This is a genomic window from Methylotenera sp. (assembly GCF_029945705.1).
Lineage (GTDB): Bacteria > Pseudomonadota > Gammaproteobacteria > Burkholderiales > Methylophilaceae > Methylotenera.
Window position 1 is genome coordinate 1 of record NZ_JAQSDC010000008.1, and the last position, 48445, is coordinate 48445.

Consider the following 48445-nt stretch of genomic DNA (forward strand, 5'->3'; position numbering starts at 1 on the left):
AACAGGAAGAGCTTGTCTGAAGTGGTAGTGTCCACTTTATTCAACAGGGGTCACTGCAACTTATTCTCAAGTTCACGTAAACTATGTGGAATTAGAATATTTTTTGAGATAAATCCAATGCACAATATAGTAATTGATACGACCGTAATAAATAATACAGTTCAGCCAGTCATACTCTCTGGAGGCTCTGGCACGCGCTTATGGCCACTTTCTCGTGAGAAATACCCTAAGCAATTATTGCCATTATTAGGAGATGACTCCTTGCTACAAGGAACAGTTCGAAGGGTTGATGGTATTGATGGTGTGAATTTGGCTGCACCAATGATTGTTTGCAATGAGGAATATAGGTTTGTCATTGCGGAACAATTACGGTTGATGGGAAAAGATGGAGTGATTGTACTTGAGCCCGTTGGACGTAACACGGCGCCTGCGTTAACGCTTGCTGCGCTGGAGGCTTCCAAGGCAGGGCATGATCCAATATTGCTAGTAATGCCAGCAGATCATGTTGTAATTGATAACTTGGCGTTTCAAAATGCTGTTCGCGAAGGTACAGTACTTGCAGCTAAAGGCATGGTAGTGACTTTTGGTATTACTCCCGATTGCCCAGAAACTGGTTATGGGTACATTCAGACTGGTGCCAAATTAAAAGAGTTTTCTGCTGACGCCTTTAGCATATGTCGTTTTGTTGAAAAACCAGATCATGAGACCGCTCAGCAGTATGTTGATAGTGGTGACTATCTATGGAATAGCGGTTTATTTATGATGCGTTCTTCAGTTTGGATATCCGCAATACAACAATGTCGCTCTGATATTTTTTCAGCATGTGATAATGCATGGAGAGCCGAACAGTTAGATGGTAGTTTCGTGCGAGTTGGTAAGTCTGAATTTGAGCAATGCCCTAGTGACTCTATCGATTATGCTGTGATGGAAAAAATCGCAGCAGGCCAAAGTAATCTTCCAGAGGGCGTGGTAATACCGCTTTCTGCGGGCTGGTCAGATGTAGGAGCATGGGGATCATTATGGGAAGTGTTACCAAAGGATGTGCATGGTAATGCCACTCAAGGCGACGTGATGTTGACAGATTGTGCCGACACCTTGGCCTTTTCAGGTGGGCGACTGGTTGCTTGTGTGGGAGTCACCGACTTGGTGGTAGTAGAAACTTCAGATGCAATTTTAGTTGCACACAAGAGCAAAACACAGGATGTTAAAAAAATTGTAGACTCTTTAAAATTGCAGGCTAGATCTGAAGGTCTTTTGCATCGTAAGGTTTATCGGCCTTGGGGTTGGTATGATAGTGTTGATATCGGAGAGCGTTTTCAAGTTAAGCGCATGATGGTGAAATCTGGGGCTAAGCTATCTTTACAGTTGCATCATCATCGTGCGGAACATTGGGTTGTGGTAAAGGGTACTGCAAGGGTTACAAGAGGGGAGGAAAGTTATCTTGTGACTGAGAATGAGTCGACATATATACCCCTAGGAACCAAGCACCGCTTGGAGAATGTAGGAAAAATGCCGCTGGAAATTATTGAAGTGCAATCTGGAGCCTATTTGGCTGAGGATGACATTGAGCGCTTTGATGATCATTACGGCAGATTATAATTCTTAAAGTTAGCTGCGCTGTAATGCATGCCAGCTTTAATATAAAACCATCAATTAGCCTATAAAGACCTTTTAAACCAACGGTTTGATATTAGGTTCTCACGTTATATTCATTTATGTAAGCCTTTATTCATATTTCCAGGCAATGTTTCTGAGCCGCTTGGAAATATGTAAAGCAGTGTAAATTTCACAAGTAATAACGCCATTGTCATTCAATTTTATACAACTAGGGCATGTTTGGCATTAAACTTGCTGATATAGAATAAGTCATGCGATTTTTTGAAAAAATCTGATTGATAGAACAGTAGTACAATTAGTCTTTAGGTGTGACGATTAACAGGGAAAAACATGAGTGCTGAGAATTTAACTCAAATTGAAAATACTAAGGGTGAAAATATAGGTATTGTAGATACCTTGTTAGATAGCCTTTTACTTATTTGTCGCGTTCAAAATGTTGCCACTTCTAAAGATGCTCTAATTTCAGGGTTGCCGTTACGTGACGGTAAGATGACGCCCGCACTGGTAAAGCGCTCTGCTGAACGCGTTAATTTAGCTGTCACGATGTTAAAAAAGCCGCTCGATAAAATTCGTTCAGAATTTTTGCCCGCGATTTTATTATTGAAAGATGAAGAAGCTTGTGTTTTGACCAAGCTGGATTTCAATGAAAATAAAGCGCATGTCATTTTTCCTGAATTAGGCGATGCTGAAATAGCGATTTCTATTAATGAGTTAGAAACTCGATGCTCAGGCTATTACATTGTAGCAAAAGCTAAATATTCGTTTGATCAACGCGCGCCTATTGTTGGCAAGGTTAGATTGCGACATTGGTTTTGGGGTACGTTGGCAGAAAACAGTCGTATTTACCGTGACATTATGGTGGCTGCTTTTGTGGTGAATATGTTCGCTTTGGCAATGCCCTTATTTACGATGAATGTGTATGACCGTGTTGTGCCGAATCGCGCGGTTGAGACTTTGTGGGTGATGGCGATTGGTATTTCGCTGATGATTATTGGCGATTTAATTCTTAGAACCTTACGCGGTTATTTTCTTGATTGGGCCAGTACCCGTGTCGATGTAAAGCTCACCGCACGTATTATGGAACAAGTGTTGGGCATACGTCTTGAGCAAAGACCTAACTCTGTAGGCTCTTTTGCTTCCAATCTGCGCTCGTTTGAAACTGTGCGTGATTTCATCACATCTGCCACAATTACAACGCTGATTGATATTCCGTTTGGTCTGATTTTTATTGTGGTCATGGCTTGGATTTCACCCTATATGATTATTCCCGTGATTTTGGGCGCTATTTTGATTTTAGTGTATTCATTTAGCGTGCAAACTAAAATGCATGAGCTTTCTGAAACTATGTATCGCGCAAGTGCTATTAGAAACGCTACGCTGATTGAAAGCTTGGTGAGTCTTGAAACGGTTAAAGCTTTGGGTATTGAAGGGCAAATGCAGCGTAAATGGGAGCATAGCGCGCATTTTCTGACTGAGGTGTCGAGTAAATTAAGATTGCTATCTTCATCGATTAATAACGGCGCAAGTACCATTCAGCAGTTAATTAATATTTCACTGGTGGTGCTAGGTGTTTATTTGGTGGTGAATGGCGATTTAACGATGGGGGGCTTGATAGCCTGCACCATGCTGGCTTCACGTGCGCTAGTGCCAATCGCGCAAACAGCAGGCTTATTAACGCAATATCATAACGCCGCGACAGCCCTGACTTCATTAGATGAGATTATGAAGCGCCCACTAGAGCGCCCCGTCGATGCTAAATTTTTATCGCGCCCTACTTTTACTGGCAATATTGAATTCAGAGAAGTGAGTTTTAGCTACCCAGGTAGCGAGCAAGATGCACTGACTAAAGTGTCATTCAAAATTAAAGCGGGTGAGCATGTGGCTTTATTAGGTCGCATGGGGTCAGGCAAATCAACCATACATAAACTGATGCTCGGTTTATATCAACCCACTGGAGGTGCGATTTTGGTGGACGGCATTGATGCGCGCCAAATTGACCCTGCTGAATTAAGGCGTTGTGTGGGCTATGTGCAACAGGATACGCATTTGTTTTATGGCACGATGCGCGACAATTTAACCATTTCAGCACAACATGTCGATGATGCGGCAGTACTTGCAGCGGCGCACGTTGGCGGTATTGATGAGTTCATTAATGCACATCCTAAAGGGTTTGATATGCCAATTGGTGAGCGTGGTGAAACCTTATCTGGCGGTCAGCGCCAGGGTGTTGGTATCGCTAGAGCGCTGATTGGTAACCCTGCCATTTTGTTGCTAGATGAACCAACAAGCGCGATGGATCATTCGGGGGAAGATGCAATTAAGCGCCGTCTTGTCGAGGCTACAAAGAATAAGACATTGGTGCTGGTTTCCCACCGCTCCGCTTTATATGATTTGGTGGATCGGATTATTGTGATTGATTCAGGCCGAATTGTAGCAGATGGTGCTAAAGAACAAGTGACGGAAGCGTTACGCAGTGGCAAAGTAGGTAAAGCGCTATGAGTGAAAATCTATTCAAAAAAATCGGTCAGTTAAACGAAGCTTTTAAAAAACAAGCTTGGCTTACCAAGCCTATTTATTATCTTCTAGATAAAATGGCGCCAAAAGAAACTAGAGAAGACTTGGATTGGAATGATGAGGCAGATTTAGCAATTTTAGAGCAAACACCCATAAGAGCAAAGGTGCTACTTTATAGCATCGCTGTTGCTTTAGCCGTATTAATTATTTGGGCGTTTTTTGCGAAAATAGATGAAGTCACACGCGGTGAAGGTCGGGTGATTCCCTCTAAGCAGGTGCAAGTGATTCAGTCTTTGGATGGAGGTATTGTTTCTGAAATATTAGTGTCTGAAGGGCAGGTCGTTAAAGTGGGCACGCCGCTGATTCGTATTGACCAAACTCGGGCGGTTTCATCATTAAGAGAAAATCAAACGCAGTATTTGGCATTATTGGCAAAGAAGTTTAGATTAAAAGCATTAGCGAATGACGCGCCGTTTACGCCTCCTGATGAAGTGTTGAAAGACGCTCCGCAAACCTATGATCAGGAGTATAAGTTATACACTATTAGCAAGGATGAGTTACAGTCAGGTATCAATATTGCTCGAGACCAAATGGATCAAAGGCAGAAGGAGTTGGTTGAAGTGCAGTATCGAAAGGACGTCGCTACTAAAAACTTAGAATCTGCATCTAAAGAGCTGGCTGCTAATAAGCCTTTGTTAGTCAGTGGTGCTGTGTCGGATATTGATATTCTTAAGTTAGAGCGAGAGGTAACAAAAGCAAAAGGTGATGTTGATCAGGCACGTGCGCAGATTAGTCGTATTGAATCATCCGTTGCTGAGGCTAGGCGTAAAGTCACGGAAGTTGAACAAACTTTTAAAAGTAAGGTGCGTACAGAGTTAAATGAAGTAACTGCGCGCTTAAACAGTATTACAGAAACTAGTGTAGGTCTTACCGATAAAGTGAAACAGGCTACGTTAACATCGCCAGTTAACGGTAAAGTGAGCCGCCTTTATACAAATACAGTCGGTGGCGTGATTCAACCTGGTAAAGAGGTGTTAGAAATAGTACCAACGGATGAAGCTTTAATTTTAGAAACTAAAATTCAAATTAAAGATATTGCCTTTATTCGGCTGGAGCAACCTGCCGTTGTTAAGCTCACTGCTTATGATTACAGTATTTATGGTGCGTTAGATGGCAAAGTTGAGGGCATTTCAGCCAATTCAGTTGTGGATGAAAAAGGCAATGCTTATTACGTTGTGAGAGTACGCACTTTAAAATCTAGCCTAGGTAAAGGGCTGCCGATTATTCCTGGTATGGTGGCTCAAGTAGATGTGATGACAGGTAAGAAAACGGTACTTTCATACTTGCTTAAGCCAGTATTAAAGGCAAAATCATACGCCTTTAGTGAGAGATAAATGCAGGATATTTTCATTACTAAATTGCCTGCCGCTATAGACAGTTGGACTAAAGCATTACCTAAATCTAGATTAGCTGCCATTGTGCCAGAAGTTCTGGAGCACGGAAGCACTAAGAGTAAGGCTTCCGAAGCTTGTATCTTTTGGCTGCACATGAATGAAGATCGCCAGCAATGGATGGAGAACACCATTGCAGCTATTATGAAAAACTATCAAGGTGCAAAGATTGTGGTGCTGGCCAATGCGCCAAATCACGCCGAGTCTATCCATGCGTTGAAGCTAGGTGCAATGGGCTATTGTCACGCGCATATAGCACCTGCAGTGCTGAAAGATGTTAGATCGGTCGTTAGCCATGGCGGCTTGTGGGTAGGGCAAGATATTCTGCAAGCTTTAATAGAAACCTCTACAAAACTAGTGACTAATCGCCCTGAGCACGTTGAAACCTTGTTAGGTAAGCTAACAAAGCGTGAAAAAGAAGTAGCATTAGAGGCGGCAAAAGGGTCTAGCAATAAAGAAATTGCTCGAGTTTTGAGCATCACTGAGCGCACGGTCAAAGCGCATCTAGCTTCTACTTTTGAACGTTTGGGCGCTAAAGACAGGCTGCAATTAGCGTTGATGCTTAACGGTAATTACAAACATTAAGCTTGAGTTGGTAAGTTAACTCGTACAAAGTCGTGCGAATTAACTTGTGAGCATTAGATTGGCAGAGTGTTCGTCACTTAATACTTTAAGCGATATGAATACCTGGCCCAGTCATGCCGTCTACACCAATTTGTTTTAATGTCACTTGCTCATCAATGGTTTGCACACCTTCGGCAATTGCTATCATGCCAATAGAGTGTGCGATCATGCATATGCCTCGTAATAGCGTTTTATTGTCTTCATTGCTATCAATATCTTTAATAATTGATACATCAATTTTAATATAATCTAAGCCTACGTCATGTAGCTCACCGAGGCGTGAAATGTGCGTGCCTACATGTTCAATGCCCACTTTGCAACCTAATGGTTTGACTTGATTGCAAAAGTGACGGAACTCTACTGAGTATTCAAAAGCACTTTTTTCAGGAACCTCAAAATATAGGCGGCTGGCTACGCTAATGTTCAATTTAATAAGCTTGCAAGTTTTTTCAATAAACCCAGGGTTACAAATGGCGCTGGCTGAAAGATTCAGGCCGATAGATTCTGTGCCAGTAGCGAGCTTTCCTAGCGCAGTTTCTAAGACTAACTCATCGACGCGACTCATTAAATTAAGCTGTGTTGCCCAGGTAATAAACTCGCCCGCAGAATACCATTTGCCGTTAGGCTCTAGCTGAAGTCGAACAGGGCTTTCGTTGTGGATTAATTGACCATTTTGATTGATGACAGGATAAGGCTCAAGCTTGATTCTCCTGTTATCCAGAGCTGATGTCAGCAATTTTTGCCAATTTCCTTGGTCATTTTTTCGATATTGCACGAGATCACTATGATTAATCACGTGCAGCGTATTTCTGTGCTGAATATTGACTTTATCAACGACGCTATCAATAAACGAAATGAATTTTTCTGCTGCTTCTAAAATAGAAACAAGATTCTCTTCAGTGTCTGATTTTGTGACGTTAATCGCCACCGTTAAGAAGTGAGCACTTAAAAATTCTTGATTGGTTTGACCTGCATTGATAAGTAGTTCTTTTATTTGCAAGCCCAGCATATCCGTATCCAATGGCCGATTGCAGAATATGCCGAAATCAGTACCTGTTAAGCGTGCGCCATAAAGGTGGGGGTGGTTCTTACATTCATTATCTAAGGCATCGCCGATTTTTTTTAATAGTGTATTTGTTTCTTGATGACCAAGTGTTTGATCGATCTGCGCTAAATTAGCGAGTCTTGTGACAATCAAAATGCCAGAGCTAAAAGTTTCTTCATGACTAATACTAGCGTTCACTCTGCGAATAAAGTAATCAAAATTCATCAGTCCGGTAATCGGTTCAAAGTTAGTTTGATAGCGTAACTGCTCTAGCCGAGATGACTCTTCAGTTACAGTATTCTTAATGCGGTTTGATAGGCCATTCATCGCATTAACGACTGCTTTGAATTCAATGGTTTTTGGTTCAGCGATGCTGATAAAGCGATTTTCACCAATCGCCCTAGCCTGATTAACCACATCATCCAAGGGACTTAGGATTTTTTCTAAAATCTTGCCGCCGCCATAACAAGCAAGTAAGCCTATGAGCGATGCCCAAAGCGCGATTTGTATAGTGGAGTCCCATAGTTTGTCGTAGGCAAAATTAGCATCGCTTTCTAAGGTTAATGAGCCGAATTGCTTCCAGCCATCTTGCACCTCGGCAACGCCAGCTTGCGCTTTAATTGGAATCAGCTTGGTAAACCAAGCGGGTGCTCTGGTTTTGCTATTGGCGTTAACGCGTTCGCTCATCATTTTGCCGCTAGGGTCAAACAGACCAATATAACGATAGTGACCAGAATCAAATTGCGCGGAAATGAGCAAGTCTATTGTCGTTGGGTCTTTCTGCATTTGCGACATGGATAATGCCAGCGATGTGACGTTATCGAGGTTCTTGAGCTGCAATTGCTCTTCTAAATAGTGTTTGCTCGATAGCGTGCTTAATACAAAGCTACCGCCACTTGCGAGTATCAGTATAAATATGATGGCTAACCAAAGTTGTTTTATCAGTGACATTTCAATATCCTTACTTTTAATTATTCTATTCCATCCGCTTGCATGCGTGTTAACACATCTAGCCATTTGGAGAGGTGAGAAGTTGCTTCGCCTTTAGGTTTATTACTTGAACCAACCCAAATACCTTTGTCGTTAAAACTAAAAATGGGTGTTAAATCACTTCTATTGGATGCGGGTAAGATTTCTGGTTTTAGACTGTCTAAAATGAGTGGCGTGGATTGCGGTGTGGCATAGTAACTCAGCACCATATGTGCTCTCACTGTTCTGATACCGTCAAAGTTTAACTCAGCTCGTACATAAGTGAGTCTGAGCTTGTCATTTGGCACGTTTAGTATTTTCAAGAATGCATATTTTGCAATACTGTAATCTTCGCAATCACCAGCTTGACGACCAATGGCCTCTAAAGGCGTTGCCCAATAGTCAGATTGTCCCCATAAGTCTATATCTTCAGCGTAATTAATTTTTCGATTAAAGAAACTATTGATCTGCTTGAGCTTTTCTGCCTCAGTTGCGGTTTTTAACTGGGTGACTAATTGCTGAAGCTCTAGAATATCTTGATAAGCCTCGTCACCATATCTTTGCTTGGCTAGGCTGCTTAGTTTATTAAAGTCGCAGCTAGCGGCATAAATGCCAGTGATGTAGAAAAATACCAACACAATCAATACAGTAAAGTTGATTGGCTGGTTGAGTAAAGCTGATTTTTTGATAAAACCCGAGATAACTCTCACTCCATGGGGTTATATACTAAGTGTTCAATATATAAATAATTGATCAATGGTATCAAGATACACTCAATTATGCCGTAATTGATAATGACGATATCTATCAATGAGGACGGTATTTGTGCTGCTTTTCATATTAAAGATATTAACAAAGTGTATTTTCTCTAAATTTTTATTGGCCACTAGTACAATATATTTGTAGTGAAAAAGCATGTTTAATACGATTGTAAAAAAAGTGTATGAAAACAATAAATAGACTTAAGTTTTAAGCATTCAATAATAAGTATTTAACTTTAATTAGGACGTAATCATGGCAATCATCGGCAAAATCGTAGCAATGACAGGCACAGCAGTAGCACTTTCAGATAATGGTGCGAAGCGTGATCTACATTTAGGTGATCAAATACAATCTAGCGATACCATTCAAACTGGTAAAGGCGTATTTGTCGACTTGGAGCTGTCTAACGGCCGCGTGATCCATATTGCTGCTGATCAATTGGTTGCCTTTTCGCCTGACCTCACTAACCAGATTGCGCCTGATGCCTTAGATAGCGCAGTCAATGTTGCGACCATTGATACTGTGATCAAGGCCATTGAAAGTGGCAAAGATATTAACGATGTGATCGACCCAACTGCTGCAGGTAATGGGTCGTTCACTATTCACGGTTTTGATTTTGTTAATTTACTCAGAATTAACGATGACCTAAACAGGTTTAGGTTTGCTTATGAGTACGATACTGATGGTCGATTGGCAACTGATCCAGCTGCCGCTCAAGTTGATGATAGGTATGGGCTTGCTAACACAGGGACATCTGGCGCATCAAACGTAGCGCCAATTGGCGTAGTAACGCCAGCCACTGGTGCTGAAGATGGTGGTGATATTACGGTTAATTTGTCCGGTACGGACCCTGACGGCATAGTGGTATCGTTGAATGTGACTACTTTGCCTCTAGTAAGTCAAGGTGTACTTTTTATGCCAGATGGCGTGATGCCAGTATTAATTTCAACTGTACTTACACCAGCAGAAGCTGCTGCATTAATTTTTAGGCCAGCGCATGATTTTAACGGTGCTGTCAATATTCCATTCAAGGTGACTGATAACTCTGGAGCGCTTTCAGCTGTCGCTACTACGCCTATTACGGTGACCCCAGTGAATGACCCGCCCGTTGCTGTGTCTGACAGTATCACGCCTACCCAGGACTCTCCAATCAAAGTTCCTCTTTCAGGTTCAGACATTGACGGTTCTGTTACAAGTTATACTATTACCTCTGGGCCAACGCCAGCACAAGGGAAGTTAGTATATGACGATGATAACAACCCATCGACTCCACCAGTAGTACTGCAAGTATCGGGTGCTCCATTCACTGCATTAACTCCTGCACAAGCGTTAACGGTACAATTTGTACCCGAGACTAACTACAGTGGCCCAGTGGCGCCAGTCACTTATTTTGTGACAGATAACTCTGGTGATCCATCAACACCAGCGACTGTGACGATCAATGATGTTATTCCAGTCAGTGTTTCTATTTCAGGATTAACTGTTGTCAATGAAGCTGCAGGTACCATCACCTATACCGTTACTTTGAGCAACCCAAGTCCTAGCGCTGTGACAGTTCACTATCAAACTGCAGACGGCACTGCGACCTCAGGCACAGACTTCACCAGCACGCCAGGCACCTTAACGTTTGCCGCAGGAGAAACGACGAAGACCATCACCGTTGCGATCACAGAAGACAACGTTTACGAAGGCCCAGAGAACTTCACGGTTAACCTCAGTGCACCGACCAACGCCACGATAGGCACAGGCAGCGTCACCACCACCATCAACGATGATGGCACAGGCGCTCTGGGCACAGGCGGCCCAGCGACAGACGACCGTCCAGCGGTTCAGCTGGTGTCTAGTCCTAGTGTTGTTGAAGGCGGTAATTTAGACTACATCGTTAACTTAACGCACCCAAGCACCACGCCAACGGTTGTGACACTCACCCCAAGCAGCGGCACAGGTACGCTAGGCACAGACACCAGCAACCCGATCCAAGTCTCCTTTGATGGCGGCTTAACCTTCACGACGGTGAGCGGTGCGACAGTGACTGTACCAGCAGGCGTCACCAGCTTTGTGACCCGTATACCAACGGTCAACGACAACATCAGTGAACCAAACGAAACCATCTTACTGAACGCCTCAACGCCACAGAATGCTACGCCAGTACAAGGCACAGGTACGATTGCAGATAACGACACACCTAACTTTGTCATTAATGACGTCACTCGCAATGAAGGTGCAGGCACCATCACCTTTACCGTTAGTCTTACAACCCCAAGTTCTGGCGCAACGACAGTAGATTATGCTGCTGCTAATGGTACTGCAACGGTCGGTGTAGGCACTAGTGTGGATATCAACGCTGGTACAAGCCCCCTCAATGGTACTTTAAGTTTCGCCGCAGGTGAAACTACTAAAACCATTACACTTAATATTGTGAACGACACAGTCTTTGAAGGATCAGAAAGCTTTGTTATTAATTTAACGAATGCCACAGGTGGTCCTGGTATTGCAGACGCACAAGGGGTTGGTACGATTGTTGATGATGGCAGTGCCGGCGGCCCAGATGACGACCGTCCAGCGGTTCAGCTGGTGTCTAGTCCTAGTGTTGTTGAAGGCGGTAATTTAGACTACATCGTTAACTTAACGCACCCAAGCACCACGCCAACGGTTGTGACACTCACCCCAAGCAGCGGCACAGGTACGCTAGGCACAGACACCAGCAACCCGATCCAAGTCTCCTTTGATGGCGGCTTAACCTTCACGACGGTGAGCGGTGCGACAGTGACTGTACCAGCAGGCGTCACCAGCTTTGTGACCCGTATACCAACGGTCAACGACAACATCAGTGAACCAAACGAAACCATCTTACTGAACGCCTCAACGCCACAGAATGCTACGCCAGTACAAGGCACAGGCACGATTACCGACAATGACGGCACGCCAAGCCTAAGCCTCACAGGCCCAGCCGTTGTGAACGAAGCGGCCGGCACCATCACTTACACCGTCACGTTAAGCAACCCAAGTGCCAGCCCAGTCACCGTTGCCTACGGCACCGCCAGTGGCACTGCGACCTCAGGCACAGACTTCACCAGCACGCCAGGCACCTTAACGTTTGCCGCAGGAGAAACGACGAAGACCATCACCGTTGCGATCACAGAAGACAACGTTTACGAAGGCCCAGAGAACTTCACGGTTAACCTCAGTGCACCGACCAACGCCACGATAGGCACAGGCAGCGTCACCACCACCATCAACGATGATGGCACAGGCGCTCTGGGCACAGGCGGCCCAGCGACAGACGACCGTCCAGCGGTTCAGCTGGTGTCTAGTCCTAGTGTTGTTGAAGGAGGGGTGTTAGATTTTGTCGTTAATTTGTCCAATCTAAGTACGACACCAACAACAGTTACATTGACACCTGCTTCTGGCTCAGCAACTCTTGGTACAGATACGACAACACCATTGCAGGTGTCGTTTGACGGCGGTGTGACCTTTACAACCATCGCTGGTACTACTGTCAGTGTGCCAGCTAATGTGACTAACTTTATTGTTAGAGTGCCAACTGTTGATGATACTTTAGCTGAAGGTAATGAAACTATTACCTTGGGCGTTGCAACGGTTCGCAATGCTGTTCCAGTAGTGGGAACAGGTACCATTATTGATAATGAACCGACAATCGATTTGGATGGAAACAATTCATCCGGTGCAACTGGTTCTAATTACACGACTACATTTACCGAAAATACTGCTGCCGTGAGTATTGCAGATACAGATGTGGTTATTGCAGATCCCGCGTCGGCTACCATGGCAGGAGCAACGATTACACTCACCAATGCAAAAGCTGGCGATGTATTGGCAGCTGGCGTATTACCTAGTGGAATTACTGCAACTGTTGCAGGTAATGTAGTTACGCTTTCTGGTACCTCTAGTTTGGCTAACTATCAAGTAGCGATAAAAGCGATTACTTTCGCTAATACTACTGAAAATCCAGATACTACAGCTCGACTTATTAATGTTGTACTTACAGATGGTACTAATAGTTCAAATACAGCTGTGACTACAGTAAACGTAGTGGCAGTGAACGACACTCCGACGATTACGCCATTAGCGAGCATAGCGGTCACAGAAGATGTTCCAACTAAACTCACTGGTTTGAACTTTGGTGATGTTGATGCAGGTTCTGGAAACGTGACCGTAACACTTAGCGTACCAGCAGGCAGCTTAACCGCAGTCTCAGGCGGCGGTGTAGTCGTAGGAGGCAGCGCAACAGCGCTTACCCTAACAGGCACATTAGCCTCGATTAACGCCTTTGTTAGCACTGGCACTGGCGTGAACTACCAAACGGCGCTCAATGCCAATGGCAGCGTGACACTTGCAGTTAACATCAACGATAACGGCAATACAGGGATAGATTCAGGTTTAACAGGTACTGCGACTAATGAACAAGCTAACCTTAACGTTACGCTAAACATCACGCCAGTGAACGACGCCCCAGTGAATACCTTACCTGCGAGCTATACAACTAACGAAGATACTGCCGTTAAATTGAGCGGACTTTCTATTGCAGACCCAGATGCAGCAGGCTCTAACGTGACTGTTACGCTTGCGGTAGGCAGTGGGTCGCTTACAGCAGCCACAGCAGGTGGCGTGACTGTAACGGTGAACAGCGCAAGCAGCATCACCTTGACAGGCTCATTGGCTAATATCAATACCTACTTAGGCACGGTTGCCAACCAACCAACCTATACGCCAGTGGCGAATGCGAATGGCACAGTTGCCTTGACCATGACCACTAACGATTTAGGCAACACAGGTTCTGGCGGCGCATTGCAAGATGTTGATACGATTAATATCAACATTACGCCAGTGAACGATGCTCCAGTAAACAGCTTACCTGCAAGTTACACGACTAACGAAGATACTGCCGTTAAATTGAGCGGACTTTCTATTGCAGACCCAGATGCAGCAGGCTCTAACGTGACTGTTACGCTTGCGGTAGGCAGTGGGTCGCTTACAGCAGCCACAGCAGGTGGCGTGACTGTAACGGTGAACAGCGCAAGCAGCATCACCTTGACAGGCTCATTGGCTAATATCAATACCTACTTAGGCACGGTTGCCAACCAACCAACCTATACGCCAGTGGCGAATGCGAATGGCACAGTTGCCTTGACCATGACCACTAACGATTTAGGCAACACAGGTTCTGGCGGCGCATTGCAAGATGTTGATACGATTAATATCAACATTACTGCAGTGAACGACACGCCGACGATTACACCATTAGCGAGTATTGCGGTCACAGAAGATGTACCGACTAAACTCACAGGTTTGAATTTTGGTGATGTAGATGCAGGCGCAGGTAATGTGACCGTTACGCTCAGCGTACCAGCAGGCAGCTTAACCGCAGTCTCAGGCAGCGGTGTAGTCGTAGGAGGCAGCGCAACAGCGCTTACCCTAACAGGCACATTAGCCTCGATTAACGCCTTTGTCAGCACAGGCACAGGCGTGAGTTACCAAACTGTGCTTAATGCGAACGGTAGTGTGACGCTAGCAGTTAACATTAACGACAACGGCAATACTGGAATAGACCCAGGCTTAACAGGCACTGCGACGAATGAGCAAGCAAACCTCAACGTCACCTTAAATATCACGCCAGTGAACGATGCTCCAGTAGCCAATTCGGACTCAGTAAGTGTTACTGAATCAGGCAATAATGTGGGCGTATTGCAAAACAATTCGGCAGATGCATTTGTTGGTACGCCAGCAGCGACAGGTAACGTACTCACTAACGATACTGACCCAGATACTGGCGATACCAAAGCAGTTACCTTGGTGAATAGTGTTGCAATTAACGCTACTGATACCGTGGTGGTTGGTACTTACGGTAATTTAACTATTAAAGCTGATGGTACTTTTACCTATAACCTTGATAACTCAAAATTACAGACTCAAGCTTTAACACAGGGTCAAGTCACGCATGACATCTTTACTTATACAATGAAAGATGCGGCGGGTGCAACCAGCAGCGCAAATCTAGATGTCACCGTCACGGGTACTAACGATAGACCTGTATTAAACCTCAATCCAAGTGCACCATTGGACGAAGGTGATTATGTAGTTAGCTTCACAGAAAATGGCACGCCAATTTCAATTGCAGCAGTTGGCATGACGGTTACCGACGTAGATGATACGTTTATGGAATCAGCAACCATTAAGCTAACTAACGCTTTTGCTGGTGATGCGCTAGCCGTTGGTAGTTTGCCATCAGGTATTACGGCCTCCATAGTGGGTAATGCCATCACCCTCAATGGCCATGCGTCACTAAGCGACTACCAAACAGCAATTAAAGCGATTACTTTTGTGAACACTTCTGATAATCCAGCAGGTGGGGCAGGCAATGAACGTTATATCGCAGTAACTGTGAATGACGGCCAAGCTGAAGCCATATCACATGCAACGATCATTACGGTGAATGCAGTGAATGATGCGCCAATAGCGATTGGTAGCACTAATACAGCTCCAGAAGACAGTGCATCAATTACGGTTCAACTGCAAGGCTCAGATGTTGATGGCACAGTGGCTAGTTTTGTATTGACTACGCTACCCATTAACGGTGCGCTTTATACGGATTCAGCATTAACAATATTAGCGGTTACTGGCACTAGCTATCCTGCTACAGGTAATGCTTTAAATTTCTACTTCAAACCAGCTGCTGATTGGAATGGCACGACTAGCTTGAACTTCAATGCTGTTGATAATAACGGCTTGACATCAGTTAGCACAGCGACAGAAACGATAGTGGTTACGCCAGTTGATGATGGCCCTCCAGTTGCAGTGAATGATTCATTCCAAGCTTTAGTGGGACAAACAATCACATTCACGCGCGCGCAATTGTTGGCGAATGACAGCTTGCTTGATAATGCAACATTGACCTCTACGGGTGGATTGCCAACAGGCTTAACGTATAACTCTGCAACGCAAACTTATACTTACACACCAACCGCTACAGGTACTGGTTCATTTACTTACACTTTGACAGATCAAGATGGACAAACGAGTGTGGCAACCGTTAATCTGCAGGCTTTCAATAGTCATGATGACTTAGCAACCGTCAATGAGTCAGCTTTAGCTGATGGTACTGGCGGTGGCGTTAAAGTAGCAACAGGGAGTTTATTTACAAATGACACTGCTGCCCCAGGCGCTTTAACTGGTGCAATTACCGGTGTTGCTGCGGGAGCTAATACTACAATCATCAGTAACACAACTGTAGGTACGGTACATACGATCGTGACTGCATACGGTACATTGGTGGTCGATTATGCTACAGGTAACAATGGCGCTTATACATACACGCTTAATAATAAGGTAGATAACGACTCTAAAACTGGCGCTACAAATACTGAGTTTGTGGAAACATTTACTTATACACGTACTGGTGGCACAGCTAACTTAATTGTTACTATCAAAGACGACGTTCCAACGGCAGAGAATGGTACGGTTGAAGTGCCGCAATCGACAAATGTCACTAACTATAATTTAGTGTTAATGCTTGATGTGTCTGGCAGTATGTCGGCGACTAACTCTGGCGGCGGCGTGCGTGTTGTTGACACTGATGGCAATGTGGCAATTTCTACTCGTTTAGCTGTGGCTAAACAGGCCATGATAGATTTGGTGAGTCGATACTTTGACGAGTCTGCATCTGTATCTGTTAAGTTTGGTGTTTTTTCTTCAACAGCACAGACGGATAACGTGGTATACACCACTAAAGCCGAAGCAATTGCAGCCATCAACGGCTTGGCGAACTTAGCAGCTGGAACCGATTATCAAGATGGTTTGACAACAATGGTCAGCATGTTTGGTACTGTGGATACTGCAAAATCAAATATTGGATACTTTATTTCGGATGGTGTACCTACCGAACAGAATACTACTAACCCAGCAGGTGCGTCTGGTTATACCGCATTCCTAGCGGCTAATCCATCAGTTAAATCCTATGCGATTGGTATTGGTGGCGGCATTAATAATACGGCTCCTCTCGATGGTATTCATAATGTAGATGCAGATGGAAATAATGTTAAAGACTCCGCAATTTTGGTCAATGACTTAAATGCTTTGTCAGCCGCATTAACTGCAACTATCCCAGTATCTTTTGGCGGTAGTATTGGTTCTAAAACAGCGACTTCTTTTGCTGATTTTGGTGCAGATGGCGGACATATTGATTACATCGAGATGTTGCTTGATAGTAATGACGCTGGCACGGTGCCAGATACAGTGGTGCGCTTTACCTATAATGCCACGACAAATCAAGTCACCTATGACAATTTCTATTTAACTGGAACACATAACACAGTGACAGTGGCTGGTGACTCAATCACGTTGAATGCTGCACTAGGTTTTGACAAAGGCTCGATTAAACTCACCTTTAGCACAGGTGACTACGTGTATTACACACAAGGTGCGGCTGCGAGTGGGGACCAGTTTGATATTGGCTACAAGGTCATTGATAATGATGGTGATACAGCAATCGCTACTGAGACTATTAAGATTATTGACGGTAAACCACGTGCTTACGATGACCACGATACGTTGCTACCAAAAAATACGTTTTTTGATGGTAATGTTGTCAGTGGTATAAGTACTGATGGCGTTAACCAATCTGTCACAGTCTTTAGCGCAGGGGCTGGTGCAGATAATGCTATTGATAATGCTTCAGTTACATCTATTGTTTTTAAAGGAGAAACTTTTAACTTAACAACACCAAGTTCAGGCACTTTAGCTGGCGGTACATACACCATTAATGCAGCTAAAGAGTTAACTTGGACTAGCTCAACTGACGCAACGAATACTTTGAATTTCCAAAGCGATGGCTATTACAAATATACTCCGCCATCGACACAAACTACTGGGCCTGCTCAAGGTGCGCTAGTAACGACAAGCTTTAATACAGCGGCTTTAGTTGCAACAGGTGGCCTAACTATATTAGGCGCAGCAAGAGGAAGTAACTTAAACACGGCTAGCGCTGCAAATATCGACTACACAGCTACGGGTGTTGGGATTACTGGCGGAAACGCCAATACCCAAGTAGATAATCTAGAAACACTTATTATTAACTTCAATCGAGCTAATTATGCTCAAGGTGTTCAGAATGTGACGCTTAACATCAATGCTGCGGGCAGTAATTTAGCAGCAGGCTCTGCAATTGCTGTGAGTGTGTATGATATTTTGGGTAATTTATTGGGCCAAGTGGCTATTGGAACTGAGGGCTTAGTTGCATTGCCAACTAATTGGAGCAATATAGGCAGCATACGTATTGAGCCAAATAGTAATGCGTCGGTATTAATTGACGGTATTACTTTTAACCCTGTTGTTTTAAACACTACTGCTACCAATATTGCTGATGAAGTTATTGGCTATACCATCACTGACGCTCAAGGTAGTACGTCATCAGCAACTTTAGATTTGCATGTGGTGACCAATGAGATTCAGGGTACAGTGGGAGCAGAAACAATCACAGGCACTAATGCCAATGATGCAATTGCTGGTTTTGCAGGAAATGACATCATCAATGCTGGCGCAGGTAGCGACATAGTTAAAGGCGGTGACGGTGATGACACTATAGATGGCGGAGCCGATGATGATCAGCTTTATGGGGATGCTGGTAATGATACTATTACAGGCGGTGCTGGAAATGATCAAATATACGGTGGCGATGGTAATGACAATTTACAGGGTAACGCTGGTAATGATGTTATTTACGGCGGAGCTGGTAATGACAACATTATTGGAGGTGCAGGAAAAGATATTATTATCGGTGGTGCAGGTAATGACATACTCACTGGTGGTATTGGTGGGGCTGACGCTGAATCTGACACATTCAGATGGGAGCTTGCCGATAAGGGCGTTAAGGGTGCTCCAGCAAGCGATACCGTAACTGACTTTAATGTAGCGGCTGTTTCGTCTGGAGGTGATGTGCTAGATTTACGTGATCTACTTGTAAGTGAAAATCACGACGCAGGTGTAGGTAATTTAGCAAGTTACTTACACTTTGAAAAATTGGGTAGTGATACCATCATCCACGTAAGCTCTAATGGTGAATATGCGGCAGGCTTTAATGCAGCAAAAGATGTGCAGATAATTACGCTATCAGGAGTAGATTTAGTGACAGGATTTGCCAATGATCAACAAATCATTGCTGACTTACTCACTAAGCAGAAGTTAATTACAGATTAGTTTTTATTGAATGTTTTAAGTTCAAAAAAGGCCATGTTTTTACATGGCCTTTTTAATTATAAACAGCTAATAACTACATCTAATTTTTTCGTTAAACATTGATTTTAAATAATATTTTATATTTCGCCACCTGTTTGGGTAGGTGTGATGGAAGTGAATTTCCGATACCATTGAAACATAAATAAATTTTGAAATTTTATGGCGAGAACGAAATATTATGAGCACTTCTTATAAACATTACTACGGGTCTGGTTACAACCGTTGTGTTGGCTATGAATATAACTGTTATGCACGTAATATTGATCCCGTTGCAAAGAGTGATTATTTTTCTGGGCATGAAGATCAGCCCATCGTTATTGCAGTGGCTAACTTGTTAAGCAATGATAGCGATAAAAATCACGATAAATTAATGCTCACAAGCGTGCAAGGTGCTTTAAATGGAGCCGTATCACTAGATAATGGCAACGTGACCTTTACGCCGATGGCTAACTATAATGGCCCAGCATCATTTACCTATACCGTTTCAGACGGAAAAGGTGGGGCGACCTCAGCTACAGTCAATCTCTCAATTAGTCCTGTTAATGATCGCCCTGATGCAGTCGACGACCACCTGGTAGCGATAACTTCTGGTAACGTGACAATTGATCCGTCAACGCTTTTAGCTAACGATAAAGATGTAGACGGCGATAAACTAATCATTACTTCTGTGCAAAGTGCTACTCATGGCACTGTTGCTTTAGTTAATGAACAAGTTGTGTTCACGCCAGATGCTGGCTACAGTGGCCCAGCTACCTTCACTTATACGGTCACTGATGGCAAAGGCGGTTGTGGTCACTTAAGCAGCGACACCGCGACTGTTTGCTTAACTATTCCTAACGTAAATGTTGCGCCTGATGCCGTCAATGATGCAATGGATGGTAATGAAGATACGCCGTTCGTATTCTTAGCTTATACCCTATTGGATAACGATACAGATGCTAACCATGACCACTTGACAGTTGTTAGTGTGCAGGGCGCTGTCAATGGCGCAGTGGTCATGGTAAACGGAGAGGCTACCTTTACGCCCGATGCTAATTACTTTGGGCCAGCTAGCTTTACTTATACCATTTCAGATGGCAATGGCGGCTTAGATACAGCAACCGTTAACCTAAATATTTGTGCGGTTAATGACGCGCCAACTGCCGTCAATGATGGTGTTTTTAACACGCTTCAAGATACTAAAATTTCCTTCATACCCGCTTCACTGTTAGCCAATGATAGTGATGTGGATGCTGACGTTGTCCAAGGTGTAAGCATACAAGATGCCGTGAACGGTAAGGTTGAGTATATAAATGGAATAGTGGTTTTTACACCTAATGCAGGCTTTGCTGGAGCAGCCTCATTTACGTATACGATTTCGGATGGCAAAGGCGGTTACGACACAGCTACAGTATCAATTAATGTGCAAGGGAACACTCCCCCTCATGGAGTCAATGATGCGATGGATGGTAGTGAAGATACGCCGTTCGTATTTCTAGCTTCTACTTTATTAGATAACGATACTGATGTAAATCATGATCACCTAACTGTTGTGAGTGTTCAGGGCGCTGTTAATGGTGCAGTGGTTATGATAAACGGTGAAGTTACCTTTACGCCCAATGCTAATTACTTTGGGCCAGCAAGCTTTACCTACACAATCTCTGATGGCAATGGCGGCTTAGATACAGCAACCGTTAACTTAAATATTTGTGCGGTTAATGACGCGCCAACTGCCATTAATGATGGCGTGTTTGTTGGCAATGAGAACTCTCCTTTGGTATTGGATTTCGCTGCTTTACTAGCTAACGACACTGACATTGATGGCGATACCCTTACTATTAGTCATGTGCAAGCGGGTGAGCATGGCACGGTAGCTATTGTTGATGGCCAAGTGGTTTTTACGCCTATCGCTAATTACAATGGCCCAGCTTCATTTACGTACACAGTAGCTGATGGTAATGGTGGATTTAGCACGGCAACTGTTAATTTAAATATCGATGCTGCAATACATACTGTTGAAGTTGCTCCAGCATCTGTCAACGTGTCGGAAGAGGGCTTGGTTGGTGGCTTGCAAGATAGTATAGGCAACCCAGATACTACAAATGCTAGTATAGCTGAAGGCAACTTACAGATTAGTAATGCTGCGGGTAATTTGACGATTACATTATTGCAACCTAGTGAGGTGTTGACCTCTGGTGGCGCAACTGTTACTTGGTTAGGGAGTGGCACGGAACAACTAACAGCAATGGCAGGTGCAAAAGAAGTGGCAACTGTGACTGTCGATAATTCTGGTCATTACGCATTTAATTTACTTGCACCATTGGATCACAGTGGAGTTAATATTCAGGATGTTAAATCCATCAATATTGGAGTGAGCGTAGCAGATAGTTTTGCCTCAGCCACTACTTCACTTTCTGTAAATTTTGAAGATGATGCACCAGTGGCACTCAACAGATCAGACTCTTTTGCGATGATAGATACTAACTTGCTCATCACTTTAGATACTTCAAACTCTATGAATGATTTAAGTGGCATTAATGCTGAAACACGTTTGCAAAGCGCAATTAAGTCAATAGAGCGTTTGATGGATAGTTACGATGACTTTGGAGATATACGTGTACGCTTAATCACGTTCTCAAACAACGCAGAAACTCAAGGTTCAGAGTGGGTAACAGTTAGTGCAGCAAAAACTATTCTCGATAGCATTTTAACGACTGGCGGAACCACTAACTACGATGGTGCAATAGCCAATGCAATGACCGCGTTTAATGATCCTGGAAAAATTAGTGATGCACAGAATATTAGCTATTTCTTCTCTGATGGTAATCCAAACAGAGGTGATGGCAACAATGCGATATTATCTAACATAGGATCGAGTGTAGGTCCTGATAATGGCATTCAATTGGCAGAAGAAGCTGTTTGGAAGAGCTTTCTGAATGACAACCAAATCAAATCGTACGCAATTGGTATGGGTGCAGGCCTGACAGACGTCTCCTATTTGAATCCGATTGCATACGATGGGCAAGCTAGGCAAGAGATTAATGGCGTAATCGTGACGGAAATGGGGCAGTTAGACGGTGTATTAGCTAGCACGGTTAACGTGTTCCCAGGGCAATTGCTATCGGGTGGTTTGTTGGCTGCGCATGCTGGTGTAGGCGCTGATGGCGGCTATGTAAAATCTATTACCGTTGAAGGCGTCACCTATGCTTTTGACCCGATAACCGATACGGTCAGCAATGCTACTAATGGTTTAATGCATTTTGATACAGCCACTAGACAGCTCACCGTGACATTGAGCTCAGGTGGTCACTTTATGGTCGATATGGATCAAGGTAGCTATCAATACCAAGCGCCAGCGGTGTTATCAAACGCAATCGTTGAACATTTTGACTATGTGATTATTGATAAAGACGGTGATCAAGCCTCAGCTACAGTGACTTTTGATGTAGATAAAGCCAATGTCACTATTGGCACCACAGGTGCGGATACACTCATAGGCGTGGCTGGTCCAGACGTGATGCTGGGTCGTGAGGGTAACGACATATTAATTGGTGGTGGCGGCAAAGATGAATTGCTAGGTGGTGATGGAGATGACACTTTGGTTGGCGGCACAGGCCTTGACACCATGTCGGGTGGCTTAGGTGCAGATACCTTCGTGTGGGCATTAGCTGATGCAGGCGTTAAAGGTAATCCTGCCATCGACATCGTGACGGATTTTGATATGGCAAGTAAAGCTTCAGGCGGCGATGTGCTTGATCTGCGCGATTTACTCGTTGGTGAAAATCATACTTCAGGCATCGGTAATCTTGCAAGCTACTTGCACTTCGAAAAAGCAGGTGCTGATACCGTTGTCCACATCAGTGCGACAGGTGAGTTTGCTGCTGGCTTTAATGCTGCAAACGAAGTACAAAATATCACACTGCTAAATGTTGATTTGATTGCAGGCCTAGCTAATGATCAAGCAGTGATTCAAGATTTATTAACTAAAAACAAACTCACCGTGGATTAGTCAATCGATTACCTTAAATCGATTGATTTAATAAACAACGCTAAGCCTCTACTCTTTATGATTAGAGGCTTTTTTCTTGATGGTGCCAACTCAGACCCTTACGATTTACATTGGTATGATTAGGCACGGTGCGATATAATGCGTTGGTTTTCCAAGCATGTAAATCAAGTATCAAATTCGGATGAGTGGCTGAGCGGTTGAAGGCACCACCCTGGAAAGGTGGCACAGGGGCAACTCTGTCGAGGGTTCGAATCCCTCCTCCTCCGCCAATTTGATATTCAATGCAGTCCTAGCAAGTCCACCTTTCCATCCGCCCAACTTCTGTAATACCTCATTGGTGTACTTCTTGTACATGCCAACTCGCCTAGGCTTGGCGTAAATCATGCCACCTAAGTTTTGAGGTAAGGTATTTTTACCATGCGCTATACGTAAGCAACGTGCAAGCATGATGCAACAATGGGCAGATTATTTAGACGAGCTTAAAACAGGGACAAAGATAGTGCCTTTTAAATAGGCTTGATTGATACAACTTGACACTGCTTGACATTGTTTTATACTTGTACAATATATTGAACATAAAGAGGTGGTTGTCATGCAAGTTATTAGCTATTCCGAAGCACGAAATTCACTTAAAGCGGTGTTAGATAGCGTCACCAATGATGTAGACGTGACCATTATTAACCGCCGTGATGCAGATAATGCAGTAGTGATGTCACTGGACCACTACAACAGCTTAATGGAAACCTTGCACCTATTGCAAAGCCCAGCCAACGCAGCACATTTAGCCAAATCTATTGCCGAGCTTAAAGCAGGTAAAGCTACCGCTAAAGCCCTTGTTAAAGACTAATGGCACGTTCAATTTTATTTACCCCAAGCGCATGGGCAGATTACACCTATTGGCAAAGCCAAGATAAAAAAACACTCAAACGCATTAACACCTTGATAGAAGCCACTGCGCGTGAACCTTTTAAAGGAATAGGCAAGCCTGAAGCTTTGCGAGGCGACTTAACAGGCTTTTACTCGCGGCGTATTGATGATGTGAATAGGCTGGTGTACCAAGTGACAGAAACTGAATTGCAGATTGTTGCATGTAGATACCATTACAGTGATAAATAACTGTTTAGCCACACCTAGCACCAGTCTAATTAACTAGTGTGAACACCAGGCAATCTTAGCTTTGTTGGTGTGGTTTCTTAATTAAGGAGCGTGAGGGATATGTATGGCTGATAATGGACTTGATGAACTTTTAAGCACTGGACAAAAGATAATCGATGATGAACGTGACCAAATAGGTAAGGATTATTTAATATTTCAACATCAACTTAATGAAGTTTATAAGGCTTGGAATCAGCTGGAAGTAGATTATGAGGATTTAAATGTTGATAAAGCATTAAGCGACTGTTCGCCTTGCACATTTGATTATATTCAATATCAGCAAGAAATAATAACTTCAAGCTGTAGGTTAAATGATGTGCAGTCAAAGCTTATAGCTAATTTATTACAAAGAGTTAAATTTATGGGCGACGTCTCTAATTTAAGTGAAATGTACTCACAAACTGCAAGTTATTTAGAGAAACAATGTGCTGTATATTCTGCAAAAAAAGATCACGGAGCAAGCTTTGCTAGAAAAGGCGCTGATGCGAAAAATGCTAAATATTAGCCGTTAAAAGAACTTGCAAAGAATCTAGTAAATGCAAGAAACTGGCAAAGCAGACGCAATGCAGCTATTACAATAAAGCCTGAAATTCTAAATTTAGCTAAAAATAAAGGCATACCTCTAAGCGTTGACCAAGCTGAAGAAACAATAAGAGGCTGGTTAAAAGATATGGGTTTGCCAGCAAACATACCACGTTAGCTGATAAAGGTAATTCCTTAGCCACTAAACGAGATATTTTACTAGTTAAATCAATGACATGATGCAACCTCACATTAACAACAACGAGGTTAAATATCATGCAACAATCAATCAGTATCAATTCAGCATTACCCGACTTTGACCAATTACCCGATAGCGCGCACGTTCGTTTCCCTGTTGTAAAAGCCTTATATGATTGCAGCGCTGCCAGTGTGTGGAGGGGCGTAAAAAATTTAACCATACCAAAACCACACAAACTATTCCCTAGAACCACTTGCTGGAATGTGGGCGAATTAAAAAGTGCCTTAGTAGCAAAGGCGGTTGCTTAATCATGACCAATAAAAAAGGCAACCCCCGCAAAGAAGCCGCCTTAATACAACTGAGCAAAGAGTTTACTGGTAACAGCGCAAAAGAACAATGTTTACGCCTATTTAAAGCCCTCCAACAATTCAAGATTAACAGTTATGAAGCCAGCAGGTTTTTAGCCATTTACCACCCACCCGCTAGGGCGCATGAATTACGCAAAAAAGGGCATGAAATTTCTACGGTTTGGGAAACCGTAGAAGACGAAAGTGGCATATTGCACCGCGTAGGTTGTTATATATTGCGAGGTGCTAACCATGAATAATGACTGGTTAAAACACTTGCACATACTCTTGGCGCGACATTCATACATTGGGCTTAATGCTGATATAGCTTTTCTTAGTTTAATTGAGCTATATGGTGTTTATTGCTACCTCTCACGACTAGGGGGTGGTTAAGCAATGGGGGCAAGCTAAGATAAACAAAAATCAGCAAAGGCAGGTAAGCTCGATATAGGGAGGTTCCCCGTCTTACCTTATGCTGCCACCCATGAGCCGCGCTGCGTGGTTTGCTATTGGCTTGCAGCCTTGTTTATGATTGACGCCTAGTCTTAATAGATGCTGTGAAACTACTATCAAACCCTACAGCTTAGGGGCTAGGCCAGTATTAATCATACTCATATAGCCACCACTATGTGGTAGCACTATGTCATTTAGAGTTTGATATTGAACTGAATGTTATCGCACTGATGACCAAAATAGCGCCTAGTATCTGCGCATGATTTGGTGGGTGGCTTTCAATTGCGGCAATAATCATAGACGTGACTGGCACTAGATTCATAAAAATAGCAGCTTTTGATGGGCCGAGTTTCGTGATGCTTGCATTCCAAAATAAGTAAGCCAATATACTTCCACCTATGGTCATGATCATCAGTGCTATAGCAGTTGAGAGTGTAGTTACAATTAATCTATCGCCTTGAGATAATGCGACAAAACTTAATGCAATAGCGCCTACCGTCATAATCCCCGCTGTATTAGCAACGCCACTTACATCTTTAGGCATTATTTTCCGTACTAGTACGTTATAAAGAGCCCAGCTTAAATTTGCTACAAGAATGTAGGTATCTCCAATCGAGATTTTTAGATGTGCTCCTGCGCCAAGCACTACAATCGCCACGCCTATAATACCTATTGGAAACGCAATTATTTGTCTGGTTGATAGGCGCTCTTGCAGAATTAAATATCCAAGAATTGCCGTCAACAAAGGATTTAAAGCCATTATTAAAGCGCCGTTGATCGCTGAGGTGGTTTGCATGCCGAGAAAGAAAAAGAGATTAAATCCAAAAACGCCTACTATGCCTAGAGCTAAGTATTTTCTCCAATATCTAAGTGGAGTACTTTCTCTTTTAATCTGGGTAATTAACACCATGATGATCGCTGCCAGAATATAGCGACTAGCACCTGCAATGTAAGGACCCATCTCGGCGACAACTGGCCTCGCTAAGTTGAAGTTGGCTCCCCAAAAAACAGCGGCCATGGTTGCCATCATATATGTGTTGATATTGTTCATTATTTCTTATCCGTGCATTTGAAAATTATTGCAGTTTGGGAGTGCGAGACTGCGCTGGAAACTAGTTTAGCCATCCAGCAGCAGTCATCTTATGCTACAAAGTAGCTAGTCCTCTACACCATCTACTATCATTACTCGATACTTAGCTCCGTTGTGGCGATGCTTGACTGCCTTCTGATATTGATCACTTTGATACCAGTTTTTAGCATCTTTCATGGTTGGGAACTTGTGAATCAAGCAACCTTCTACCTCTGGCCCCTCTAAGACTTCAATCGCACCATACCTCACTAATGGTGTGACATGATGTCCTTCACGAGCCGATATGGCTAACGTTGCATAAAGCTCCATTTCTTCATGATTCACGGTTTTTTCTCGAACCATTATTACGTAAGCGCTCATGACTTTACCTCGTAGCGAGTAGCTGCAAGAGTTGTTTTGCCGTATCCGCTGACGAAGCTGGATTCTGGCCCGTAATTAGAATGCCATCTTGCACCACATAAGATGCCCAATCTGAAGATTTTGAATACAGACCGCCATTTTTAATAAGCTCATCCTCTACTAAGAATGGTACAACATCAACCAAACCAACCGCAGCTTCTTCTGAGTTTGTAAAGCCAGTGACTTTTTTGCCTTGTACCAGCGGAGTACCATCTGCATTCTTAACATGTCGCAGTACGCCTGGCGCATGACAGACAAGTGCCACAGGTGTATTGTTAGCTAAGGCTTGAGTAATCAGTCTGATAGAGTTTTCGTCTTCAGCCAAATCCCACAACGGACCATGACCACCTGGATAAAATATGGCGTCGAAATCATTATGGTTGACTGAGCTTAGTGTTACCGTGCTTGCAAGTGCAAGTTTTGCCTCAGCATCAGCTTCAAATCGATGCGTGGCGTCAGTTTGAAAGTCAGGTTCATTACTTTTAGGGTCAAGTGGAGGCTTGCCGCCTTTAGGGGATGCGAGGGTGACTTCGACACCTGCATCTTTAAATATATAGTATGGAGCAGCAAGCTCCTCAAGCCAGAAACCTGTTTTGCGTCCAGTGTTACCCAATTGGTCATGCGATGTTAAAACTGTAAGAATTTTCATTTCACTACTCCTATTAAATGACTGGGTGATGACGTTACTTCTGGCTTACCCATAAATTAGACCAGTCGTATATTAAGTTGATAAAAAATATATGTGCTAATAAACCGCTATGCCTACTCTTTAAACAAAATTTCTTTTGTGGCTGACATCGCGTTTTTCATTGGCTCCATGTTGCGAGTGATTTTAGTCATTAAGCTAGCACCTAACCACATCTGATATAAAGTTTGTGCTTGGCTGAGTGAGTCATGTTGCATGCTTAGCGTGCCATCAGCTTTACCAGCCTCAATTAGGTTGGCCAATCGACTGATAATCTCAGAGGTGCCTGACTTGAGCGCTAATCTCATGGCTTCCGATAAATCTGTTACCTCGGCAGCTAATTTGACTGCTAAACACTTACCTTGGCAATCAAACGTCTCTTGCGACTCTAGCCAATTCTGCCAGTAACTGATTAGACGATCACCAGTATTTAATTTTGAATTGCTAAACATCGTGTCCATGCTGGCAAGATACTCTTCAAAATAATTCTGAAGCAGGGCTTCTCCAAATGCTTCTTTAGATTTGAAGTAATAATAAAATGAGCCCTTAGGTACGTCAGCCGCCGCTAGTATTTCATTGAGGCCAACGGCAGAGTAGCCCCTTCTCGAAATGATTTTCTGAGCAACATTGAGTACGTGCTGACGGACATCTAAGTTTTGATTGACGGTGTTCATGGATGAGACTATAAACACTAGTAGACCAGTTGTCTAGTAAATATTTCAAATATTATTTAATTATTTATATTTGCCGCGACGGATTGCCGATTGCTGTTGCGTTTAAAGATTACATTAGAACTAAATCACACAGTTCAGAATGTTCAGCACTTAACATTAAATATAAGCAATTAACTATAAGGAGCAATCATATGAACAAATTATTAATTTCTATTATGGCGGTGGCAGTTTCATCTACATTCGCAACCGCAACAATGGCTGGTACTCGAGACCCTAACGTGAATAAGCACCAACACCATCAAGATAGACGCATTGCGCAGGGTGTTAAATCTGGTGAGTTGACTAGAGCTGAAGCTAAAGATTTACGTGGTGACCAAAAAGGTATTCGTCAGGAAGAGCGTGCGTTTAAATCGGATGGAACGTTGACCAAAGATGAGCGACAAGAGTTACATCAAGATCAACATGCTGCAAGCAAAGAAATCTATCAAGAAAAGCATGATGAACAAGAGCGCCCAAGAGCTAATTAGAGCAAGCAGCCATCAGGTATCATTTCCAAAATAAATATATGTTGCATTTATTATGCAACATATATACTATGCAAGCATGCAATTAACAAAATTCACCGATTTAAGTTTGCGTGTACTGATGTATCTCACACAGGAAGACCGCCTGATACCTGTGACAATTAATGAAATCGCAGAGCAATTCAGTGTTCCGCGTAATCATTTAATTAAAGTGGTGACGCGCTTAAATAAATTGGGTTGGATATCAGCCACACGTGGCAGAAATGGCGGGTTGCGCTTAGGTGTGCAATCCAATCAGTTAAAGCTGGGTAATGTATTGCAGGAGCTGGAGAATGCTTCAGCTTTGATTGATTGTGCCAAACCACCTTGTGCGTTAAAAGGGCAGTGTCATCTAAAAGAGATTTTAGATATAGGTTTGAAGGCTTTTTACGAGCACATGAATACGTTTTCACTGGCTGATGTGGTAAACCATAAAACACAGTCTGCCGTGATTAGTATGCACCAGCGTTATCAGGTGTTATTGAAAGACAAAGCGGCGTAACTATAACTTAATCGTTAGCGCCAATTAAATTATTTAATCACACTCACACGAGTGTATTTTTTTACATTATATGTTGTATTTCGTATACAACTTTTAGGAGAAATCATGTTATCTGCCAAAGCCAAACCTTATATCGATGCCAGTGTTCCTGTGCTACGCGAGCATGGCCTAGCCATCACAACGGTGTTCTATAAAAATATGCTTACTGCGCATCCTGAGCTGAATAATCTATTCAATTTGGGCAATCAAGCAAACGGTTCACAACAGCAGTCCTTAGCTTCAGCAGTATTTGCTTATGCCGCCAATATAGAAAATGCAGCTGCATTAGCACCTGTGATTGAACGTATTGTGCATAAACATGCTTCAATTGGCATTAAACCCTCACATTACCCAATAGTTGGACGTTACTTGCTGGGGGCCATTAAAGAAGTATTAGGTGATGCAGCCACACCGGATTTGATTGCCGCATGGGATGAAGCTTATTGGCTGCTGGCCGGCGAATTAATTTCAGCCGAGGCGCGCCTTTACCAAGCGGCAGGCTTTGAGGCTGATCGCTGGATGAAGTTGATGGTTGTTGACAAGGTGCAACAGGGTGCAGATATTGTTTCATTTACATTGCAAGCAGCAGACAATCAGAATTTACCAAATTTTAAACCTGGACAATATGTCTCAATCGCAACTTATTTAGAAGACTTACAACTCAGACAATTACGCCAATATAGTTTATCTGATGCGCCTAATAAAAATACTTTACGCATCTCAGTCAAATCTGAAAAAGGTGATGAATTTAAGCCAAAAGGTAAAGTTTCAAATTGGCTACATCAGCATGTGCATATTGGGGACATTCTAGACGTAAGCCATCCTTTTGGAAATTTCACGCCAGATATTTTAGAAAAACATCCAATCGGTTTGATTTCAGCTGGAGTTGGCGTCACGCCGATGATTTCAATGCTGAATAGCCTTGCCGAGGAGAACCCAAATCGTCCAGTGTTATTTGTGCATGCGGCTAGGTCTAAGCAGCATCTATCACATGGACAGGATGTGAGTTTGGCAAAAGTGGCTATGCCGCATCTAAATCATGCTTTGTATTTAAATGAGTGCCACGAAGAAGAAGAAGGCGTGACTATCGGTAAGATGGATTTATCAGAACTATTATCAACTGCTTTTGAGGGCAATGTATTTCGTGCTGAAAATAATGAAGCTGAGTTTTATATCTGCGGCCCACAAACTTTTATGGATGATCAGTGGAAAACACTTATAGCGCTAGGTATCAGCCCAACTAAAATTCACCGTGAAGTTTTTGGCCCAGAAAGTCTTAGTCATTTAATTTAAGTGGATAAAGCAATAGCTTTAATTAACTCAAGCAGAAGGTTTGTTGTATTAAGTGCGCAGCAAACCTTCTAAGGTTTTAGTTTTATTTGCTTCTGCAAACAGCACTTTATTAACCTGTGTCGGGTCGAGTTTAAAGCTCGCGCTAGCAATTGAAGCGATTAAAGTCGTGAGGTCCGCAGTTGGTTTAAGGTCGCGGCCTTCATAAAGCGCACTGTTCGTTAATCCTGGCCAGTCGGCAAGCACTCTGCCGCCATTGACATCACCACCGAGTATCATGGCGGTCGAACCTGTACCGTGATCTGTTCCACCTGTGCCGTTGGTGGCGGCAGTGCGACCGAACTCGGTTGCAACGACAATCGTCGTTTTAGCCCAAACTGGTCCTAAGCCATCGCGTATTGCCGCGACGATGCTGTCTAGCGATTTTAATTGCCGAGCAAGCCTAGCCTCTTGTGCCGTATGCGTATCCCAACCGCCAGTTTCTATCATGGCGATACGCGGTCCATCGGCTTTGACTAAAAAAGATGCCGCCAGTTTGCCTAGGCTTGCGGGGTCTTGCTTAGCACTGACATCCTCCGCCATATTATTGGCTTCCATTGCCGCTGTCCAAAGACTTTGTAGTTGAGCATCTTCTGCATACAATTGCGCAACACGCATCAGTAAATCATCTGGGGCTTGTGGTAGCGCAGACGGCGCGTAAGAAGGTACTTCTATTTTGCCGCGCAAAGCCATGGGTACTGTTGTGGCCAAAGCAATCGCTTCATTCTGCGCTGATGGTAGTAACGTAAGTAGGCGATTCATCCAGCCATCTTTGATTTGGTAGGCTGTAGATCCAAAGGTTTCTAAAACGTTTTGACCATCAAAGTGTGATCGGTTGCGGTAGGGCGATGCGACTGCATGTACAAATAATGCCTGCTTGTTGGCATACAATTTAGCAGTTTCAACAAGCGAAGGATGTAGGGCAAACATACCGTCCAATTTAGTCGCTTGTGAAGCATCAATCGCCAATGCGCCTCGTAGTTTGGCATATGCTGGGTCGGCATATGGAATCACTATATTCAAGCCATCAGCTGCACCACGCTGAATGATAAAGATAAAGCGTCGATCAGTATCTGCTGAGGCAAAGCTGATATAGGGTGATGCTAGCAGGACACCAGCACCAGCAGAAAGCATACGGAGGAAGTCACGACGATTTATATTGTTAGCCATATTTTGCATGGCTATCTCCTTAGAAACTCAGGTGAAACCAGCAATAGTGCTAAACCAGTAGAAGCACTCTCTGAGCGGCTGATGGCAGTTTTGGTTTGATCACTTACTGCACCTAAAAGTACTTTATCAGCTAATACACGAGCATCTAACTTATCGCCCAAAGGCGCAACTAAGCGTTGAGCTAGTTCTACTCGCCTAAGTAGCGCGTTTGGCGCAGCCCACGTTGCTGCGATATCATCAAAACCAGCGGGCGAGCCTGGCTTCCAAGTTTGTTGACCTAACTGATTTAAAATCTGCCCGACTTTAATATTGTCTAGATTTTGTCGCCCTAAGCCTCTAAGCGATGAAATAAGCCATTCCCATGGTGTTTTAAATTTAGCTGGAGAGCTTAACCATGACTCAGGCGCTTCTATCAACGCACGATAAACTTTACTAAGGTCACCATTACTAGCCAAATAGGCTTGTGTAAGTTTATTTACTAAACTTTCTGGTGGTGTATCACTGACAAAGTGCTGCGCCAACTTGGTTGATATGTGCGTAGCCGTCGCCCGTGAATTAGCTAAATCAATCAAAATGGCTTCCGCTTGCGCTTTGCCAGCTTGGTGATAAGCCTTACCCATAATGTTGCGTTCGCCTGGCTCATGTAACTGTGGTCGAAACATAAAGCCATTGGCTTCTGAACTTGCAGCTTTATCTTTGCCTAACCCGGCAATGCTCCAACCTGTGAGCGCACGTGCAAACTCCGTGACATCTTCCTGCGTATAACCGCTACGCACGCCTAGCGTGTGCAGTTCCATAATTTCACGTGCCAAATTCTCGTTTAAGCCACGCTTTTTATCAGGCTGCTTCTCGGCTGAACGGCTGCCAGCTTTGCTGTTAGGTCCGATAGACTTTACTTGATCTAAATAGATTAGCATGGCTGGATGCCGCTCTACGGCAAATAGTAGGTCTTTGAAGTTTCCAAGAATGTTAGGCCGAATAGCTTCAAACTCGAAGACGCCTGCTAAGTCTGCAATAGCGGGTTTTTCAATAGAAACTGCAAAATGATTCGCCCAAAAATGCACTAGACGTTCCATAAAAGGCGTAGGGCTAGTCAAAGCCAAAGTAGCTCGCGCACTCACAGCGTCTTGATAAGTATCTTTTATCTCACGCCTAAATGTGCGTTTCATGTCCTTTTTATCAGCATCATCAAGCTTACGCATCTCTTGTTGCTGCTGGGTAAACTTTGCAATTAAGTTGGCTGTATTTGGTTGGTTTGCTAAGCTGATTGGCTTAGCTTGATACTGGCTGAATTGATCTAGTAACCATTTTTTAGGGTCATTCGGTACAGCGTCATCTGCACGTGCACCTAAGCCAAAGCGATTCAGGGCAATAGCAGCTGCGCTCATGTTAGTGGTGTTAGCCATACTTTGATTATTCCCGAATATTTTTAGTATTAATTATCTTTAAGCATCATGATAGGCGGCTCGCGTAAAGGGCCTTTTTTAGCCAAGCCGTCTGCAAATTTTTGTCTATCTTCTGCAGAAAGTGATTCTGCGTAATTCAGCATAGTGACTTCAATTTTCATGCGTATGGCTCTATCGGCTTCACGGGTCTTAGCAAGTGCAACTTCTACAGCTTGTCTATCAAACTTAGGTTCAGCAATGAGTTTACGCACTTCAGTGCGTGCCTCGTTAGCGGTTGCCAATAGCGGCTTAACTTCACGTCTTGCTACACGCAAAGTTTTTTTAAACTGCCGTTGCTGCTCTTGACTCAAGTTTTCTGCGGCAAAACGTAAAGCATTTTGACCCACCTTGCCAGTTTCATTGTTTGCAAATAACTTATAAGCGCCACCAGCAATGCAACCGATTAAAAATAGATTTAATAGCAGGGAGGCGAAAATAAACTTCTGATTTTCTATTTTATTCATTCTAAAGCCCGTCATTATTAAGACCACTCCTGTCCAACATCCACGAACTGCGCCATTGTGCCAGATGCTTCACTTACACCATTAATGCTTTCAGAGAGCATGCCTGAAGTCCAAATTGATACAAAAAATGCACCCGCAATTGCACCCGCTAAACCTGTGCCAATAAAACCAGAAATACCAAGCCAGTTTTTGATATCCCACTGTTGCCAAAAGCTTTGCTTGATACTTGAGGCATCAGCTTTTGGTGCACTGGCGATAATGCTATCAAACAGCGTACGTTCAGCAGGCGCTATCGCATGGCTGCTCAACACCCCATCCAACAAACGTGCTTGTTCAAACGCCTTATTCACTTCAGTTAGATTGAGTTTAATTATTTCGTAGGCTTGTTTCTGGTGAACTTCTGGCCAGTGTTCAATCGCTGCGCCATAGGCATCTATGAGCTTGATAAATTGATCTATATTCATGCTTTGTGTACTCCTTGTTCTGCGAGCAATGCTCGCATATTACGTCTTGCGCGTGATAGCAGGCTTTCAAGCGCATCCACGCTGACGCCCATTAAATCTGCCGCCTCAATATTTGAAAGTTCTTGATAATATTGCAGTACCAAAGCCTCCCTCTGTCGGTTAGGTAAGGCCGCTAGTGCGGAACTAATCAGGTCACCTTGTTGCGACTTGTCTAAACGCTGCTCGGGGATTAGCGCAGGATCTATCAGTTCTGGCGCATTTTCGTAGCTATAATCTTTGTCAGTGTAGCCCTTACGGCTACGCAACTTGTCATAACACAAATTAAGCGCTACTTTATGCAGCCAAGTATCAAATTTAGCGCCACCAGACTGCCAATGTTCAGCCTGTTTCCAAACCCGCAAAAAAGTTTCTTGCACCACATCCTCGGCTTCAGCGCGGTCATTGAGCATGCGCACACCCAACGCCAGCAGCCGAGAAAGCTTTTTAGCCACCATCTCCCGAATAGCCGATTGATCGCCACGCGCAATACGCGGCAACAGTTCGGCATCAGGGTCGAGTTCAATCATGCAGTTTTTTCCAGTTCTTTCATGCTTAAACGTATGTATTTAGAATATCCGTCGCTCAATTTTAAAAAATACAAGATCAGCATTGTTAGCCAATTGATATTAATACATCTTACGCAAATGCAGCCTCTGAAAATAGCTCGCTTGAAAAAAGTAATGTTATCCCCATTAAAAGACTATTGTTTTTAAACCTCAATTTTTAAACTAAATTTTTAAAACCCACAAATTTTGATACGCAAGCAAGGAGCTCAATTTATGTCCGTAGAGACTGCACAAAAAGAAACGCATCCAAAAGAATCCATGGCCTTTCAGGCGGAAGTAAAACAACTACTTCAATTGATGATTCACTCTTTATACAGCAACAAAGAAATCGTATTGCGTGAGTTGATTTCTAACGCATCAGATGCCGCAGATAAATTGCGTTTTGAAGCCGTGAGTAATGGTGGCCTTTATGAAGGCGATAGCGAGTTAAAAATTCGTATTGCTTTTGATAAAGACGCACGCACAGTCACCATTGCTGATAACGGCATTGGTATGAGTCGCGACGAAGTAATTGCGAACATTGGTACCATTGCAAAATCTGGAACTAAAGAATTTTTTAATGCGCTTTCTGGCGACCAAGCTAAAGATGCGAATTTGATTGGTCAGTTTGGTGTGGGTTTTTATTCTGCTTTTATTATTGCAGATAAAGTGACATTAACTACTCGCCGCGCTGGCGCAACAACGGCAGTACGTTGGGAATCAGCAGGTGAGGGCGACTTCACATTAGAAGATGCAGATAAAACGACACGCGGTACTGAAATTGTATTGCACTTGCGTGAAGGCGAAGATGAGTTTCTAAGTGATTGGAAACTAAAAACGATTATTCGCAAGTATTCAGACCATATTACTTTACCTATCGTGATGAAAAAATCCGAATGGAAAGACGGCGCTGAGGTTGCAACCGATGAAGATGAAACGGTCAATAAAGCGTCTGCTCTATGGGCGCGCAGCAAAAATGATATTAGCGAAGAAGAATATCAAGAGTTCTACAAACACGTTTCTCATGACTTTGAGAATCCATTAGCCTATACGCACAGCCGTGTAGAGGGTAAACAAGAGTATATTTCACTACTTTATATTCCAGCTAAAGCACCGTTTGATTTGTACGACCGTGACCGCCGTCATGGCATTAAGTTATACGTAAAACGCGTATTCATCATGGAAGATGCTGAGAAGTTAATGCCGCAGTATCTGCGTTTTGTACGTGGTGTGATTGATACCTCTGATTTGCCGTTAAACGTTTCACGTGAGATTTTACAGTCTAGCCGCGATGTGGATGCCATTAAAGCGGGTTCGACTAAGAAAATCTTGGGCGTGCTCGAAGACATGGCTGAGAATAAGCCAGAAGATTACACAAAATTCTACGCTGAGTTTGGCCGAGTATTAAAAGAAGGTCCAGGCGAAGATTATGCTAATAAAGACAAAATTGCTGGTCTGTTAAGATTCGCCTCAACCAAGGCGGATACTGACGTGCAAGAAGTTTCGCTAAAAGACTACATTGCACGTATGCAGCCTGAGCAAGATGTGATTTATTACATTACTGCAGAAAGCTTTGCCGCCGCGCAACACAGCCCACATTTAGAGATTTTCCGCAAAAAAGGCATTGAAGTATTGCTGATGTCTGACCGTGTAGATGAATGGCTACTTGGTAGTTTGACTGAGTTTGACGGTAAAAAACTGCAATCTATCGCCAAGGGTGATTTAGACTTAGGCAAACTTGAATCAGATACGGAAAAAGAGATTCAAAAGCAAATTGAAGAAGAAGCTAAAACCTTGGTTGAGAAGATTAAAAATTCGCTCGGTGATCAAGTGAAAGATGTCCGCGTGACGCATCGTTTAACTGATTCACCCGCTTGTTTGGTGAGCGATGCTAATGATTTATCTGGCAACTTAGCGCGTATGTTAAAAGCCGCAGGGCAAAATACGCCAGACGCTAAACCTATTTTAGAAATTAATCCAGCACATAAACTGGTGAAACGTCTAGAAGCGGAAACAGCTGATGCAGTATTTAGTGATTTAGCTTTTGTGTTATTTGACCAAGCTTTGTTGGCAGAAGGTGGAACGTTGAATGATCCTGCAAGCTTTGTAAAACGGATGAACAGTTTAATTAGCTAGTTCATTAGTTGGTAAAATTACCCGCTCAAGAGCAATCTTGGCGGGTTTTTTATTGGCGAGAATTTTTTATTAAAACGTTAGCTTATAGATGCGGAAAGCAGGTGTTCAAGTTGGTGCTATTGGCGTGCTCAACTGGCTAATATATCTCCAAAGTTATCATCCAGGTTCTGAATTGTTCAAGCTATAAAATATTGTTGCGTCCGCTTTTGCTATTTATTATTATATGGATAGAAGAAAATCTAACTATAAGAAATAAAAAGAAAAATCTCATGAAAACTCAAACAACTTCTATATTGTTATACGGGTGCATCGGTCCGTATAATCATTGTTAGAAGGCAACAACTTGAAGTTCGACGAGATAGGTTTTGAAGTTCTAGAAAACATCCTCACAGAAGATGAGGTTAGAACCCTATTGGAAGTGCTGAAAGCTCAAAAATTAAAGCCCTTAGGTGGTGGAATCAGAAGAATTGAACAACTGATTCCTGAAGTGGCAGCTTTATCAAAATCAGAAAAATTAATATCAATCGCTCGCAGTTATTTAGTAGGTGAACCTCAATTCGTCAGGGCAATTTTTTTTGATAAAACTCCTGAAAACAATTGGTTTGTTACATGGCATCAAGATAGAACGGTTACTGTATCTGAACGCTTTGAGCAAAGTGGCTGGGGACCTTGGTCATTAAAAGCTGGGGCATGGCATGTTCAGCCTCCATTGGCCGTGCTTGAGAGCATGATAACTATTCGTTTAAACCTCGATCCATCAACCATTTCTAATGGCTGCCTTAAGTTCATCCCAGGCTCGCATAAAAATGGTGTAATCAAATCAGCCCAAGTGCAAGAGCATATTAAAAACGGCGAGCCAACGTATTGCGAAGCTCTAAGCGGCAGTGCGATAGTCATGCGCCCGCATATTTTTCATGCCTCTGAAAAGGCTATAACTAAGACTAGAAGAAGAGTATTGCATTTCGAGTATTCGAGTTACCAATTACCACATGAGGTTTCATGGTCTGCATAAAGCCTTCTAACCCATCAGTCAAGTGGGACGCTAAAGCGCGCCCCTTATGTCAAACGTTAGGCAATCATGATAAGCACATCTGCTGACAAAATTTTCGTTGACGTTTCAAAGCTGAAAAAGCTTTACAGGCACGTCATGGTGGCGGAAATAACGTATTACTTTAGCATTTTGGTTTTATGGGCGGTCTTCTACGTTGATACAATTCATCCATGGTGGCTCTTTGTACCCACGATTCCTGTTCTGGGTGCCCGTATAAGATTTTTTTACAAAAAAATGGTATGTCCAAATTGTAATGAGAGGCTTCTCGATGAAGAAAATAATACTCATATTGGAAAGTCATGTGAGCATTGTGGAGTTCAATTTCGATGAAACCGCCTAGCCCATCCCCAACGGAGCTCTGGTTAGGTGATTCTTGTGCTGATATGAATTAATCTAATCTTCCCAAAGGATTTCACCCTCCCGTCATTTATAGATGGTACATTTATTGCTAGAATGAAAGTGGTTATCTAATCAGCGATATATTTACAATCTCAATGTACCGAAAAGGCTCCAATGACTACTCCCGCGAAAAAAACTGCTAATGCCACTCCTAAAGCAAAAGCCGCAACTAAAACTGAGTCAAAAGCAAAGTCTAAAGTGAGTGCTGCAGTTAAGCCAGCAAGAAAACTTAAAGTGGCGATTCCTAAGTTAAGCTCAATAGAGCAAGCTTTAGAGAATCATCTTGTGTTTTCAAGCTTTAAAACAAATGAGGCTGCAACGCCTAGAGATTGGTATCACGCTGCAAGTTATACCGTGCGTGATCATGTGGTTAAGCAGTGGGTTAAAACGGCGGAATCTTATTATCGGGATGATCCTAAGCGTGTTTATTATTTATCCTTGGAGTTCTTAATTGGGCGCATGTTGAGTAATGCCGCACTAAATTTGGGCATAGAGGATGAATTGAAAAAAGGCATTACCGCTTTAGGTCGCGAATTAGAGAATACCGTTGAAATGGAAAATGATGCGGCATTAGGCAATGGCGGTTTAGGACGTTTAGCCGCGTGTTTCTTAGATTCTATGGCAACTATGGATATTCCAGCCACAGGCTATGGAATTCGTTACGAATACGGCATGTTTAAGCAAAGTATTGAGGGCGGTCAGCAAGTAGAGAACCCAGATAACTGGTTACGTTACGGCAATGTTTGGGAGTTCCAACGTCCAGAATCGACCTATGACATTAAGTTTTATGGGCATGTGGTAGAAGGGGAAGGTAAGCAACATTGGGTTAATACTGAGCATGTGGTGGCTATGGCTTACGATATGCCAGTTCCTGGTTATGGTGGTAAAACCGTCAATAGTTTACGTTTATGGTCAGCTAAGGCCGCACGTGAATTTGATTTAAAACATTTTAATGATGGTAATTTTGAGCAAGCGGTACAAGAGCGCAACGATACCGAAAGCATCTCTAAAGTGTTATATCCAAACGATGCTTCCGTGTTGGGTAAAGTGTTACGGTTAAAACAGCAGTATTTCTTTGTTTCGGCTTCTATCCAAGATATTTTGCGCCGCTTCTTAAGTACGCATGAGATGAAAAAACAGGCAGACTGGGCGATTCTGCCAGATAAAATTGCCATTCAACTCAACGATACACACCCTTCAATTGGTGTGGCAGAGATGATGTATCAGTTAGTAGACGTTCATCGCTTAGAGTGGGATTTTGCTTGGAAGCTAGTGGTTAAGATTTTTGCTTACACTAATCACACGCTGATGCCAGAGGCATTAGAAACTTGGACGGTCGACTTATTTGGCCGATTATTACCGCGCCATTTAGAGATTATTTACAAAATTAATTTTGAATTTTTGCATATGGTCAACCATCATTTCCCAGGTGACCCTGAATTGTTGCAGCGTGTTTCAATTATTGATGAGTCAAATGGTCGCCGTGTGCGCATGGCACATTTGGCCGTGGTGGGTAGCCATACCGTAAACGGCGTGGCGGCATTGCATAGCCAGTTATTGAAACAGCATCTATTTGCAGATTTTGACCGTATTTATCCCGGAAAATTGACTAATGTGACCAACGGAATTACCCCGCGTCGCTGGTTGAATCAGGCTAATCCAGGATTAACTGCTTTGTTAGAGAAGGCGATTGGTGCAGACTTTAAGAAAGATTTAACACTAATCAAAAAAATCACACCTTTAGCCAATGATGCCAACTTCAGAAAAGCCTTTGCAGCAGTTAAGCACGCCAATAAGGCTAGATTAGCCGCTAAGATTGAACAAAAAACAGGCATCAAATTAAACGTTAACAGTTTATTTGATGTGCAAATTAAGCGTATTCACGAATATAAGCGTCAATTGTTAAACGTATTGCATATTATTACTTTGTATAACCGCATTCGTAGCGGCGAAAAAGGCATTACGCCACGTACCGTGATTTTTGGTGGTAAAGCCGCACCGGGTTATTGGATGGCGAAGCAAATCATCCGTTTAATCAATGATGTTGCCTCTATTGTTAATGAAGATTTGGCTGTTGGTGACCAACTAAAAGTGGTTTACTACCCGAACTATGAAGTTTCAGCAGCTGAAATTTTATTCCCAGGCAGTGATTTATCCGAGCAAATTTCAACTGCTGGTACCGAGGCTAGTGGTACAGGGAATATGAAAATGTCGCTTAACGGTGCGTTGACCATCGGTACTCTAGACGGTGCAAACGTTGAAATTATGGAAGAAGTCGGCGAAGAGAATATCTTTATATTCGGCTTAACGACGCCACAAGTGGCGGAAGTAAAAGCCAACGGCTATAACCCAAATGATTACTACCATAATAACCCTGAGCTCAAACAGGTGCTAGATATGATTGCAAACGGATTTTTCTCAGTTGAGGAGCCGAATCGTTATCAGCCGATTATTGATAACTTGTTGAAAAATGGCGACCAGTACTTATTGCTTGCCGATTATGCGAGTTATATAGAAACGCAAGACAGAGTTGGCAAGCTATACCAAAACCAAGATGAATGGACTCGTTTGGTTATATTGAACGTGGCAAACATGGCTAAATTCTCAAGTGACCGTGCGATTAGTGACTATGCGAAAAATATCTGGCATGTAAAAAGCTAAATTTATTATTTAGAGGTCTTAACAAGCACTGCCCTGCAAGCCAATATTTATGGGGTTGCAGGGCAGTGTCTATTTATAGACTACGAGTTAGAATAAGCAATCGTAAATTATCATTAGCACGTAAACAAAAACCGCTATTTAGAGTTATGCTTATGCAGTACGTCATTCATTGGAGATAAAAATGCGACAACTACTAGCAACTTTAGGTTTTATTCTATTTGCAACTCATGCAAACGCACTAAGTATTAGCGATTTAAGTAACACCGAAGCCAGTGGCGGCTTGAAAGAAGCGCTTAAGCAAGGTGTCGGTAAAGCCGTCAGTACGCTAGGCGCTACCGATGGTTTCTTGGGTAATCCGGATGTCAAAATTCCACTACCAAACTCACTAAAAAAAGTCGAAAAAGTCATGAAAATGATGGGGATGGGCAAGCAATCTGATGAGTTAATTCTCAAAATGAACCGCGCCGCAGAGGCGGCTGTGCCAGAAGCTAAAACCTTACTTATCAATTCAATCAAAAAAATGTCAGTGGCCGATGCAAAAGCAATTCTGACAGGCCCACAAGACGCGGCTACACAATATTTCAAAAAAACCACATCAGCACAAATGTCAGAAAAATTTTTACCAATTGTGACCAAAGCCACTGAGAAAGTGCAATTGGCTGAAACCTATAATAAATATGCTGAAATGGGCAGCAAATATGGCGTAGTGAAAAAAGAAGACGCCAAAATTGAGCAATACGTCACCAATAAAGCCTTGGATGGCGTTTATTTGATGATCGCTAAAGAAGAAGCTGCCATTCGCCAAGACCCTGTTGGTCAGGCGAGTAGTTTGCTTAAAAAGGTTTTTGGATCGCTAGGTAACTAGACGGTATATTGCAAGAACAAGCTAGTGCAGCTGAGGCAAAGCTGCACTAATCCTATTAATTTTCTAATAAATAGGTAGTGTGATCAGCTTTAATTGCACTCAAAATTACGTAAGTATTTTTCCCTAAACTCCTCGATTGGTAGCGCCTGCGCATACCAAAAGCCCTGACCGTAATCGCATTGCAACTGCTTAAGTATCTGCACTTGCTCTGCAAGTTCAATGCCTTCAGCAATAGTTTTGATGTCTAAGACATTTGAGAGTTTAGTGATTGCTGCCACGATAGAATGCGTTTTTTTGTTTTTAATCATGCCTTTTACAAATGTTTTGTCAATTTTGATTACATCAATAGGTAGTTTGTGTATGTAAGCTAAAGAGGAATAACCCGTTCCGAAATCATCAATGGCAATTTTAAAGCCCATTTTTTTAAGCTCTTCAAACTTTAAAATAGTTTCTTTTGTTGAGTCAAGCATGATGCTTTCAGTGAACTCTAGCTGAATGTTACTTGCTTTAATTTTATATGTATCTAAAGCGTTAACAAGTTTATGAATAAAGCTGTTTTTTTCAAACTGTTTGCCTGAAATGTTGATGGACATATAGGGGACAAAAGCTAATTGACTCCAAGCCTGAGCTTGTTTGAAAGCTATTTTTAATAAATAATCACTGAGTTCAACAATTAGATTCGAGCCTTCAGCTATCGGTATAAACTCATCAGGTGAAATAAAGCCTTTTATAGGATGATTCCATCGCGCCAATGCTTCAACACCTACTAGCTGATTATTCGTTAGATCAATAATTGGTTGGTAGTGAAAATTAATGTCAGTACCTGAAGCTATTGCTTGCTTTAGGTCGGCTTCAATTTCAATAAGATGTCTTAGCCTTGCGTTCATTTCTTCAGAAAAAAGTGCGTAGCGGTTTTTACCTGACTTTTTAGCTGAGTACATAGCAATATCAGCATTTCTAAGGAGCGTATCACAATCATTGCCGTGTTCTGGGTACTGAGCAATTCCCAAGCTGGTGCTAATCGATAAAGGTCTCCCACTAATATAGATTGGTTTACTTGCTAACTCTTTTACTAGTTTTTCTGCAAGCTTAACTACATCCATCACCCCACTGCTCTTAACATCTTCAATTAATATAGTAAACTCATCACCACCCAGACGAGTCACCATGTCACTTTCTCTCACTATTTCTTTTAGTCTATTACCAATTTGAACCAAAAACTCATCGCCTGCATCATGACCAAGCGTATCGTTAATAAACTTAAAGTTATCTAAATCCATAAAGAATAACGCGAATGATTTGTTATTTTTTTTGCTATATTCTATGGCGTTGCGCATATAGTCCATAAACATGCGGCGATTTGGTAGGTCTGTCAACTTGTCATAAAACGCCAGCTGATGCAATTCTTTTTCTAAGTGTTTGCGTGTTGTAATGTTTGACAAGACCATTAAAAAGTTTTGCTCTTGTCCTTGCCCTGGATTTTTATCGTGTGTAATACTTTCTATGCGTATTTCCACATCAATCACTAATTGATTACTCTTTAAAATCACTACATCTCGTGTTGGTGAATGTTGTGTGTGAGCACTAACCCAATCTAATTCATGCAATATTTCATTTAAGTCTAAATTCAATAAATTTGTAAATCTGGCCAACGTAAAGTTTTCAAAGTGACTAGTGGCATAACCTGTCACATCGGCAACAGCATCATTCACAAATATAATATTTAATGATGTATCAAATAAAATAAAAGCGTCATTTGTTTGCTTAACAATTTGTGCTAATTGCTTAGAACTATTTGTTTGTTCAAGCAGGTTAGTCGCCATTGTATTAATGGCTTTAGAGAGTGAACCGATTTCACCAATCCCATTTTCAGAAGCTCTAGCAGATAAATTTCCCATTTGCAGCTGAAAACCTGTCTCTGATAAATTAGCCATTTGTGCTCTAATTTTTTTTGCACTACGATGAAATAATAGTAATAAAATCGCTACTAATATCGCAGATACAGCACCAACAATTAACATATACTTATTTTTAATATCTTGGTATTGACTATCGCTCATCCCTATCGTTATCATTCCCCAAGGTGCCCCACCGATATCAAACTTTTTATGAAGCACAAAGCTGTTGCCCTTAGTGATTACCGTTGACTCAAAATGCAATACACTTTTATTATCACTGAGCTTAAGTTTCTCGCCATTGAAAATGTCTTTGCTTTGAATCCAATTGTTCTTCGTAATAACAATATCTTCGCCGCCATTTTTAGAAATCACAACAAATAAAATATTACCCGTATCGTTTAAAACATTAGTGACATACTCAATTATCTCTCCATAAGATTCGGTATAAAGATTAGACGTTGTCGCAGCGATAGTGCTGTTTGCAAACATTTCGCTTTGGTTTTCAACCATCTGCAATAACTGACTTTTAAAGAATGGTAATAAAATCAGTAGTAAAATAGTGGCAAAAGTCACAATTGCGATTAGGGCTCTGGAAAAGAAAAATCCAAAAATACCTGATGACCAAAATTTAATCACTTTGTGTCTGGCCCATTTAAGTCACTCACTAAGGCCCTTACGCTATTTAAATCTTCATTTTTAATTTTGCGTAATCTCCCAAAATTAAATTTTTTCAATAATTTTTTACTTTGTACTGTTCCACCAATACTAAGTACGGTATCTTCATACTCATCAATTGGCATAGTGGTATCGCTTTTATTTGAAACTGCCAAAATATTGATGACATATTCTGGTGAGGTTTCAATGCTGATTAATTGCGCTTTTAATTGTGGGTTAAGTTCAGATGCCACTATAAAATCAGCTTCAAGTACGATTGTCGCTTGAGACTCTTTAAAAAAGGTCGTAGAAATAGCCACGTTTGGATTTTTCTTTACCGTGACTTTGCTAAAAAAGGAGTCAATATTGCCAAATTTTAATTGTTTAAGTTGCCTCTGCAAAAATATCAGGCCCAGTTCATCACTTATACAATAGCTAATGGCTTTATTTTTAAGGTCATCTAGCCGATTAATGTTGCTGTCTTTTCTCACTAACACAACATAGCGTTGCAAGACTTTATCGTTCAATACTGGAACGAATAATGAATCTAAGTTAAATTCTTTTGGATACTTAAGGGCAAGCAAAGGTGTTCCGAAGTAACCAAATAGCTTTGCATCAAGAAACATGTTGATCAACTGCTCATCAGCCTTGAAAACTTTAAGTTTCATCGAGTACTTTTTATTTTTTGTTAAGTTCTCTAGTTGATAGTTAAAGCCTAGTTCAACATCCTGAATGGTCGCACCACGAATACCTTGCTCTGTTAAACCAATCACATATTCTTTTTTTTCTTGTGCTTGTGCCACTGAACAACAAAAAAACAAGTACATACAAACTTTTATTAATTTAATGAACATGTTGTTGCTCTTTGAGTTGCTTATTTTTTTCTATCAGTTTTCGAATATCATCAAGATCTGAAATGTTAATTTCTTTAAAACCATCAAACTTCATAAGGCTTAAAATGTTACGACCCTTTGTCGTATTATTTACAGTTAATAGGCTATTTTTAATGCTATTTGCTGCTTGCTCAGGGGTTCCTTTTGTAAGAGCTGCTACAAAAGTTAAGTAAGGTTCTGAAGCTTCTAATACTCTAGTTTTTTGACGTATTTGTGGGTTTAGTTCTGCCGCGATTTCAAATTGACTTTCACTTAATAATGCAGCATCTACTTTTTTAAAGAATAAATCGACCAAAGCAGTATTGGACTTTTCACTCACTTGAATCTCAGAGAAAAATTTTTTGGTTAGCTGTAATTGATGTTCCATTAATAAGGTATCAATATACAAAATGCCCATATCGCCTAACATTGTCTTTTGAGTCGAAAGTTTTTTTCCTTTGAGTTGCTCTAAAGCGTTAATGTCGCTGTCTTTCCTCACTACTAATATAATTTTAGACTTTAACTTTTGACTAAATACCCCACTTACTAATGGAGTAGGCATTAAATATAACTCGGAGCGCAAGAACTCAATTGGACTTCCAAAAAAAGCATTCACCTGTCCTTTTGAAATGGCCTGAGCTAACTCTTCTGAGGTGCCATAATTTTGAAAATCACATTTCATATTCTCAGAGGATAACAGTGCATTAAATGCACTTTTGAACCCGATGTTGACATTTTGTTTGTCATTTTCACGAAAACCAATTGATGAGCTGCCCGCAACCAAATCATATGGCTCAGCATGAGTGAGCGATATGCAAAGGCTGTTGATAACGCCAATAAACACCATCATTTTTATTAAATATTTCATTTTTTAATTTATGTTATCTCATGAAATCTATGGTTGCTCAGGTAACTGAGCGCCAATAAAATACTCAATTTCAGCCATATTGTTTGCGCTATCATGCAGCGCTTTTAAATAGCTGCCCTCTACCACTGCGCTGTAAATACTTGCTTGAATAATGTCTTCTGGCTTACTTGCGCCAATTTGATAGGCCTGATTAGTTAATCGCTCATAATCACGTGAAAATTCTACCGTTTTCTCTGATAAAGCAATCTGTTGATTAGAGGCATCTAACCCTATGAACAAATTCTTTAGTTGAGCCGCTAAGCCTTGTTCTACCAATAATTGAGTTTCACTCATTTGACTACGTTGTAATTTTGCAGAGTTAACATGATGACTAGTTTTGCCAAAATCAAATATTGGCATACTCATCACAACGCCTATCGTCCATGAGTTTTTATTATCTTCATTGACCAGCCCACCATCGTAAGAATTTTCAATATGTCTTACATTGCCGGTCAGCGCTACCTGTGGGTAATACGCGCTTTTTGCCTCGTTAAATCGTTCGTCTGCTACTTTAACGGCCAATTTAATAATACTCATGTCAGGGTTAAATTGCTGTGCTTGCGCCATTAGGCTATCAAATGCAGGCTCATTGCTAGACTTTGGATAATCACCTTCAGCAAGTGCAATGGTGCTGTTCCAAGGCAAGCCCATAGCAAAATTAAGTGCAGCTGTTGCTGATTTTTCTTTAGCTAGGAATTCGGTTTCCAGTGATTTAGCATAATTAACTGCCATTTCAGTTTTAAGATAATCAAGCTTATTAATTGTGCCAGACCCACCTTCATACATGCTTTTGGTTAAGTCACGCGTGCTGCCTAAAGTTTCAACCGTATCGTGCGCAAGCTCAGATAAGCCGTGAGTTAACTTAACCGCGTAGTAGTAACGCTTTACATCACGCACTACTTGTAAGGTACTACGGTGATATTCTTCTTGCGCAATTTCTTTACCCAAATTAGCTTGATTAACAATACTAGTGATTTTTCCACCTGTATAAAGTGGCATCATCATTTGCAGGGTAGCTGTTGCGGTATCTCTATCCATGAGCTTAATCTTTTGCTTTGGAACATCAATGCTAGAGGGAATAGATAAACCAGGCGGCAGTAGCTGCGTTAAAGCAGCCCCAAGCGCTCCTAATGGTATGTTTGTTTGCGGGTAAGTAAACGTAGGGTCTTGATCCATACGTATTGCGCTAACTTGTAAGCTGACAGTTGGCCAGTGTGCAGAGAGCGCCTCTTGATATTGTGACTCAGCAATTGCAGCGGCTTGCAATGAAATACGCTGCTGAACATTGTTGTTTAATCCAATTTTAATCGCATCGTTTAATGTGAGCTGCGTATAAGTTTCAGCCGCTAGCGATGCTGTGTGACTAAAGATAAGAAATAAAGCTGCAAAAGAAAGTCTAAACATAAAATCCACCTGAACAATAATTTAATCAATTTGATTTCGGCAATACAAAAAGTAAAAGCCATCTCTGCATTACGGCATATTTCAAATAATCTGAAATATGCCATTCTGTGTGTTGGAAAAATGACTTATTTAAATTGATTGGTTAAACGTACAAATGCAAAATTTATGCCAGTATATATTTAACAAAAAACGGCTTTTCGCTAGATTAAAACGCATTTTTGTACTGTGGTTGTACAAAATAAGGGCATCTCTAAAAATCCACCATAATTTTGCAAACTGAGACTATGTGTGGC

General features: G+C 42.2%; 34 protein-coding genes and 1 tRNA gene. 19 read left to right on the plus strand and 16 right to left on the minus strand.

Annotation, left to right across the window (positions count from 1 at the left end):
- The first annotated feature begins 117 nt into the window (after positions 1-117).
- From PSU78_RS03010 to PSU78_RS03025, 4 genes are all read left to right on the plus strand, one after another.
- Entirely contained in the window at positions 118-1599 is a 1482-nt protein-coding gene (locus tag PSU78_RS03010; RefSeq protein ID WP_300384052.1) for a mannose-1-phosphate guanylyltransferase/mannose-6-phosphate isomerase, read from the plus strand.
- A gap of 348 nt (positions 1600-1947) precedes the next feature.
- On the plus strand, positions 1948-4116 hold the full coding sequence (locus tag PSU78_RS03015) for a type I secretion system permease/ATPase (protein WP_300384055.1): 2169 nt from the start codon (positions 1948-1950) through the stop codon (positions 4114-4116).
- Entirely contained in the window at positions 4113-5525 is a 1413-nt protein-coding gene (locus PSU78_RS03020) for an HlyD family type I secretion periplasmic adaptor subunit (RefSeq protein ID WP_300384058.1), read from the plus strand. The genes PSU78_RS03015 and PSU78_RS03020 overlap by 4 nt, the downstream gene beginning before the upstream one ends.
- Entirely contained in the window at positions 5526-6167 is a 642-nt protein-coding gene (locus PSU78_RS03025) for a response regulator transcription factor (protein ID WP_300384060.1), read from the plus strand.
- A gap of 85 nt (positions 6168-6252) precedes the next feature.
- Here the strand turns inward: PSU78_RS03025 and PSU78_RS03030 are convergent, their stop codons facing one another.
- Together PSU78_RS03030 and PSU78_RS03035 are read right to left on the minus strand one after the other, a co-directional pair.
- Positions 6253-8202: an EAL domain-containing protein gene (locus PSU78_RS03030; protein WP_300384063.1), complete on the minus strand. Its 1950-nt coding sequence runs from the start codon at positions 8200-8202 to the stop codon at positions 6253-6255.
- 20 nt (positions 8203-8222) lie between these two features.
- Positions 8223-8930: a transglutaminase-like cysteine peptidase gene (locus tag PSU78_RS03035; protein ID WP_367186311.1), complete on the minus strand. Its 708-nt coding sequence runs from the start codon at positions 8928-8930 to the stop codon at positions 8223-8225.
- 304 nt (positions 8931-9234) lie between these two features.
- Here PSU78_RS03035 and PSU78_RS03040 point away from each other — a divergent pair, with 304 nt between their 5' ends.
- The 6 genes from PSU78_RS03040 (at position 9235) to PSU78_RS03065 (ending at position 24881) form a co-directional block, all read left to right on the plus strand.
- A complete protein-coding gene (locus tag PSU78_RS03040) occupies positions 9235-19194 on the plus strand; it encodes a retention module-containing protein (RefSeq protein ID WP_300384066.1) in 9960 nt (3319 codons plus the stop codon).
- Positions 19195-19411: 217 nt separating this feature from the next.
- Positions 19412-23221, plus strand: a complete 3810-nt coding sequence (locus PSU78_RS03045; RefSeq protein ID WP_300384070.1) for a cadherin-like domain-containing protein — start codon at positions 19412-19414, stop codon at positions 23219-23221.
- A 179-nt stretch (positions 23222-23400) separates the two neighbouring features.
- A tRNA-Ser gene (locus PSU78_RS03050) sits at positions 23401-23490 on the plus strand.
- Positions 23491-23813: 323 nt separating this feature from the next.
- The gene (locus PSU78_RS03055) at positions 23814-24068 is read left to right on the plus strand and encodes a type II toxin-antitoxin system Phd/YefM family antitoxin (RefSeq protein ID WP_300384073.1); all 255 of its coding nucleotides are present in this window, start codon (positions 23814-23816) and stop codon (positions 24066-24068) included.
- Entirely contained in the window at positions 24068-24337 is a 270-nt protein-coding gene (locus PSU78_RS03060) for a Txe/YoeB family addiction module toxin (RefSeq protein ID WP_300384076.1), read from the plus strand. Before PSU78_RS03055 ends, PSU78_RS03060 begins: the two co-directional genes overlap by 1 nt.
- 103 nt (positions 24338-24440) lie before the next feature.
- Positions 24441-24881, plus strand: a complete 441-nt coding sequence (locus PSU78_RS03065; RefSeq protein WP_300384079.1) for a hypothetical protein — start codon at positions 24441-24443, stop codon at positions 24879-24881.
- On the opposite strand, the gene PSU78_RS03070 is transcribed toward PSU78_RS03065, so the two are convergent.
- Positions 24878-25066, minus strand: a complete 189-nt coding sequence (locus tag PSU78_RS03070; protein ID WP_300384082.1) for a hypothetical protein — start codon at positions 25064-25066, stop codon at positions 24878-24880. The genes PSU78_RS03065 and PSU78_RS03070 overlap by 4 nt on opposite strands.
- A 108-nt stretch (positions 25067-25174) precedes the next feature.
- Between PSU78_RS03070 and PSU78_RS03075 the strand changes: the two genes are divergently transcribed.
- Both PSU78_RS03075 and PSU78_RS03080 read left to right on the plus strand, forming a co-directional pair.
- On the plus strand, positions 25175-25405 hold the full coding sequence (locus PSU78_RS03075; protein WP_300384085.1) for a transcriptional regulator: 231 nt from the start codon (positions 25175-25177) through the stop codon (positions 25403-25405).
- Positions 25406-25407: 2 nt separating this feature from the next.
- Entirely contained in the window at positions 25408-25704 is a 297-nt protein-coding gene (locus PSU78_RS03080; RefSeq protein WP_300384088.1) for a helix-turn-helix domain-containing protein, read from the plus strand.
- A gap of 383 nt (positions 25705-26087) precedes the next feature.
- Here the strand turns inward: PSU78_RS03080 and PSU78_RS03085 are convergent, their stop codons facing one another.
- The 4 genes from PSU78_RS03085 to PSU78_RS03100 all read right to left on the minus strand — a co-directional run bounded on the left by PSU78_RS03085 (position 26088) and on the right by PSU78_RS03100 (position 28745).
- Positions 26088-26948 carry a DMT family transporter gene (locus tag PSU78_RS03085; RefSeq protein WP_300384091.1) on the minus strand — a complete coding sequence of 287 codons (861 nt, stop codon included), beginning with the start codon at positions 26946-26948 and terminating at the stop codon, positions 26088-26090.
- Between the two features lie 105 nt (positions 26949-27053).
- Positions 27054-27347: a DUF1330 domain-containing protein gene (locus tag PSU78_RS03090; RefSeq protein ID WP_300384094.1), complete on the minus strand. Its 294-nt coding sequence runs from the start codon at positions 27345-27347 to the stop codon at positions 27054-27056.
- Between the two features lie 4 nt (positions 27348-27351).
- On the minus strand, positions 27352-28035 hold the full coding sequence (locus PSU78_RS03095; RefSeq protein WP_300384097.1) for a type 1 glutamine amidotransferase domain-containing protein: 684 nt from the start codon (positions 28033-28035) through the stop codon (positions 27352-27354).
- 113 nt (positions 28036-28148) lie between these two features.
- The gene (locus tag PSU78_RS03100) at positions 28149-28745 is read right to left on the minus strand and encodes a TetR/AcrR family transcriptional regulator (protein WP_300384100.1); all 597 of its coding nucleotides are present in this window, start codon (positions 28743-28745) and stop codon (positions 28149-28151) included.
- Between the two features lie 191 nt (positions 28746-28936).
- On the opposite strand from PSU78_RS03100, the gene PSU78_RS03105 reads away from it, so the two are divergent.
- From PSU78_RS03105 to hmpA, 3 genes are all read left to right on the plus strand, one after another.
- Positions 28937-29272: a hypothetical protein gene (locus PSU78_RS03105; RefSeq protein WP_300384103.1), complete on the plus strand. Its 336-nt coding sequence runs from the start codon at positions 28937-28939 to the stop codon at positions 29270-29272.
- 76 nt (positions 29273-29348) lie between these two features.
- On the plus strand, positions 29349-29810 hold the full coding sequence (locus PSU78_RS03110; protein WP_300384105.1) for an Rrf2 family transcriptional regulator: 462 nt from the start codon (positions 29349-29351) through the stop codon (positions 29808-29810).
- Between the two features lie 105 nt (positions 29811-29915).
- Positions 29916-31142 (plus strand): NO-inducible flavohemoprotein, encoded by a 1227-nt coding sequence (hmpA, locus tag PSU78_RS03115; protein WP_300384108.1) that lies wholly within the window; start codon positions 29916-29918, stop codon positions 31140-31142.
- A gap of 48 nt (positions 31143-31190) precedes the next feature.
- Here hmpA and PSU78_RS03120 read toward each other — a convergent pair whose 3' ends face one another.
- Genes PSU78_RS03120 through PSU78_RS03140 form a run of 5 tightly spaced genes read right to left on the minus strand, consistent with a single transcriptional unit; the run spans position 31191 to position 35326 of the window.
- Entirely contained in the window at positions 31191-32357 is a 1167-nt protein-coding gene (locus PSU78_RS03120) for a DUF1501 domain-containing protein (protein ID WP_300384111.1), read from the minus strand.
- Positions 32358-32359: 2 nt separating this feature from the next.
- The gene (locus PSU78_RS03125; RefSeq protein WP_300384114.1) at positions 32360-33754 is read right to left on the minus strand and encodes a DUF1800 domain-containing protein; all 1395 of its coding nucleotides are present in this window, start codon (positions 33752-33754) and stop codon (positions 32360-32362) included.
- A gap of 29 nt (positions 33755-33783) precedes the next feature.
- Entirely contained in the window at positions 33784-34257 is a 474-nt protein-coding gene (locus tag PSU78_RS03130; RefSeq protein WP_300384117.1) for a periplasmic heavy metal sensor, read from the minus strand.
- Between the two features lie 17 nt (positions 34258-34274).
- On the minus strand, positions 34275-34721 hold the full coding sequence (locus PSU78_RS03135) for a hypothetical protein (protein ID WP_300384120.1): 447 nt from the start codon (positions 34719-34721) through the stop codon (positions 34275-34277).
- Positions 34718-35326: an RNA polymerase sigma factor gene (locus PSU78_RS03140; RefSeq protein WP_300384149.1), complete on the minus strand. Its 609-nt coding sequence runs from the start codon at positions 35324-35326 to the stop codon at positions 34718-34720. The genes PSU78_RS03135 and PSU78_RS03140 overlap by 4 nt, the downstream gene beginning before the upstream one ends.
- A gap of 213 nt (positions 35327-35539) precedes the next feature.
- On the opposite strand from PSU78_RS03140, the gene htpG reads away from it, so the two are divergent.
- The 4 genes from htpG to PSU78_RS03160 all read left to right on the plus strand — a co-directional run bounded on the left by htpG (position 35540) and on the right by PSU78_RS03160 (position 42417).
- Complete coding sequence (gene htpG, locus PSU78_RS03145) at positions 35540-37441, plus strand: molecular chaperone HtpG (protein WP_300384123.1); 1902 nt, start codon at positions 35540-35542, stop codon at positions 37439-37441.
- Between the two features lie 325 nt (positions 37442-37766).
- A complete protein-coding gene (locus PSU78_RS03150) occupies positions 37767-38453 on the plus strand; it encodes a phytanoyl-CoA dioxygenase family protein (RefSeq protein WP_300384125.1) in 687 nt (228 codons plus the stop codon).
- Positions 38454-39005: 552 nt separating this feature from the next.
- The gene (locus tag PSU78_RS03155; protein ID WP_300384128.1) at positions 39006-41552 is read left to right on the plus strand and encodes a glycogen/starch/alpha-glucan phosphorylase; all 2547 of its coding nucleotides are present in this window, start codon (positions 39006-39008) and stop codon (positions 41550-41552) included.
- Between the two features lie 181 nt (positions 41553-41733).
- A complete protein-coding gene (locus tag PSU78_RS03160) occupies positions 41734-42417 on the plus strand; it encodes a DUF4197 domain-containing protein (RefSeq protein WP_300384131.1) in 684 nt (227 codons plus the stop codon).
- Between the two features lie 89 nt (positions 42418-42506).
- Here the strand turns inward: PSU78_RS03160 and PSU78_RS03165 are convergent, their stop codons facing one another.
- Genes PSU78_RS03165 through PSU78_RS03180 form a run of 4 tightly spaced genes read right to left on the minus strand, consistent with a single transcriptional unit; the run spans position 42507 to position 48152 of the window.
- Complete coding sequence (locus PSU78_RS03165; RefSeq protein WP_300384134.1) at positions 42507-44951, minus strand: EAL domain-containing protein; 2445 nt, start codon at positions 44949-44951, stop codon at positions 42507-42509.
- Positions 44948-45823: a PhnD/SsuA/transferrin family substrate-binding protein gene (locus PSU78_RS03170; RefSeq protein ID WP_300384138.1), complete on the minus strand. Its 876-nt coding sequence runs from the start codon at positions 45821-45823 to the stop codon at positions 44948-44950. Before PSU78_RS03170 ends, PSU78_RS03165 begins: the two co-directional genes overlap by 4 nt.
- Positions 45813-46709: a PhnD/SsuA/transferrin family substrate-binding protein gene (locus tag PSU78_RS03175; RefSeq protein ID WP_300384141.1), complete on the minus strand. Its 897-nt coding sequence runs from the start codon at positions 46707-46709 to the stop codon at positions 45813-45815. The genes PSU78_RS03170 and PSU78_RS03175 overlap by 11 nt, the downstream gene beginning before the upstream one ends.
- 27 nt (positions 46710-46736) lie before the next feature.
- A complete protein-coding gene (locus tag PSU78_RS03180; protein WP_300384144.1) occupies positions 46737-48152 on the minus strand; it encodes a TolC family protein in 1416 nt (471 codons plus the stop codon).
- Between the last annotated feature and the right edge of the window lie 293 nt (positions 48153-48445).

Coding starts and splice junctions, on each gene's coding strand:
- PSU78_RS03100 (WP_300384100.1), bottom strand. CDS start 28,745: ATGAACACCGTCAATCAAAACTTAGATGTCCGTCAGCACGTACTCAAT.
- PSU78_RS03040 (WP_300384066.1), top strand. CDS start 9,235: ATGGCAATCATCGGCAAAATCGTAGCAATGACAGGCACAGCAGTAGCA.
- PSU78_RS03080 (WP_300384088.1), top strand. CDS start 25,408: ATGACCAATAAAAAAGGCAACCCCCGCAAAGAAGCCGCCTTAATACAA.
- PSU78_RS03045 (WP_300384070.1), top strand. CDS start 19,412: ATGAGCACTTCTTATAAACATTACTACGGGTCTGGTTACAACCGTTGT.
- PSU78_RS03060 (WP_300384076.1), top strand. CDS start 24,068: ATGGCACGTTCAATTTTATTTACCCCAAGCGCATGGGCAGATTACACC.
- PSU78_RS03125 (WP_300384114.1), bottom strand. CDS start 33,754: ATGGCTAACACCACTAACATGAGCGCAGCTGCTATTGCCCTGAATCGC.
- PSU78_RS03085 (WP_300384091.1), bottom strand. CDS start 26,948: ATGAACAATATCAACACATATATGATGGCAACCATGGCCGCTGTTTTT.
- PSU78_RS03025 (WP_300384060.1), top strand. CDS start 5,526: ATGCAGGATATTTTCATTACTAAATTGCCTGCCGCTATAGACAGTTGG.
- PSU78_RS03020 (WP_300384058.1), top strand. CDS start 4,113: ATGAGTGAAAATCTATTCAAAAAAATCGGTCAGTTAAACGAAGCTTTT.
- PSU78_RS03170 (WP_300384138.1), bottom strand. CDS start 45,823: ATGTTCATTAAATTAATAAAAGTTTGTATGTACTTGTTTTTTTGTTGT.
- PSU78_RS03110 (WP_300384105.1), top strand. CDS start 29,349: ATGCAATTAACAAAATTCACCGATTTAAGTTTGCGTGTACTGATGTAT.
- PSU78_RS03030 (WP_300384063.1), bottom strand. CDS start 8,202: ATGTCACTGATAAAACAACTTTGGTTAGCCATCATATTTATACTGATA.
- PSU78_RS03135 (WP_300384120.1), bottom strand. CDS start 34,721: ATGAATATAGATCAATTTATCAAGCTCATAGATGCCTATGGCGCAGCG.
- PSU78_RS03075 (WP_300384085.1), top strand. CDS start 25,175: ATGCAACAATCAATCAGTATCAATTCAGCATTACCCGACTTTGACCAA.
- PSU78_RS03010 (WP_300384052.1), top strand. CDS start 118: ATGCACAATATAGTAATTGATACGACCGTAATAAATAATACAGTTCAG.
- PSU78_RS03180 (WP_300384144.1), bottom strand. CDS start 48,152: ATGTTTAGACTTTCTTTTGCAGCTTTATTTCTTATCTTTAGTCACACA.
- htpG (WP_300384123.1), top strand. CDS start 35,540: ATGTCCGTAGAGACTGCACAAAAAGAAACGCATCCAAAAGAATCCATG.
- PSU78_RS03160 (WP_300384131.1), top strand. CDS start 41,734: ATGCGACAACTACTAGCAACTTTAGGTTTTATTCTATTTGCAACTCAT.
- PSU78_RS03095 (WP_300384097.1), bottom strand. CDS start 28,035: ATGAAAATTCTTACAGTTTTAACATCGCATGACCAATTGGGTAACACT.
- PSU78_RS03105 (WP_300384103.1), top strand. CDS start 28,937: ATGAACAAATTATTAATTTCTATTATGGCGGTGGCAGTTTCATCTACA.
- PSU78_RS03130 (WP_300384117.1), bottom strand. CDS start 34,257: ATGAATAAAATAGAAAATCAGAAGTTTATTTTCGCCTCCCTGCTATTA.
- PSU78_RS03015 (WP_300384055.1), top strand. CDS start 1,948: ATGAGTGCTGAGAATTTAACTCAAATTGAAAATACTAAGGGTGAAAAT.
- PSU78_RS03175 (WP_300384141.1), bottom strand. CDS start 46,709: ATGAAATATTTAATAAAAATGATGGTGTTTATTGGCGTTATCAACAGC.
- PSU78_RS03065 (WP_300384079.1), top strand. CDS start 24,441: ATGGCTGATAATGGACTTGATGAACTTTTAAGCACTGGACAAAAGATA.
- PSU78_RS03055 (WP_300384073.1), top strand. CDS start 23,814: ATGCAAGTTATTAGCTATTCCGAAGCACGAAATTCACTTAAAGCGGTG.
- PSU78_RS03090 (WP_300384094.1), bottom strand. CDS start 27,347: ATGAGCGCTTACGTAATAATGGTTCGAGAAAAAACCGTGAATCATGAA.
- PSU78_RS03120 (WP_300384111.1), bottom strand. CDS start 32,357: ATGCAAAATATGGCTAACAATATAAATCGTCGTGACTTCCTCCGTATG.
- hmpA (WP_300384108.1), top strand. CDS start 29,916: ATGTTATCTGCCAAAGCCAAACCTTATATCGATGCCAGTGTTCCTGTG.
- PSU78_RS03070 (WP_300384082.1), bottom strand. CDS start 25,066: ATGTTTGCTGGCAAACCCATATCTTTTAACCAGCCTCTTATTGTTTCT.
- PSU78_RS03155 (WP_300384128.1), top strand. CDS start 39,006: ATGACTACTCCCGCGAAAAAAACTGCTAATGCCACTCCTAAAGCAAAA.